This window comes from Pseudomonas sp. PvP001 (assembly GCF_040546375.1).
Lineage (GTDB): Bacteria > Pseudomonadota > Gammaproteobacteria > Pseudomonadales > Pseudomonadaceae > Aquipseudomonas > Aquipseudomonas coleopterorum.
On sequence record NZ_JBEPNQ010000001.1, the window covers coordinates 1,601,404 to 1,659,074 of the forward strand.

A 57,671-nucleotide genomic window follows, 5' to 3' on the forward strand; every position below is an offset into this window, starting at 1 on the left:
CGCCAGGACCTGCAAGTCGTCGCCATCAACGACCTGGGCGACAGCGCGATCAACGCCCACCTGCTCAAGTACGACACGGTGCATGGCACCTTCGACGGCACGGTGGAGCACGACAAGGAAGGCCTGACGGTCAATGGCGATCGCATCTCGGTGAGCGCTATCCGCAACCCGGCCGAGCTGCCGTGGAAGGCCGAGAACATCGACGTGGTGTTCGAATGCACCGGCCTGTTCACCGACCGTGAGAAGGCTGCGGCGCACCTGACCGCTGGCGCCCGCAAGGTGATCATCTCGGCCCCGGCCAAGGGCGCCGACGCCACGGTGGTCTATGGCGTCAACCATGAAGTGCTGCGCCAGTCCCACGAGGTGATCTCCAACGCCTCGTGCACTACCAACTGCCTGGCGCCGGTTGCCCAGGTACTGCACCGCGAGCTGGGCATCGAGCAGGGTCTGATGACCACGATCCATGCCTACACCAACGACCAGAACCTGATCGACGTGTACCACAGCGACCCCTACCGCGCGCGCTCGGCCACCCAGTCGATGATCCCCAGCAAGACCGGTGCTGCCGAGGCAGTAGGCCTGGTGCTGCCCGAACTTGCCGGCAAACTGACCGGCATGGCGGTACGCGTCCCGGTGATCAACGTATCGCTGGTCGACCTGACCCTGAACCTGTCGCGCGAAGTCAGCCGTGACGAAATCAACGCGCTGATGCAGGCGGCCGCCGAGCAGTCCAAGGTGCTGGGCTACAACACCCTGCCGCTGGTTTCGACCGACTTCAACCACAACCCGCTGTCGTCGATCTTCGATGCCAACCACACCAAGGTCAATGGCAAGCTGGTCAAGGTCATGGCCTGGTACGACAACGAGTGGGGCTTCTCGAACCGCATGCTGGACAACTGCCTGGCGCTGATCAACGCCAAGTAAGGCCCCATAGCGGCTGGATGCGGTTGATGCCGTCTCCAGCCGCGATACGCCTCGCAAAGATCGAAGCTTGACCGGGCACACAGATGATAAGCATTATCATCTACTGCTCTCTGGTCGGGTACTCTCGTGAGTCAATCACGTTTCAATTCTGTATTCATCTCTCAACGCTTGAGCCTGCTGCGCACCCTCCAGCGCATGGTACGCAACCCCAGCACCGCCGAAGACCTGCTTCAGGAAACCTACCTGCGGGTCAACCGAGCCTTGGGCGAGCGACGTATCGAGCACCTGGAACCCTTCGTGTTTCAGACAGCGCGCAACCTGGCACTGGATTATCTGCGCTCGCGGCGGGTGCACGAGCGAACCATGGTCGAAGACGTGCCCCTCGATGTGCTACAAAGCGTTGCAGCAGTGGCCAGTAGTCCGGACGAGGTCGCCCATGCGGAGCGCCTTCTGGCCAGGCTGACCATGAGCCTTGCGCGACTGACGCCTCGCCAGCAGCGGATTTTCATCCTGAGCCGAGTGCATGGCAGCAGTTATGTGGAAATTGCCGAGGAACTGCACGTCTCGGCAAGCACCGTGCAAAAGGAATTGAAGTTGATCATGGCGATCTGCATCGGCGTCGCCCAGCGCCTGGAGGAGCATTCGTGAACCGGGAGCATCGACCTGAACGGGCGCCACTGACGCCTGCCATGGAGCAAGCCCTCGATTGGCTGATCGTCCAGCCCTGCGCCGACCCCGCCGAGCAAAGGGCATTCCAAGCCTGGCTGCTGGCCGATCCCGAACATGCCGCTGCGTTCGAGCAAGCCCGCGCCGTATGGCACGGGGCGCCTGTGCAGGACGCCGCCATGGCCCTGCAAACGCAGCGCCGAACGCCGGCCTGGCGTCGACATTGGAAACCATTGGCTGCCGCCGCGATGCTGGTGGTCGGTGTACTCAATTTCACCCAGCTGCCGCTGCGCGTACAGGCCGCTCATCTGACCCAGGTCGGCGAACGCCAGCACCTGGAGCTGGAGGACGGCTCCAAGGTGCTGCTCAACACCGATTCGGCCTTTTCCAGCCGAATCGACACCCGCCAACGCAACGCGCGCCTGTACGAAGGCGAAGCGTTTTTCGAGGTGCCGCCCAGCCGCCAACAACCCTTGCAGGTGCGAGCCGGCCCGGTGCGTGCCGATGTGCTCGACAGCGCCTTCGCCGTGAGCTACCACGATGGCCAGGCGCAAGTGCGGGTGCAGCGCGGCAACGTCGACCTCAGTGCCAGCCATGACGAGAAGGTCCGCCTGAACGCCGGCGACAGTATCCGCATCGGCCCCAAGGGGTTCGGCACGCGCGAGCGGCTCGATCCGCAGAAGGATCTGGCCTGGGTCCAGGGCCGGCTGATCTTCGAGAACTGCCCCATGGGCGAGGTGCTTGCCGAACTGCGGCGCTATTACCCGGGGTGGATCATCAACACCGACAAGAAGCTCGAGCAGGTGGCGGTGACCGGCAATTACCGCCTGGACAATCCGCTCGATGTGGTTCGCTCGTTGGCCCAGGTGACGTCGGCGCAAGTGCGGGAGTTTCCGGCACTGGTGATCTTGAACTGAAGGGCGCGACATTCCGGCAGGCCGGCACCCCGCATAATTATTTTTACGCTGTAGCGCTTCCCCATCCGTCTAGTCATAGCCAATGCAACTGATTCGCATTCGAATCAGTGACACTATAACGACACGCGACAGGGAGCGCTTTCGATGTCCACAGGTTTCACTCGTCCAACGTTCCACCACTCGGTGCTCGCCGCCGCCCTGCTGCTGGCCGCCCTGCCTGCCGTGGGCAGTGCAGCGGAGCCGACACTGAGCAGCGCCCGCAACAGTGTCAGTCACTCCTTCAGCATCGCCCAGCAACCGCTGACGTCGGCCTTGAACGGCTTCAGCTCCACGACGGGATGGCAAGTCGGACTGCCCGCCGAGCTCGCTCGGGACGTTGTCTCACCCGGCGCACGCGGCAACCTGACGCCGGAACAGGCACTGGATCGACTGCTCGCGGGAACAGCGCTGCGCTACCGGAAAATCAGCGCCAACAATGTCGTGCTCGAGCGCAGTCCGCCGGGTGCCGTGATCGCCCTGCAACAGATGACCGTCAGCGCCACCCGCCAGGAACAGAGCGCCGACAACGTACCAAGCACGGTCAGCGTGCAGGGCCGCACGCAGCTGGACCGCGACAACGTCAACACGATTCAGGATGTGGTGCGTTACGAACCGGGCGTCTCAGCGGGCGGCACCGGCCTGCGCAGTGGCATCACCGGCTACAACATTCGCGGCATCAATGGCGACCGCATCCTCACCCAGGTCGATGGCGTCGAAGTGCCGGACAGCTTCTTCAACGGCCCCTATGCGCAAACCGGGCGCAACTACGTAGACCCGGAAATCGTCAAGCACGTGGAAATCCTGCGCGGGCCGGCGTCTTCTTTGTACGGCAGCAGTGCCATCGGCGGGGTGGTCAGCTACTACACCCTGGACCCGGAAGACATCATCAAACCGGGCAAGGACATCGGCGCGCGCCTGAAGACCGGCTACAGCTCGGCAGACGAGAGCTGGCTGAACTCGGCCACCGTGGCCGGCCGTACGGGTGACTTCGACGCTTTGCTGCATGTGAGCCAGCGCAACGGGCATGAAACCGAGTCCCACGCAGATCACAACACTACCGGCCTGAGCCGCACCGCAGCCGACCCCAAGGACGTGCGCTCCACCAATGTCCTGGCCAAGCTGGGCTGGAACTATACCGACGACGCTCGATTCGGGCTCACCTACGAAAAATACAAGGACGACCGCGACGTCGACCTGAAAAGCGCCTATGGCGGCCCGTACGTCAATGGCAGGCCGATGAATTTCTATCGATCGCGCGGGGGCAATGACACGATCACCCGCGAACGCTTCGGCTTGAACCACGACTTCGGCCTGGACAGCGTCGTGGCCGATCACATCAAGTGGAGCCTGAACTACCAGATCGCCAAGACCGACCAGCACACCGAAGAACACTATGTCGTTCCACGCACACGCGATGTGCTGCGAGCGCGTGACACTTTGTACAAAGAGCGCCAGTTGGTGTTCGACCTGCAATTGGACAAAGCCTTCCAGGCCGGACAAACCGATCACCTGCTGACCTACGGCACGAACATCCGCCAGCAGAAGGTCACCGGCTCGCGCAGCGGCTACGGGACCTGCCTGACCGTGATGGGCAGCTGCCGGTCCATCGGCGCCGACAGTTCGACCGATCGCCTGGTCAAGTCCAGCGACTTCCCCGACCCGACCATCAACACCTACAGCCTGTTCGCCCAGGACGAGATCCGCTGGAACCAGTGGACCTTTCTGCCCAGCGCGCGCTATGACTACACCAAGCTCAAGCCCCGCCTGACCGATGAATTCCTGCGCACGGTCAACCCCACAGGTGAATACACCGTGACCGACAGCGAGCGGAACTGGCACCGGTTGTCGCCCAAGCTGGGCGTGACCTACGACTTCGATGACCACTACACCTGGTACGGGCAGTATGCCGAAGGCTTCCGCACGCCCTCGGCCAAGGCGCTGTACGGCAGCTTCGAAAACCTGGGCGCAGGCTATACGGTCCAGCCCAATCCGGATCTGGATCCAGAGAAAAGCAGAAGCTATGAAACCGGTCTGCGCGGCAAATTCGAATCGGGCACCTTCGACATCGCGGTGTTCTACAACCAGTATCGCGATTTCATCAATGAGGATGCGGTCACCCCCGGGGCGACGTCCGCAGTGTTCCAGAGCAACAACATCAAGCATGCCACCATCAAGGGCGTCGAGCTCAAGGGCCGCTTGAACCTGGACAGCTTCGGTGCACCGCAAGGTCTCTACAGCCAAGGGGCCATTGCGTACGCCCATGGCAAGAACGAAGACAACGGCCAACCGATCAACAGCGTCAATCCACTCAAGGGTGTCTTCGGCCTGGGCTACGAGCAGCAGCAGTACGGTGGCCTGCTCAGCTGGACGCTGGTCAAGCGGCAGAACCGCGTGGACAGCAGCGCGTTCAAGTCGCCGGACGGCAGTGGTGTGTTCAAAACGCCTGGCTTCGGCATCCTCGACCTGGCCGGTTACTACAAGGTCACCGACGACGTCACCGTCAACGCCGGCCTGTACAACCTCACCGACAAGAAATACTGGCTATGGGACGATGTGCGCAGTTATGACGGAGTGGGCGAAGCGGCGGTGACATCACCCGCCAACCTCGACCGTCTCACGGCTCCCGGTCGTAATTTCGCGATCAATCTGGTTTGGGACATCTGATAATGGCACTGTAGGGGCAGATAACCGCTGCCCCTGTGGTGGGATTTTTTTACGGTCCGCTGTGAGTCGATTCGTCTCGTCTACACAGCACCGCATTTTTCAAGGAATTCGCAATGACCGTCACCGAGCACACTCAGGACCACGCCCCACTGCGCTCCGCCCGCTTGCGCGCGATCAGCCAGGCGTTGCACGACAGCCTGGAAAATACCGTGGCCCGCTACGCCCCCTTCGATACGCCGGAAAGCTATGCGCGTTTTCTTCAGATGCAGTACCTGTTCCAGTCGGAACTGCAGCACCTGTACAACGATCCCGCCCTGATCGCCTTGTTTCCCGACCTGCCCGGGCGCTGCCGCGCAGAGGCGGCCAAGGCCGACCTGATCGATCTGGGCGTGGCCATCCCGCAGCCTGTTCCGGGCGCCCTCAGCGAGCCCAGCCGGGCGACGGCGCTGACCTGGATTCGTGTCTCCGAAGGGTCTAAACTCGGCGCCGCTATCCTGATCAAGCGGGCCAACGCCCTGGGCTACACGGAGAGTTTCGGTGCTCGCCATCTGGCCGAACCCGAAGGCGGACGCGGCAAGGGCTGGAAAGCCTTCAACGCAATCTTCGATGCCCTGCCCTTCAGCCCGAGCGAAGAAGCGGAAGCCGACCAGGCGGCCAACGACGCGTTCGCGCGCTTGCAGGTGCTGCTGCAACACACCTACGCCGATCATCGGGACACGGCGCCGGCTTGAAACCCGACTGTATGGAACTCATGGACAACCCTCGCCCGCTCCCCTCAAAGATGGCCCGCGTGCTTTACGGCCTGCTCGCCTATACCAGCCTGATCATCGGGCTGATCGCGATCGTGGTGCCGGGGTTGCCCACCACCGAGTTCATCCTGCTGGCCGCGTGGGCGGCAACCAAAAGCTCGCCACGTCTCAGCGCCTGGCTTGAGAACCACAAGTTGTTCGGCCCCATGCTGCACAACTGGCGCAATGGCAAGGTGATCACGCGCCGGACCAAGGTCAGCGCCACCGTCAGCATGGTGATCTGCTCGCTGGTGATGTGGTTCACCCTCAAGCAACACTGGCCGGTCTACGCCGCCATCGCGGGCATGGTGCTGGTCAACCTTTGGATCTGGTCGCGACCCGAACGCGTCACTGCCGAGCGCTGACCCACAGCCTCGGCCCTACAGCTTTGAGCCATGGCAAGGCATACTGCCTGCCTCCGCTGTCCAGAATGCACGAACCCCATGCGTATCCACGTCAGCTTCATCGACCGTGTCGGCATCACCCAGGAAGTGCTGGCATTGCTTGGCGCTCGCAATCTCAACCTCGATGCCGTCGAGATGGTCCCACCCAACGTCTACATCGATGCGCCGACGCTCAGCCCGCTGGTCCTGGAAGAGCTGCACGATGCCCTGTTCCGGGTAAAGGGTGTGGAAGATGTGCGTGTGGTCGACATCCTGCCGGGACAGCGCCGGCATCTGCAGCTCGAAGCCCTGCTCGCCGCCATGGCCGATCCAGTGCTGGCGCTGGACAGTGCCGGCAATGTTCTGCTGGCCAACCCGGCCTTGGTCGAGCTGTATGGTCGCGAGCCGGCCGGGCAGTCGGTGGCCGATCTGTTCGCCGATCCGGCCCTGCTCGGTTCCCTGTTGGAACAGGGGTTCCGACTGCCACTGCGCGAGGTCAACCTGAATGGCCAGACGCTGCTGCTCGATGCCACACCCATCACCGACGCAGGTGCCTTGCTGACGCTTTACCCGCCCAACCGCATGGGTGAACGGCTGGCCGCCCTGCACCACGACCATGCCGAGGGATTCGATTCGCTGCTGGGTGACTCTGCACCCATTCGTGCGCTGAAAGCTCGGGCGCAGCGCGTCGCGGCTCTGGATGCGCCTTTATTGATCCAGGGCGAAACCGGCACCGGCAAGGAACTGGTGGCACGTGCCTGCCATGCCGTCAGCGCGCGCCACGGGGCGCCATTCCTGGCTCTCAATTGCGCCGCCCTGCCGGAGAACCTCGCCGAGAGCGAGCTGTTCGGCTACGCCCCCGGCGCCTTCACGGGTGCCCAGCGAGGTGGCAAGCCGGGGCTGATGGAGTTGGCCCACCAGGGCACGGTGTTCCTCGATGAAATCGGTGAAATGTCGCCGTACCTGCAAGCCAAACTGCTGCGCTTTCTCAACGACGGCAGCTTTCGCCGGGTCGGCGGCGACCGCGAGGTCAAGGTCAATGTGCGCATCCTCAGCGCCACCCACCGCAATCTGGAGCAGATGGTGGCCGAAGGGGCGTTTCGGGAAGACTTGTTCTACCGTCTCAACGTGCTCAACCTGAATGTGCCGCCGCTGCGCGAGCGCGGCGAAGACATTCTGTTGCTGGCACGATATTTCATGCAGCAGGCCTGCACGCAGATTCAGCGGCCGATGTGCCGGCTGACGACCAATACCTATCCTGCCTTGCTGGGCAATCATTGGCCGGGCAATGTCCGGCAGTTGCAGAACGTGATCTTTCGCGCCGCTGCCGTCTGCGAGAGCAATACGGTGGATATCGGCGATCTGGATATTGCCGGTACCCGCGTGACCCACCGCAACGACGGTGAGGCGGTCAGTCTGGAGCAGGCGGTGGGTGCCTACGAAAAAGCGCTGTTGGAAAAGCTGTACCCCAGCTACCCGTCGAGCCGCCAATTGGCCAGTCGTCTGCAGACGTCACATACGGCCATTGCCAACCGGTTACGCAAATACGGTATCGGTAGCGCATCCTGACACGTGACATGGCCTGCGCTGTATCGATTCCGATACACCGTACGCAATCCAATACACTCTTGTCTGATGCGCTCTGTAGCAGCGGCGCAAGCCGCGTCCGGGCTCACCGAGGTGTATTCGACAGACCGCATTGGCCGCCGACGCGGCTTGCGCCGCTGCTACAGGGGTTGTCGCGGGGAATGGACCAGTGCGGTGCGTAGCGTTTTCGTTACAGCCACTCTGCTGCTGGACGTGGGCCATCTGCCTGAAGGCCTTGAAGTGTGTGGCTTCGAGAAATCTGGCAACCATCTTGCTAAGTAACCGCCATTGCTGAACCCCAAATCATTGCGGAGTTTCCATGAGCGAGTTGCGTTTCACCGTCGAACACGAATGGCTACGCCTCGAAGCCGACGGCAGCGTCACAGTCGGCATCACCCCTTTTGCCCAGAACGCCTTGGGCGATGTCGTGTTCGTGCAGTTGCCCGAACTGGCACACCACGCGCGCGATGCCGAGGTTTCGGTGCTGGAATCGGTGAAGGCTGCCAGCAGCATCAACATGCCGCTCGATGGCGAGATCGTCGAGGTCAACGCAGCGCTCGATGCCGCCCCGGAACTGGTCAATCAGGACCCACTGGCACAGGGCTGGTTCTTCCGCTTCATCCCCGATGACCTGGACCAGGTTCACGCCTTGCTCGACCAGCCCGCCTACGACAACCTGATCGCCGCCCAAGGCTGAGGACCGACCATGACTCGCGCCATTGCACTGCACACCGACAACGAATTCATCGCCCGCCACATCGGCCCCGGCCCTGCCGACGAGCAGGCCATGCTCGATTTTCTCGGCTACGAGAACCTGGACGCGCTGAGCGCCAGCGTCATCCCCGAAAGCATCAAGGGCACCAGCGTGCTCGGTCTGTCTGCCGGGCAGAGCGAAGCCGATGCCCTGGCCGCCATCAAGGCCATTGCCCAGCAGAACCAACTGTTCAAGAACTACATCGGTCAGGGCTATTACAACACCCATACGCCTGCGCCGATTCTGCGCAACCTGCTGGAAAACCCTGCTTGGTACACGGCCTACACGCCGTATCAGCCGGAAATTTCCCAGGGCCGCCTGGAAGCGCTGCTGAACTTCCAGACCCTGATCAGCGACCTGACCGGCTTGCCCATCGCCAATGCCTCGCTGCTCGATGAAGCGACCGCGGCTGCCGAAGCCATGACCTTCTGCAAACGCCTGAGCAAGAACAAGGGCAGCCAGCGCTTCTTCGCCTCCAGCCACTGCCATCCGCAGACCCTGGCCGTGCTGATCACCCGCGCCGAGCCCTTGGGCATCGAGGTGGTCGTCGGCGACGAGCACGAGCTCGCCGACACCGACGGCTTCTTTGGCGCACTGCTGCAGTACCCCGCCAGCAACGGCGACATTTTCGATTACCGCGAACTGGTCGAGCGCTTCCACGCCGGCAACGCTCTGGTGGCCGTGGCCGCGGACCTGCTGGCCTTGACCCTCCTCAGCCCGCCAGGTGAATTCGGTGCCGACGTGGCCATCGGCAGCGCCCAGCGTTTTGGCGTGCCGTTGGGTTTCGGCGGCCCGCATGCGGCGTACTTCTCCACCCGCGACAGCTTCAAACGCGACATGCCAGGCCGTCTGGTCGGCGTGTCGGTGGACCGCCACGGCAAGAGCGCCCTGCGCCTGGCCATGCAGACTCGCGAGCAGCATATCCGCCGCGAGAAGGCCACCAGCAACATCTGCACGGCGCAGGTCCTGCTGGCCAACATCGCCAGCATGTACGCGGTCTACCACGGCCCGGCCGGCCTGATCCAGATCGCTCGGCGCACCCATCAGCTCACCGCCATCCTGGCGCGCGGCCTGACGCAACTGGGCGTGCGCGTCGAGCAGCAGCATTTCTTCGACACCCTGACCCTTGCCACCGGCAACGCGACCGAGCGCCTGCATGAGCAGGCCCGTGCCGCGGGTATCAATCTGCGCGAGGTCGATGCCGAGCGCGTGGGCATCTCGCTGGACGAGACCACCCGCCAGGCCGATGTGGAAGCGCTGTTCGCGCTGTTCCACAACGAAAGCACCCAGGTGACCTTCCGGACCCTGGCCGACGAAGTCACCGATCAACTGCCCGAAGCCCTGCTGCGTCAGTCGGCGATCCTGCAACATCCGGTCTTCAACCGCTATCACTCGGAAACCGAGCTGATGCGCTATCTGCGCCGCCTGGCCGACAAGGACCTGGCCCTGGATCGCACCATGATCCCGCTGGGCTCCTGCACCATGAAGCTCAACGCCGCCAGCGAGATGATCCCGGTGACCTGGGCCGAATTCGGCCAGTTGCACCCTTTCGCACCGGCTGCGCAGAGCCAGGGCTATCAGCTGCTGACCGATGAGCTGGAGAGCATGCTGTGCGCCGCCACCGGTTACGACTCCGTGTCCCTGCAGCCCAACGCCGGTTCCCAGGGTGAGTACGCCGGGCTGCTGGCGATTCGGGCCTACCACCAAAGCCGCGGCGAAGCGCACCGCGACATCTGCCTGATTCCGTCCTCGGCCCACGGCACCAATCCGGCCACGGCGCACATGGCCGGGATGCGCGTGGTGGTCACCGCCTGCGACGCGCGCGGCAACGTCGACATCGAAGACCTGCGCGCCAAGGCCATCGAGCACAGCGACAAGCTGGCAGCCCTGATGATCACCTACCCGTCCACCCATGGCGTGTTCGAGGAAGGTATCCGCGAGATCTGCGCGATCATCCACGACCACGGTGGCCAGGTGTACATCGATGGCGCCAACATGAATGCCATGGTGGGCCTGTGCGCGCCGGGCAAGTTCGGCGGCGACGTGTCCCACCTGAACCTGCACAAGACCTTCTGCATTCCCCATGGCGGTGGCGGTCCGGGTGTCGGCCCGATCGGCGTGAAAGCGCACCTGGCTCCGTTCCTGCCCGGCCATGCGGCCCTGGAACGCAAGGAAGGCGCCGTTTGCGCAGCGCCGTTCGGCAGCGCCAGCATCCTGCCGATCACCTGGATGTACATCCGCATGATGGGCGGCGACGGCCTCAAGCGCGCCTCCCAGGTGGCCATCCTCAATGCCAACTACATCGCCCGGCGCCTGGAGCAGCACTACCCGATCCTCTACGCCGGCAGCAACGGCCTGGTGGCCCACGAGTGCATCCTCGACGTGCGTCCGCTCAAGGACAGCAGCGGCATCAGCGTCGATGACGTCGCCAAGCGCCTGATCGACTTCGGCTTCCACGCCCCGACCATGTCGTTCCCGGTGGCGGGCACCCTGATGATCGAGCCGACAGAAAGCGAATCGATGGAAGAACTCGACCGCTTCTGCAACGCCATGGTCCAGATCCGCGAAGAAATTCGCGCGGTCGAGGAAGGCCGTCTGGATCGCGACGACAACCCGCTGAAGAATGCGCCGCACACGGCCGCCGAGTTGGTCGGCGAATGGACCCACGCCTACAGTCGTGAACAGGCGGTCTACCCGCTGCCGACCTTGCTGGAAAACAAGTACTGGCCACCCGTCGGCCGAGTCGACAACGTTTTCGGCGACCGCAACCTGGTGTGTGCCTGCCCTTCCATCGAAGCCTATCAGCAAGCGTGATGACGGCGGCGCGCGGTCTTGATTGCCGCGCGCCCTGTTGCGCAAGGAATGACTATGTCCGATACCCCCCTGCAAACAACCCCGCTGCATGCGCTGCACCTGGAACTGGGCGCGCGCATGGTGCCCTTCGCCGGCTACGACATGCCGGTGCAGTACCCACTGGGCGTCATGAAAGAACATCGACACACCCGGGCCCAGGCCGGCCTGTTCGATGTGTCGCACATGGGCCAGATTCGCCTGACCGGCGCCGACGCCGCCAAGGCCCTTGAAACGCTGGTGCCGGTGGACATCATCGACCTGCCGGTGGGCATGCAGCGCTATGCACTGTTCACCAACGAACAGGGCGGCATTCTCGACGACCTGATGGTGGCGAACCTGGGCAACGACACCCTGATGCTGGTCGTCAACGCTGCCTGCAAGGACCAGGACCTGGCACACCTGCAACAGCATTTGAGCGGCCGTTGCACGATCGAAGCCCTGTTCGATTCACGTGCACTGCTGGCGCTTCAGGGCCCGGCGGCGGTCACGGTGCTGGCACGTCTGGCCCCGGAAGTCGCGCAGATGACGTTCATGCAATTCGCCAGCGTCAAGCTGCTCGGCGTGGACTGCTACGTGAGTCGCTCGGGTTACACCGGCGAGGACGGTTTCGAGATTTCCGTGCCGAACGCCCAGGCCGAACCGCTGGCGCGCGCGCTGCTGGCCGAGCCTGAAGTGGAGCCCATTGGCCTGGGCGCACGGGATTCGCTGCGACTCGAAGCAGGCCTGTGTCTGTACGGCCATGACATGGACAGCGATACCTCGCCCATCGAGGCCAGCTTGCTCTGGGCCATCTCCAAGACGCGCCGCGCCGACGGTGCGCGTGCCGGAGGTTTCCCGGGTGCAGAGGCCATCTTCGCGCAGCAAAGCGAAGGTGTTGCACGCAAGCGCGTAGGCCTGCTGCCTCAGGAACGCACACCCGTACGCGAGGGTGCTCCCATCCTGAATGCCGAAGGTGTTGAAGTCGGTCGCGTCTGCAGTGGCGGTTTCGGCCCGACCCTGGATGCTCCGGTTGCCATGGGCTACGTGGAGGCCAGCGCAGCGGCGCTGGACAGCCCGCTCAGTGCCATCGTGCGTGGCAAGCCCGTGCCCATGAAAGTTGCCAAGATGCCGTTCGTGCCGCAACGCTATTATCGGGGCTGAGTGCAACCTGGCACATCGATGCACTCTGGCTAACAGCCGCTGCTGGTAGATAAAAACTATGACGCGAAGCAAAAGCGTCATAGTTCCAACACATCTTATTGCACTATTTCCGTTGTTCTAACTCAATGACGCCAAGTGTATGCACCTCGTGCACGAACTTGGGGCAACGCCCCGAACAGGGCCTGAAATGCGGCACAAAAAGGTCTGAACGTGACGGTTGCGAGGGCTTGTTTTTCGCGCTGAAGTTAGCGTAAAGTTTCCCCACTGTGTTTGCATGGGTCGCTTGGATCGTGACCTGGGCAGTAGCGCTGATGACTGCTACAACCCGTTCGACGTCTCTTAACTTTCCTGCAAATCAGCCCAGTACTCTTTCATGTGAAAGACGCTGTTAATACTTCTAGGTTTCAAGGAAATTAAGCTATGTCGAATCGTCAAAGCGGTACCGTCAAGTGGTTCAACGACGAAAAAGGTTTCGGTTTCATTACGCCTGAAAGCGGTCCAGACCTGTTCGTTCACTTCCGCGCCATTCAAGGCAACGGCTTCAAGAGCCTGAAGGAAGGCCAAAAGGTCACCTTCGTGTCCGTGCAGGGCCAGAAAGGCCTGCAGGCTGACGAGGTTCAAGCCGAGGCTTGATTCGAGCGTCGCCCAAAAGCCCCAGCGCTGATAGCCTGGGGCTTTTTTGTGGGCGCTCGACTGGCGTCGACTGTTTCCCCTTCCAAGGATTCTCGATGGCACCCGATGTCGTGAACGCTATACAGCAGCCGACGCCGGCAACCTTGGCTCGTCGCCTGGCTGCGGCAGCCTACGATCTGATTCTGTTGGTAGCCCTGCTGATGGTCGCCACCGCGCTGTACAAGCTGGGACAAATGCTCTGGTACGGCGAAGCTCACCTGCGCGCCCTGTCCGAGGCAGGCGCCTTGGATCATGACCGATGGCTTTCACTGCTGCTGGCAAGCCTGTCGTTCGCCTTCTTCGCCTGTTTCTGGACCCGCACCGGACAGACCCTGGGCATGCAGGCCTGGGGTATCCGCGTGCAAAGTGTCGACGGTAGCCCGCTCGGCCTGGGCCAGGCGCTGCTGCGGTTTGTCCTGGCGATGTTGTCGTGGCTATGCCTGGGGATCGGCTGGTGGTGGATGCTGTTCGATCGACGCCAGCGCACTTGGCACGATCTGGGATCGCGCAGCCGGGTAGTGCGGATGGCCCAACGAAAAACCGGCCACTGAGGGCCGGTTTTCTGTATGGCTGTGCTTGCGCTAACCGGCGCGTCGCAACAGCCAGATCCCTGCCACGGCGCAGATCGCTGCAGGCAGGACCACTGCCAGCAGCGGTGGGAAGCCGAATACCAGGCTCGATGGCCCGAGCAGGTCCTGGGCGATGCGGAACACGAAGCCCACCAGCACGCCGGTGAACACGCGCTGGCCCAGGGTGACCGAGCGCAACGGACCGAAGATGAACGAGATGGCCATCAACACCAGCGCTGCCGTGACCAGCGGTTGCAAGACCTTCACCCAGAACGCCAACCAGTACTGACCGTTGTTCAGCCCTTGATCGGCGAGGTAGTGGATGTAGCCCCACAGACCTGAAATCGACAGCGCTTCGGGCGCAACAATGACCGTGCTGAGCAACTGTGGGGTCAGAGAGACCTCCCAGCGCTCGTCAGCAGCCTTGACCACTTCGCTGCGATCACTGTGAAAGAGCGTGGTGGTGACATCGCTCAACTGCCAATGATCGCCATCGTACTGCGCCTTGCGGGCGAAGCTGGCGCTGAGCATGTGGCGCTGGTCGTCGAAGCGGTAACGGGTGACCCCGTACAGCAGGCCTCGTGGCTGCACCGTGTTGATGTGGATGAATTCGTCACCCTGGCGGTGCCACATGCCGTGCTTGCCGCTCTGCGCATCACCGCTGCCCTGAGCCAGGGAGCGCTCGGCCTGAGCCTTGTCTTCTGCAGGTGGGGCAACGTATTCACCCACCAGCACGCCCACGATCATCAACACCAGCATGGGCTTCATCACCGCCCAGACGATCCGCCCCACCGACACGCCGGCCGCGCGCATGATGGTCAGTTCACTGCTGCTGGCCAGGCTGCCGAGGCCGATCAGACAGCCGATCAGGGCCGCCATCGGCAGCATGTCGTAGACCCGTCGCGGCGCCGTCAGGGCAACGTACTTGCCGGCATCGACCAATGTGTAGGTGTCGCTGATATCGCCCATCTCGTCGATGAAGGCGAACAGCGAGGCCAGCCCGAGGATGATCCCCAGCACGGCCAGAATGGCGACCGCGACGCTCTTGCCGATGTAGCGATCGAGCTTAACCACGGGTCACCCCCTTGGCACGGCGGCTGGCACGGGCCAGCTTCATGGGTTCCCAATACATCAACAGCAGGCCGATGGCCAGGAACAGCGCGTGCACCCACCACATGCCAAGGGCTGCGGGCAGCCGGCCTTTTTCCATGGCGCTGCGCGCGGCGATGAGCAGGGTCAGATAGGCCATGTACAGAAGGATCGCCGGTAGCAATTTGAGGAAGCGGCCCTGGCGCGGGTTGACCCGCGACAACGGGACTGCCATCAGAGTCACGATGAACACCAGTATGGGCAGCGACAGGCGCCACTGCAGTTCGGCGCGAGGCCGTGGGTCATTGCTGCCCCACAGCTCACCGGTAGGGATGGCTTCGCGATCGGTGATGTCACTGCTTACGTCCGGCTTGGGCAGAAGCACACCGTAGGTGTCGTACTGGATGGCGCGGTAGTTGGCTTCGCCCGGGTTGCCGTCGTAACGGAAGCCGTTTTCCAGGATCAGGTAGCGGTTGCCGTCGGCACGCACTTCCTGGCGGCCCTTCTCGGCCACGAGCACGGAAATGCCACGATCCTTGGACTTGTCCTGGGACATGCGCTTCTCGGAGATGAACACGCCACTGAGGTCGACGCGGTTTTCCGAGAGGCTCTGGGTGTAGGTGACCCGGGTACCATCGCGCAACGCCTGGAAGCGACCCGGCACCAAAGTGTCGAACTCGGTCATGGCGTCCTGCTGGTTGATGATCGTGGCGACCTGGGCGACGCCTTGCGGGGCGAGACTCAGGCTCAGCCAGGCCACCAGCAGGGCGACCAACGCCGCCGGGGCCATGGTGATCGCCAGCAGTCGCTGCTGGCTCATGCCGGTGGCGGACAGCACGGTCATCTCGCTTTCCAGGTACAGGCGCCCGTACGCCAGCAGGATGCCCAGAAACAGGCCCAGCGGCAGGATCAGCTGCAGGAAGCCCGGCAGGCGGAAGCCCATGATCATGAACAGCACGCCGGGGTCGAGGATCCCTGACGCCGCCTGGGCCAGGTACTTGATGAAGCGCCCGCTCATGATGATCACCAGGAGCACCGCACTCACGGCTGCTCATTGTGATCATGACCTCACGGGACAGATAACGGAAAACGATCAAACCAGACACTCCAGGGTCGTCGCGCGCAGGCAGCCCGACAGGGGAACGTAGCAGCCAGGACAGGGGCCGGCCCGCAGGAGCGGGCCAGGTAAAAAAGTCGCCGCATTATCCTGTGAAAGGCTGTGCCTGTCACTTAACAGCGGCATTGGATGGACAATTACCACCATGCAAAGGTTGCGAGGGGGCTGGGGCTGGGGTCAAACTGGACGCTTTCGCGCGAACCGTCTTGCGCAAGCATCGACCTAGAATCAGGGGTTCTGGATATGGAATTGGTTGTAAAGAGCGTTGCTGCCGAATCGATTAAAACCGCGACCCTCGTCGTCGCCATCGGCGAAGAGCGCGCACTGGGCGCCATTGCCAGCAAGATCGACGGCCTGAGCGGCGGTTTGATCAGCGCTGCACTCAAGCGTGGCGACATCGTCGGTCGTGCTGGCCAGACCCTGTTGCTGCCGGGCGTACCTGCACTCAAGGCCGAACGCCTGCTGCTGGTGGGCAGCGGCAAGGACGAAGAACTGGCCGACCGCCCATGGCGCAAGCTGGCCAGCGCTGCCTACGGCGCATTGAAGAACCTGGGCGGCAGCGATGCCGTGTTCGCTTTCGACGAGCTGACCGTCAAGGGTCGTGACGCCTACGGCCGAACCCGCCTGCTGGCAGAGACCCTGATCGATGGCGAATACGTGTTCGATCGCTTCAAGAGCAAGAAAGCCGATCCGCGTGCCCTGCAGAAAATCACCCTGCTGACCGGGAAATCCAGCCAGGCCGACGTCGAGCGCGCCGTGACCCATGCCAAGGCCATCGCCAGCGGCATGAGCTTCACCAAGGACCTGGGCAATCTGCCGCCCAACCTGTGCCACCCCAGCTTCCTGGCCGAAGCCGCCAAGAGCCTGAGCAAGGCGCACAAGAACCTCAAGGTCGAGATCCACGACGAGAAGAAGCTCAAGGAACTGGGCATGGGCGCGTTCCTGGCCGTCGCTCAGGGCAGCGCACAGCCGCCACGCCTGATCGTGCTCAACTATCAGGGCGCGAAGAAATCCGAGCAGCCGTACGTGCTGGTGGGTAAAGGCATCACCTTCGACACCGGTGGCATCAGCATCAAGCCAGCGGCCGGCATGGACGAGATGAAGTACGACATGTGCGGTGCGGCCAGCGTGTTCGGCACCCTGCGCGCCGTGCTGGAACTGGAACTGCCGATCAACCTGGTGTGCCTGATGGCCTGCGCCGAGAACATGCCCAGTGACCGTGCGACACGCCCTGGCGACATCGTCGAGACCATGAGCGGCCAGACCGTGGAGATCCTCAACACCGACGCCGAAGGTCGTCTGGTGCTATGCGATGCCCTGACCTACGCCGAGCGTTTCAACCCGCGCGCGGTGATCGACATCGCCACCCTGACCGGCGCCTGCGTCGTCGCTCTGGGCGGCCATACCACCGGCCTGATGAGCAACAACGAAGCCCTGGTCGGCCAATTGCTGGAAGCGGGCAAGCAGGCGGACGATCGTTGCTGGCAGCTGCCGCTGTTCGAGGAGTACCAGGAGCAACTGGACAGCCCGTTCGCCGACATCGCCAACATCGGTGGGCCTAAGGGCGGTGCGATCACTGCCGGCTGCTTCCTGTCCCGCTTCACCAAAGCCTATGAGTGGGCGCACCTGGACATCGCCGGTACGGCGTGGGTCAGCGGCGGCAAGGACAAGGGCGCCACCGGTCGTCCGGTGCCTCTGCTCACCCAGTACCTGCTGGATCGCGCCGGGGTGTAATGCCTCAAGTCCGCGTCGGTCTTTTCGCGGGCAGAGCCCCGCTCCCACACAAGCATGCTTCCTGTGGGAACGGGGCTCTGCCCGCGAAAAGGGCGACTCGGTCTCAAGCACCAGGAACACACCATGCCCCAAGTCGACTTCTATGTTCTGCCCACGCCCCTGCCCGCCGCACGCCTGGACTTCGCCTGCAAACTGGGCGAAAAAGCCTGGCGCCTGGGGCATCGGGTGTACGTCCATTGCACTGACGCTGCCCAGCGCGAGGCAATGGATGCACGCCTGTGGAGCTTCAAGGGTGAGAGCTTCGTCCCCCACAGCCTGGCGGAGGACGATCCGCACTCGCCCGTCACGTTGGGCATCGCTGCACAGGCGGCGGGCCATGACGACCTGCTGATCAACCTGGCCTTGAGCGTACCGAGCTTTGCCGGGCAGTTCGCCCGTATCGCTGAAATAGTGGTAGAAGACCCTGCTATTCGTCAGGCCGCCCGGGAGAGTTTTCGCTTCTACCGTGAACAAGGCTATCCTCTGCAAGACCACCGCTTATCGCGACTTTGAGCCCACGATGGACAACAACACCAAGCCTTTGCCCAAATCCGTACACCTGCTGGACGACCTCGAATCGATCCGCAAGCTGCTCGGCGACGACACCCTGCAGCCACCGCTGCTGACCGACGCCGTGGTTCGCAGCGAGCCGGATGTGCCGTTACTGTTCGAACTGCACGACGAGCCCGGGGCCGCTGCCGAAGCGCCAGCGGCGGCAACCGTTGCCCCTACCCCCGCGCAGAACCGCCAGGACACCCTGCTGCACCTGGACGCCGAACTGCGCGCCGCCGCTCAGTTGATCATGCAGGATGTGATCGACGATTTCGCGCCGCACATCGAAACCGAAATCAAGCGCCGCCTCGAGGCCCGCATGGAAAGGTTGCTGAACCAGCCCTGATCCCCTTCACCCGCCCTTCGCAGCCACGGACCGTTCGCCTACCACCGTAGGAGCGGTCATCGGCCGCGAAACAGGCGCTACGGTGTATCCGCTATACCGAATCGCGCCCATCGCGGCCACGGACCGCTCCTACGCAGCCCGCCTCCCTCCCATAGCCGCCATATCCCCGCTATACTTCCCGGCTTTCTTTGAATAAATGCCTTATAGGGTCCCGCCGCGCATGGATAAGACCTACCAGCCGCACGCTATCGAAACTTCCTGGTACCAGACCTGGGAGGCCGAGAACTACTTCGCCCCGCAAGGTGCCGGCGACTCCTACACCATCATGATCCCGCCGCCGAACGTTACCGGCAGCCTGCACATGGGCCACGGCTTCAACAACGCGATCATGGACGCCCTGATCCGTTTCCGCCGCATGCAGGGTCGCAACACCCTGTGGCAGCCGGGTACCGACCACGCCGGTATCGCTACGCAGATGCTGGTCGAGCGTCAGATCGAAGCCCAGGGCCTGAATCGCCATGATCTGGGCCGGGAAAAATTCCTGGAAAAGATCTGGGAATGGAAAGACCAGTCCGGTGGCAACATCAGCCGCCAGATCCGTCGCCTCGGCTCGTCGGTCGACTGGAGCCGCGAACGTTTCACCATGGATGACGGCCTGTCCGAAGCGGTCAAGGAAGCCTTCGTGCGCCTGCACGAAGACGGCCTGATCTACCGCGGCAAGCGCCTGGTCAACTGGGACACCAAGCTGCACACGGCCATCTCCGATCTGGAAGTGGAAAACCACGATGAAAAGGGTTTCCTCTGGAACCTCAAGTACCCGCTGGCAGACGGCGCGAAAACCGCCGAAGGCAACGACTACCTGATCGTCGCCACCACACGCCCGGAAACCATGCTCGGCGACGCCGCGGTCGCGGTGAACCCGAACGACGAGCGCTACCAGGCATTGATCGGCAAGTTCGTCGAACTGCCCTTGGTAGGCCGTCGCATTCCGATCATCGCCGATGATTATTGCGACCCCGAGTTCGGTACTGGCTGCGTGAAGATCACCCCGGCCCACGATTTCAACGACTACGAAGTCGGCAAGCGGCACAACCTGCCGTTGCTCAACATCTTCGACAAGAATGCCAACGTTCTGCCCAGCGCTCAGGTGTTCAACCTCGACGGCACGCTGAACGACAGCGTCGACGGCACCTTGCCTGACGAATACGCCGGCCTGGACCGCTTCGAGGCCCGCAAGCAGATCGTCGCCGCGTTCGACGCCGCCGGCCTGCTGGTCAGCGTCGACGACCACGCCTTGAAAGTGCCGAAGGGCGATCGCTCCGGCACCGTCATCGAGCCCTGGCTGACCGACCAGTGGTACGTGTCCACCAAGCCGCTGGCCGAACCTGCCATCGCCGCTGTGGAAGACGGCCGCATCGCCTTCGTGCCCAAGCAGTACGAAAACATGTACTTCTCCTGGATGCGCGATATCCAGGACTGGTGCATCAGCCGCCAGCTCTGGTGGGGCCATCGCATCCCGGCCTGGTACGACGAGTCCGGCAAGGTCTACGTCGGCCGCAGCGAAGAAGAAGTGCGCAGCAAGCACGGCCTGGGCGCCGATGTGGTGCTCAACCAGGACAACGACGTGCTGGACACCTGGTTCAGTTCGGGCCTGTGGACCTTCTCCACCCTGGGCTGGCCGGAACAGACCGAGTTCCTGAAGAAATTCCACAGCACCGACGTGCTGGTCACCGGCTTCGACATCATCTTCTTCTGGGTCGCCCGGATGATCATGTTGACCATGCACCTGGTCAAGGACGAGAACGGTACGCCGCAGGTACCGTTCAAGACGGTCTACGTGCATGGCCTGGTGCGTGATGGCCAGGGCCAGAAGATGTCCAAGTCCAAGGGCAACGTGCTCGACCCGCTGGACATCATCGACGGTATCGAGCTCGAGGCCCTGGTCGAAAAGCGCACCAGCGGCATGATGCAGCCCAAGCTTGCGAAGAAGATCGAGAAGCAGACCCGCGACGAGTTCGAAGGCGGCATCGCCAGCTACGGCACCGACGCCCTGCGCTTCACCTTCTGCTCGCTGGCGTCCACCGGACGTGACATCAAGTTCGACATGGGCCGTGTCGAAGGCTATCGCAATTTCTGCAACAAGATCTGGAACGCCGCGCGCTACGTACTCGACAAGGGCGAGGACAGCGGTCAGAACGGCGAGGCCTACGAGCTCTCGCTGGCCGATCGCTGGATCATCTCGCAGTTGCAGCGCACCGAAGCCGAAGTGACGCGTCATCTGGATCAGTTCCGTTTCGACCTGGCCGCCCAGGCACTCTATGAGTTCATCTGGAACCAGTATTGCGACTGGTACCTGGAGCTGTCCAAGCCGGTGCTGTGGGACGAGAACGCTCCGGTGGAGCGCCAGCGCGGTACCCGCCGTACTCTGGTGCGCGTGCTGGAAGTGGCGTTGCGCCTGGCGCATCCGTTCATGCCGTTCATTACCGAAGAAATCTGGCAGCGTCTGGCGCCGCTCGCCGGTGTGCAGGGCAAGACGATCATGCTGCAGCCTTGGCCAGTGGCCAACGAAAGCCGCATCGATACCGCCGCCGAAGACGATATCGAGTGGCTCAAGGGCCTGATGCTCGGCGTGCGCAACATTCGCGGCGAGATGAACATCGGTCCGGGCAAGCCGCTGGCGTTGTTCCTCAAGAACACCGGCAGCCAGGACCAGCGTCGTCTGCAGGAAAACGATGCCTTGCTCAAGAAGCTCGCCAAGCTGGAGTCCATCACCGTGCTGGACGATGGCCAGGAAGCGCCTCTGAGCGCTACTGCGCTGGTCGGTGAATTGGAAGTGCTGGTGCCCATGGCCGGACTGATCGACAAGGACGCCGAACTGGCTCGCCTGGACAAGGAGATCCAGCGCCTGAACGGTGAAGTCGCTCGCGTGGGCGGCAAGCTGTCCAATGCAGCCTTCGTCGACAAGGCACCACCTGCCGTCATCGACAAAGAGCGCGCCAAACTGGCCGAAGCCGAACAGGCACTGACCAAGCTGGCCGAACAGCACGCGCGGATCGCCAGCCTGTAATCCGTCTGCTGGCCTCTTCGCGGGCACAGCCCACTCCCACAAGGGTGTTGTGTGGGAGCGGGCTCTGCCCGCGAAGAGGCCCGCGCCCCACCGGTACTCTCCCCATGTCCACCCCGCCAAAACCCACCCTGCACCCGCGCAATCGCCACCAGGGTCACTACGACTTCCCGCAATTGATCAAGAGCCATCCGGACCTTGCCCGGTTCGTCATCCTCAACCCGTATGGCAAGCAAAGCATCGACTTCGCCGATCCTGCGGCGGTGAAGGTGTTCAACCGGGCGTTGCTCAGGACCCTCTATGGCATTCAGCACTGGGACATCCCGGACGGCTACCTGTGTCCGCCCATACCCGGACGGGCCGACTATCTGCACTGCCTGGCCGACCTGCTGGCCGAAAGCAACGGTGGCGAGATTCCGCGGGGCGCCGGCGTCAGGGCGCTCGACGTGGGTGTAGGTGCCAACTGCATCTATCCCCTGCTGGGCCACAGTGACTATCGCTGGCAATTCGTGGGCTCCGACATCGACCCGGTGGCACTGGCCTCGGCCAACACCATCGTGCAGGCCAACAAACTGGGCAAGGCCATTTCACTGCGCCAGCAGACGCAGCCCCGACAGATTCTCCAGGGACTGCTGGGCCGCGAAGAACGGTTCGCCGTGACCCTGTGCAATCCGCCCTTCCACGCGTCGTTGCAGGAAGCGACCCGCGGCAGCCAGCGCAAATGGCGCGCGCTGGGCAAGGCCGATCCCAAGCGCAAGTTGCCCGTGCTCAACTTTGGCGGTCAGAACAACGAGTTGTGGTGTGAAGGCGGCGAGATTCGCTTCGTGACGCAGTTGATCAACGAAAGCGTGGCCGTGGGACAGCAGGTGCTTTGGTTCTCGACGCTGGTGTCCAAGGCGTCCAACCTACCGGCCATCCAGGCAGCCCTTGGCAAGGTCAATGCCGTGCAGGTCCGAGTGGTGGAAATGGGTCAAGGCCAGAAGCAAAGCCGCTTCGTCGCCTGGACCTTCCAGTCAGAGCAAGCCGGCAAAAGCTGGTTCAGCTGACTGATTCACGGCGCACTGCGGCCCCTGTGGGAGCGGGCTCTGCCCGCGAAGCAGCCACCACGTGTTGCATGCTTCGCGGGCAGAGCCCGCTCCCACAGATGCTGGTGAACCGCAGCTGAAGGTTTTCCAGGCACAAAAAAACCGCGCCCGGGTTGACCCGCGGCACGGTTCGTCGAGCCGTTACAATTACTTGTTAACGGAATCGGTCAGCACTTTGGCTGGGACGAACTTGACGACTTTCTTGGCAGCGATTTCGATGGCAGCGCCAGTCGAAGGGTTACGGCCAGTGCGGGCAGGACGCTCGGTGATTTTCAGCTTGCCGATACCAGGCAGAGTGATCTCGCTGCCATTTTCCAATTGATCGGCAACGATCTGGCCCAGCTGCTCGATAGCGTTGCGCGCGGTGGTTTTCGGCGCGTCGATAGCTTCAGCGATATCGGCGATCAGTTGGTCTTTGGTTAATGCCATGGTGGTGTACCTTCCCTATCAAATTCAATTGGATTGCAAAGTGCAGCGTAAGTCGGAGCCGGGCGTGCGACGTCCGCCGGGGCTCGCGTTTCGGTCATGCCAATCGCCATTGTAGATACCCAGAATGACGTTTGGTTCGACTCGAAAGCCGCTCTCTGCGGGGCTTCACGGCCTCGTGGGCCGCAAGACCGGGCAAAACTAGCACAGAGCCAAACAAATATCCGCCACTAGCGGCCCTTTTATTCAGCTTTATCATGGGTTTGGCCAAAAAGTAGACGATTTCGTCGTTTCAGCGCACGCGCAGGCCACCGGCAATCCTCAAAACCCCTATCTACGTTACACTTCGCCCCTTTGCGGCACAGCCCGCTCCAGCCGCCGTGCCCATCAGTCAGACAAGCCGAGAAGCCCATGCCGATCCGTCACTGCATCGTCCATTTGATCGACAAGAAACCCGACGGCACGCCCGCCGTGCTTCATGCGCGCGACAGCGAGCTGGCCGAGTCCAGCGCCATCGAACATCTGCTTGCCGACCTCAACGAAAGTTACAACGCCAAGCAGGGCAAGGCCTGGGGCTTCTTCCATGCCGAGTCCGGCGCGCACCCGTTCAGCGGCTGGCTCAAGGACTATCTGGACGAGGGCCGCGACTTCACCCAGTTCAGCCGCACGGCCGTCGAGCACCTGCAGAAGCTGATGGAAGAATCCAACCTGTCCACCGGTGGGCACGTGCTGTTCGCGCATTACCAGCAAGGCATGACCGATTACCTGGCCATTGCCCTGCTGCATCACAGTGAAGGCGTGGCCGTGACCTCCGAGCTCGACGTGACCCCGTCGCGGCACCTGGACCTGGGGCAACTGCACCTGGCGGCGCGCATCAACCTGTCGGAGTGGCAGAACAACAAACAGTCCAAGCAGTACATCTCGTTCATCAAGGGCAAGAACGGCAAGAAGGTTTCGGAGTACTTCCGCGACTTCATCGGCTGCCAGGAAGGTGTCGATGGCCCGGGGGAAACGCGGACACTGCTCAAGGCGTTCAGCGACTTCGTCGAGAGCGAGGACCTGCCCGAAGAGTCGGCGCGTGAGAAAACCCAGACCTTGGTGGAGTACGCCACCAGCCAGACCAAGATGGGCGAGCCGGTCACGTTGAAAGAGCTGTCGGGTCTGATCGATGAAGAGCGCCCGCAGGCCGTTCTATGACCATATCCGCAACAAGGATTACGGTTTGTCGCCGGAGATCCCGGCCGACAAGCGCACCCTCAACCAGTTTCGTCGCTTCACCGGGCGGGCCGAGGGGCTGTCGATCAGCTTCGAGGCGCATCTGCTGGGCTCGAAGATCGAGTATGACGAAGAAGCCGGTACCTTGATCATCAAGGGCCTGCCGTCGCAACTGACCGACCAGCTCAAACGGCGCAAGGATTGACGGACTGCGCCGTATGAGTGGTCACCGGCCGCGAAGCGGATGCTGCGGGGTGTCAATCGAACCGCAGCGTGCCCTTCGCGGGCAGAGCCCGCTCCCACAGTTGGCGGGGAAGCAGGCGGTGCGGGGTGTCGATCGAACCGCGGCGTGGCCTTCGCGGGCAGAGCCCGCTCCCACAGTTGGCGGGGAAGCTGGCGGTGCGGGGTGTCAATCGAGCCGCAGCGTGGCCTTCGCGGGCAGAGCCCGCTCCCACAGTTGGCGGGGAGGCAGGCGGTGCGGGGTGTCGATCGAACCGCGGCGTGGCCTTCGCGGGCAGAGCCCGCTCCCACAGTTGGCGAGGAGGCAGGCGGTGCGGGGTGTCAATCGGACCGCAGCGTGGCCTTCGCGGGCAGAGCCCGCTCCCACAATCGGCGGGGAGGCAGGCGGTGCGGGGTGTCCGGCTTGACGTCGCCGCTACGATCTTGTGATCGCAAAACCCACTCGCGGGAAATGCACATGCACCACGCCGGCGCGCGCGTCTTCACGCCGGATGATCAATTCCTCGGCCCCGGTAAACAACAGCTCGCCCTGCACGGGGTCGACGCCATAGTCCACGGCCGAGATGCTCACCTGGTCGCCCATCTTGAACCCATTGAGGTCCTCGAACGTCTCGTCGGGCAAAGGTGCCGGGGTGGCCGCTTTGGCAATCGCCAAGGCTTCTTCTGCCGTCAGGTCGCTGTAGGTGCCGTGGCCGAAACCCAGCACGCGTCCCAGCCAGGCATGGATGGCGGGATAGACATCCACCAGCGGGGCGGTGACCGGCGTGCCCTTGAGGAACCACAGCGGATGAGCCATGGAGAAATCGGCCAGGGTCGGCGCGCCGAACAGGTACTCACCCTCTGCGTTCTGCAGTTGCTGCTCCAGGCGCGCCATGAACGTTGGCCACTGATGCTTGGCCTGCTCGACCGACAGGCGCGTCGCAGTGCCGCCCTGGAACAGCGCCATGCGGTCGGCGATGAAGGCCTTGGCGGCATCTTCCGGCAGACGCGACAGGCGGGCGCTGATGGACTCGGGCTGGAACACCAGGCTGACGGCATGCTGGAACAGCACCGAATCGGCCCAGGCGGCGAAAGTGGCCACGGTGAGTTCCTGGCCAAGGGGCAGCAATGCCGGCAAGGCTTTCTCCTGCTCCAGCCGCCGAGCGATCAAGGCCGTGTCGCAATACACATCGGCGCCGATCTGCAGCACTGGCGTCTTGCGATAGCCACCGGTCAGCGCCGTCAGATCTGGCTTGGGCATGATCGGCGAGATCAGCACCGAGCGCCACGCGAGCCCTTTGAAGCCAAGCATCAAGCGGGCCTTCTCGGCGAACGGCGAGGTCGGATAGTGATGCAGGATCAACTCGGACATATCGGCTCCAGCAGCGGATGGGAAAGCCCACAGCTTACTCGCACCCGCGCAGACCACATACCCCCGTAGCAGCGGCGGCGATGTGTGCGGTGTGCCTGAATGAACGCGTTGTAGCCGGACGCGGCTCGCGCCGCTGCTACAGGGTACGCAATCTCCGTAGCAGCGGCGCAAGCCGCGTCGGCGGTGCACGCGGTGTGCCTGGATGAACGCGGTGAAGCCGGACGCGGCTCGCGCCGCTGCTACAGGGGTACGCGATCTCCGTAGCAGCGGCGCAAGCCGCGTCGGCGGCGCATGCGGTATGCCTGAACGAACGCACAACCCCGAACGCGGCTCGCGATCCCCGTAGCAGCGGCGCAAGCCGCGTCGGCGTTGCACGCGGTGTGCCTGGATGAACGCGATGAAGCCGGACGCGGCTCGCGCCGCTGCTACAGGGATACGCGATCTCTGTAGCAGCGGCGCAAGCCGCGTCGGCGGTGTATGCGGTGTGCCTGAATGAACGCGGTGAAGCCGGACGCGGCTCGCGCCGCTGCTACAAGGGCACGCGATCCCTGTAGCAGCGGCGCAAGCCGCGTCGGCGGTGTATGCGGTGTGCCTGAATGGACGCGATGAGGCCGGACGCGGCTCGCGCCGCTGCTACAGGGGGGTGAATGTGGCTACGAGGTGTTCCTTGGCGGGCTTGCGCAGGCGCTTGATCAGCCGTTCGTGGCGCAAGGCTTCGCTTTTGCTTGGCCATGCTTCCACGTAAACCAACGCCACTGCCGGGCTGGACAGGAAGAACCGCGCGCCCTTCCCACTCTGGTGCTTGGCGAAACGGCGCTGCGGATCGTCACTGATGCCGCAGTAAAGCGAGCCATTCGCCGCGCGCACCAGGTAGACATACCAGGGCTTGGCTGGCGTGATGGCGGTCATCGATTCAGCAGCGCCTGTGTGCAAGCAATATCACTCCACCTTGGTCGCCATGGCCTGCACATGCAGCGTGCGCCCGGCCCCCATGCCGGCGGCCGTGGCGGCGACGCCGATGACGGCGAACACCCAACCCACTGCGCCCCACCCACCCGTCATGTCGTGCACCAGACCGACCGCGAAAGGCCCCATCGACGCGATGGTGTAGCCCACGCCCTGGGCCATGCTCGACAGATTGGCCGCCACATGGGCATCGCGCGAGCGCAGCACGATCAAGGTCAGTGCCAGCGCGAACACGCCGCCCTGCCCCAAACCCAGCACGATCGCCCAGCCCCACATCCCGCCCAGCGGTGCGTAAAGCAAGCCGAACAACCCAGCCAGGCTCAGCGCCATCACGGCGAGAATCGGCAGGCGCTGATCACGGCCGCGGGTGGCCAGCCATGGCACGGTCAACGCGCTGGGCAACTGCACGATGATCGAGAATGACATGACCAGCCCCGCCTCGGCAGCCGACAACCCGCGCCCGATGAGGATCGACGGCAACCAGCCGAAGACAATGTACGCCAACGACGACTGCAGCCCCATGAACAGCGTGACCTGCCACGCCAACGGATCACGAAGCAGCCCGGTCACGCGATAGCGAGCGCGCTGCACACCATGCTTCTGTCGCGTCTGCGGCCACCAGAACACCGCAGCCAGCAAAGCCGGCACCATCCAGAACGCCAGACCGATGCGCCAGCTGTCATCGAAATACTGGCTCAGCGGAACGCTCGAACCGGCCGCCAATGCCGCTCCCAGGCACAACGCCATGGTGTAGACGCCGGTCATCGTACCGGCCTGTCGGGCGAAGTCGCGCTTGACGATACCGGGCAGCAGCACGCCGATGATCCCGATACTGCCACCGGCCACCAGGCTGCCGATGAACAAGCCCCAGATGCCCAACTGACTGCGCAAAGCGATGCCGGCCGCCAGCACGAGCAACACGCCAAGGACCACGCGCTCGCTGTCGAAGCGGCGAGCCAGCAGGGGCGCCAGGGGCGCGAAAAGGCCCAGGCACAGAACCGGGAGCGTGGTCAGCAGACCGGCCGTCGAGCCGCTCAGACCGAGGCTGGCAGAGACCTGCGCAAGCAACGGCGCCATGCTCGACAGAGCCGGACGCAGGTTGAGCGCCACCAGCACCAGACCAAGGATCAGCAACCAGGGTTTATGCAGCGGCGTGACGATATCGCGACTCGAAGGGGTACAGTTGGCAGTAGGCATAAAAGTCCAGAAACGAAAGTGCGGACCATTGCCAGGACGGGAATGCCTGGTGGTCTCTTGGATACGGCTTTGAACGAGGAAGCGTAGAGCCTATTGCCAGCAATGGCAAATACCTGGCTGGCAGTGTGCCCTTCAGACCGCAGTGCGCCCTTCGCGGGCAGAGCCCGCTCCCACAGGTATCCGGGCAACCCGTAGGAGCGGTCATCGGCCGCGAAGCAGACGCTGTGGTATGTCAGGTGAACCGCAGTGCGCCCTTCGCGGGCAGAGCCCGCTCCCACAACAGGCCCACAACAGGTTCAAAGCAGGCCCGCAGGCAGCGGATCCCCTGTGGGAGCGGGCTCTGCCCGCGAAGCAGGCGCTGCGGTGCAGCAGACCTGAAACGAAAAAACCCGGGCAAAGGCCCGGGTTTTTGGTTTGCTGCAAACGGTGATCAGTGCAGGATCTGGCTCAAGAACATCCGCGTCCGGTCACTCTGCGGGTTGTCGAAGAAGTCGTTCGGCGCGGCCTGTTCGACGATCTCCCCCTTGTCCATGAAGATCACCCGGTTCGCCACGGTGCGGGCGAAGCCCATTTCGTGGGTCACGCAGAGCATGGTCATGCCATCCTCGGCCAGGCCTATCATGGTGTCGAGCACTTCCTTGACCATTTCCGGGTCGAGCGCCGAAGTCGGTTCGTCGAACAGCATGATCTTGGGCTTCATGCACAGCGCCCGAGCAATGGCCACACGCTGTTGCTGACCACCGGACAACTGACCGGGAAACTTGTGCGCCTGCTCCGGAATGCGTACGCGCTCCAGGTAATGCATGGCGATTTCCTCGGCCTGGCGCTTGGGCATCTTGCGCACCCACATCGGCGCCAGCGTGCAGTTCTGCAGGATGGTCAGGTGCGGGAACAGGTTGAAGTGCTGGAACACCATGCCCACTTCGCGACGTACCGTTTCGATCTGCTTGAGATCGTTGGTCAGCTCCACGCCGTCGACGATGATGGTGCCCTTCTGATGCTCTTCCAGACGATTCAGGCAACGAATGGTGGTCGACTTGCCCGAACCCGAAGGCCCGCACAACACGATACGCTCGCCCTGGGTCACGTTCAGGTTGATGTCCTTGAGCACGTGGAACTGGCCGTACCACTTGTTCACGCCTTGCATCTGGATGATGCCCGGAGCGCCGGCCGGTTTCTTGATCGCTTCACTCATGATTAAGCTCCTAACGCTTGTGGCCAGTGTCCAGCTTGCGCTCCAGGTGCATGGAGTAGCGGGACATACCGAAACAGAAGATCCAGAACACCAGGGCTGCGAACACGTAGCCCTCGGTCGCCATGCCCAGCCATGCGGGGTCGGCTGCCGCCTGCTTGACGCTGTTGAGCAGGTCGAATAGGCCGATGATGATCACCAGGCTGGTGTCCTTGAACAATGCAATGAAGGTGTTGACGATGCCCGGAATGACCATCTTCAGGGCCTGCGGCAGGATCACCAGGCCCATGCTGCGCCAGTAGCCCAGCGCCATGGCCGAAGCGGCCTCGTACTGCCCCTTGGGAATGGCCTGCATGCCACCGCGCACCACCTCGGCCACATAGGCCGACTGGAACAGGATCACGCCGATCAACGCGCGCAGCAGCTTGTCGAAGTTCATGCCTTCAGGCAGGAACAGCGGCAGCATCACCGAGGACATGAACAGCACGGTGATCAACGGCACGCCGCGCCAGAACTCGATGAAGGTCACGCAGACCACCTTCACCGCCGGCATTTTCGAGCGACGGCCCAGGGCCAGCAGAATCCCCAACGGCAAGGCGCCGGCGATGCCCACGGTGGCGATCACCAGGGTCAGCATCAGGCCGCCCCACTGGCTGGTGGCAACGGTCGGCATGCCGAACGCCCCGCCGTGCAGCAGGAAGTAGGCGATGACCGGGTAAAGCACCAGGAAACCGATGCCATAGACCGCCTTGCGCTTGAACCGCGACATGAACAGCGGCGCCACACCCAGGACCGCCAGCCAGACAGTCAGGTCGACGCGCCAGCGCAGCTCGGGCGGGTAATAGCCATACATGAACTGGCCGAACCGTTGCTGGATGAACACCCAGCACGCGCCTTCCTTGGTGCAGTCGGCACGGGTGGTGCCGACCCAGTTCGCGTCGAAGATCGACCAGTTCAACAGGGGTGGCACGATCAGCCAGATCAGGTACAGCGACAACAGCGTCAGCAGGGTGTTGAGCCAGCTGGAGAACAGGTTCTGGCGCATCCACGCGACCGGGCCGAACACTTTGCTCGGTGGTGGCTGGTCGGGTTTGAAAATATGGGTCGTCATGCGCTTATCCTCACCGTTCGATCAGCGCAATGCGCTTGTTGTACCAGTTCATCAGCAGGGAAATGCTGATACTGATCGCCAGGTACACGCTCATGGTGATGGCAATGACTTCGATCGCCTGCCCCGTCTGGTTGAGCACGGTACCGGCGAACAGCGAAACCATTTCCGGGTAACCGATACCGGCGGCCAGCGACGAGTTCTTCGCCAGGTTCAGGTATTGGCTGGTCAGTGGCGGAATGATCACGCGCAGGGCCTGCGGGATGATCACCTTGCGCAGGGTCGGGCCGTTGCGCAGCCCCAGCGAGTGGGCCGCTTCGGTCTGGCCGTGGCTGACCGACTTGATGCCCGAACGCACGATCTCGGCGATGAACGCCGCGGTGTACACGGTCAGGGCCAGGGTCAGGGCCAGCAGTTCCGGGATCAATACCCAACCGCCGACGAAGTTGAAGCCCTTGAGCTCGGGTTTTTCCCAATGCACCGGAGCGCCGAAGATCAACGAGCACAGGGCCGGCACGACGATGAGGATCGCCAGGCCCACCCAGAACTTGTGGAACGGCTCGCCGGTGGCCTCGAAGCGCTTGGTGGCCCATTTGGACATCAGCACGATGCCGACGATGGCCAGGATGACGCTGATCACGAACGGCCAGAAGCCCGGTGCAGCCAGCGCAGCCGGCATGTTCAGGCCGCGGCTGCTGACGTAGAAGCTGTCCATGAAGCCATGGGCGGCGCGCGGCCCAGGCAGCGTCAGAAACACCGCGAAGTACCAGAACAGGATCTGCAGCAGTGGCGGGATATTGCGGAACACCTCGATATAGACCGTCGCCAGCTTGTTGATCATGAAGTTGGGCGACAGCCGAGCCACACCGATCACGAAACCCAGCAGGGTTGCCAGGATGATGCCGATGATCGACACCAGCAGGGTGTTGAGCAGGCCGATCAGGAACACGCGCGCGTAGCTGTCCGATTCAGTGTAGTCGATCAGGTGTTGGGCAATGCCGAAGCCGGCACTGCGTTCGAGAAAGTCGAAACCGGAAGTGATGCCCCGGTGTTGCAGGTTGGTCTGTGTGTTGTTGAACAGAAACCAGCCCATACCGACCACCGCCACAATGGTGATGATCTGGAAAAGCCACGCACGCACACGTGGATCAGTCAGGGACAGGCCCTGCTTGGGTGCGCCGATTTGATTTTGCATGGAAAGCCCCAGGAGAGAGGGAGAACAGCGCCTGACGGCAACGTGCCGTCAGGCGCAGGGCCGATCAGCGTACGGGTGGTGCGTACTGGATACCGCCAGCGTTCCACAGAGCGTTCTGGCCACGGTCGATCTTCAGCGGGGTGTTCGCGCCCAGGTTGCGCTCGAACATTTCACCGTAGTTGCCGACCTGCTTGACGATCTGTACCACCCAGTCCTTCGGCAGTTTCAGGTCCTTGCCGTATTCGCCATCGGCGCCCAGCAGACGAGCCACGTCGGGGTTCTTGGTCGACTTGGCTTCGGCTTCCACGTTCTTCGAGGTCACGCCAGCTTCTTCGGCGTTGAGCTGAGCGAACAGGGTCCACTTGACGATTGCCAGCCAGTCTTCGTCGCCACGGCGTACCACTGGGCCCAGAGGCTCCTTGGAAATGGTTTCCGGCAGCACGATGTAGTCGTTCGGTGCTGCCAGCTTGCTGCGCTGGGCGAACAGCTGCGACTTGTCGGAGGTCAGTACGTCGCAACGGCCGCCTTCCAGGGACTTGGCGCTTTCGTCGGAGGTGTCGAACGTGATCGGGGTGTACTTCAGGCCATTGCCGCGGAAGTAGTCGGACACGTTCAGTTCGGTGGTGGTACCGGCCTGGATGCAGATGGTTGCACCGTCCAGTTCCTTGGCGCTTTTCACGCCCAGCTTGTTGTTCACCAGGAAGCCGATGCCGTCGTAGTAGGTCACGCCGGCGAAGACCATGCCCATGCCCGCATCGCGGGAGCTGGTCCAGGTGGTGTTGCGCGACAGGATGTCGATTTCACCGGACTGCAGCGCGGTGAAACGCTCCTTGGCGTTCAGCTGGCTGAACTTGACCTTGGTGGCGTCGCCGAACACAGCGGCGGCGACGGCGCGGCAGACGTCGGCGTCGATACCGACGATCTTGCCCGAAGCATCAGGAACGGAGAAACCCGGCAGGCCGTCGGAGACGCCGCACTGTACGAAACCTTTCTTCTGGATGGCGTCCAGAGTGGCACCCGCCTGAGCGAAGCTGCTCACGCCCAGGACGGTCGCAGCGGTCAGTACAGCCAGGGTGGATTTCAACATCTTCATTCAAAACCTCCAGTTGCTCTTGTTGTGTCCGAGCTTGAATTGCGCTGCACCTAAATGAGGCGGTATCGACCCGTGTCGGCTAGTTGTTGGGTCAAGCATCAATCGCAATACAAGTGATGAACCCGAGTGGCCAGATGGCGCGACCGGGATATGCAACGCTTGCCCCCGCTCCCCGCAAGGTCCGACGCAGTGGCCTGCGGCGTCTTTCGCGATCATCGACCGATTCTGCTACAACCCTGATGGACTGCTCTGCGTCAGTTCCGAAGGGCTCTATAGTGTTACCGCCGATGAGGATGCTGGTATTACGCCAGTTACATAGCAAGCCTCGTACCAGAGTGAATCCGGAAAGCGTTTAAGTGCGCGTCAATAGAAAAACTTGTAGCCTTGCGACATCTTCTTCAGAGATCGCACCATCGCGCCCCGTCGCACTGCACTCAAACAGAGCGGGCGCCCCACAACGGAGCAACCATGACTGACCCCCTGATCATCGAACCGAACCACACCGCCGACGCCTGTGTCATCTGGCTGCACGGCCTGGGCGCGGACAGATACGACTTCCTGCCGGTAGCAGAAGCCCTGCAGCAACGCCTGCACGGCACGCGCTTCGTACTGCCCCAGGCGCCGACCCGGCGCGGTCACCATCAATGGCGGCTATGCCATGCCCAGCTGGTACAACATCATCGCCATGAGTCCGGCACGGGCGATCGACCAAGGTCAGTTGGAGGCGTCTGCGCAGATGCTTTGCGGCCTGATCGAGGAACAGCAGGCCAGCGGGATCGCGCCGGAGCGAATCTTCATCGCCGGGTTTTCCCAAGGTGGCGCGGTGGTCCTGCATACGGCCTACATCACCTGGACAGGACCGTTGGGCGGGGTCCTGGCGCTGTCGACCTATGCGCCGACCTTCGACGAAAAAGTCGAACTGGCCGCGAGCCAGCAGCGCACCCCGGCACTCTGCCTGCATGGGCAGAACGACGAGGTGGTGATCAATGCCATGGGCCGCAGTGCTTATGAACACCTCAAAGGCTGGGGCGTGGACGCAGCGTGGCGGGAATACCCCATGGGTCACCAAGTGTTACCGCAAGAGATCGCCGATATCGGCGAGTGGTTGGCGCAGCGGTTGCACTGACCCACAGGCAGGCCATTCACGGCCAATGACCGCTCCTACACGTCCCCCGTAGGAGCGGTCATTGGCCGCGAACCAGGCACCCTGGTGTATCTGCCATACATCGGTACACCCTTCACCCGCCTTTCCCACATCCAGCACTCTTCTACCGTCGTGCGCGATTCTTGCATTACACTGCCTGACGCACATTCCTTAACCAATCGATGAGAAGCCCGTGCTCAAAGCACTCAAGAAGATGTTTGGCAAGAGCGACGCACAGCCGCTTGCTGCCGACACTGGCGCCACCCGCGCGCTACCCGTCGACACTGAAGAATCGACCCCGCCGGCTACTGCGGCGGATGCACCGGCCGCCAGCCCTGAACCGGCAGCAGCCGCTGCACCCATCATCGTCGAAACGCCCCGCCGCCCTCGCCCGCCCAAGCCTGTGGTACCGGCCTGGAACCGCGCCGACTTTCAGGTCGCCCCGCAGGAAGGCAAGACCCGCTTCCACGACTTCGCGCTCACCGACGAGCTGATGCACGCCATCCACGACCTCGGTTTCCCCTATTGCACGCCGATCCAGGCGCAGGTGCTGGGTTATACCCTCAAGGGCCGCGACGCCATCGGCCGTGCCCAGACCGGCACCGGCAAGACCGCCGCCTTCCTCGTGTCGATCATCTCCCAGTTGCAGCAGACGCCTCCGCCCAAGGAACGCTTCATGGGCGAGCCGCGCGCGCTGATCATCGCGCCCACCCGCGAGCTGGTGGTGCAGATCGCCAAGGACGCCGCAGGCCTGACCAAGTACACCGGTCTGAACGTGATGACGTTTGTCGGCGGCATGGACTTCGACAAGCAACTCAAGCAGCTCGAAGCCCGTCACTGCGACATTCTGGTCGCCACCCCCGGTCGCCTGCTGGACTTCAACCAGCGCAGTGAAGTGCACCTGGACATGGTCGAGGTGATGGTGCTCGATGAAGCCGACCGCATGCTCGACATGGGCTTCATCCCCCAGGTGCGGCAGATCATTCGTCAGACGCCGCCCAAGCAGGAGCGCCAGACCCTGCTGTTCTCGGCCACCTTCACCGAAGACGTGATGAACCTGGCCCAGCAGTGGACCACCGATCCGGCCATCGTCGAGATCGAGCCGGAAAACGTCGCCAGCGAAACCGTCGAGCAACACGTGTACGCCGTCGCCGGCAGCGACAAGTACACGCTGCTGTACAACCTGGTCACCGGTAACGATTGGGAGCGCGTGATCGTGTTTGCCAACCGCAAGGACGAGGTGCGCCGGATCGAAGAGCGCCTGGTGCGCGACGGTGTGAATGCCGCGCAGCTGTCCGGCGATGTGCCGCAACACAAGCGCATCAAGACGCTGGAGGAGTTTCGCGAAGGCAAGATCCGCGTGCTGGTGGCCACCGATGTGGCAGGCCGTGGCATCCATATCGATGGCATCAGCCATGTGATCAATTTCACCCTGCCCGAAGTGCCGGATGACTACGTTCACCGCATCGGTCGTACGGGCCGGGCCGGCACCAGTGGCGTCTCGATCAGCTTCGCAGGCGAAGACGATTCCTACCAACTGCCTTCGATCGAAGCGCTGCTGGGCCGCAAGATCAACTTCGAAATGCCATCAGCCGAGCTGTTGAAACCGGTGGAACGCAAGCGCTCCTGACCCCCCGTAGGAGCGGTCCGCGGCCGCGAAGCCTCTTGTGGGAGCGGGCTCTGCCCGCGAAGGCCTCACCGCGGTCCACCCGCTCCACAGCGCCCCCCTCTTGTGGGAGCGGGCTCTGCCCGCGAAGGCCTCACCGCGGTACACCCGCTCCACAGCGCCGCCCTCTTGTGGGAGCGGGCTCTGCCCGCGAAAAGGCCACTGCCGACTTTCAGATCACTCCCAGCGCTGGGCCGCCTGCTCGTCGCTTTCACGCCCCTGCACCCAGCGCGGGCCATCCTCGGTGTTCTCCTTTTTCCAGAACGGCGCGCGGGTCTTGAGATAGTCCATGACGAAATCACAGGCCTGAAACGCCGCCTGACGATGGGCGCTGGCCACACCGACGAACACGATCGGCTCACCCGGTTCCAGCGCACCGACACGATGCAGGATCTCCAGTTTCAGCAACGGCCAACGCTGCGCCGCTTCCAGAACGATCTTGTCCAAGGCCTTCTCGGTCATGCCGGGGTAGTGTTCCAGCAACATCCCGCGCACTTCGAGCCCGTCATTGAAATCGCGCACGTAGCCAACGAAACCCACCACGGCGCCCACCCCGGTATTGGTCTGATGCAAGGCGTTGAGCTCGGCGCCCGGGTCGAAAGCTTCGTGCTGTACGCGAACGCTCATGTCAGCCTCCGGTCACGGTTGGAAAGAATGCCACTTCATCGCCGTCAAGCAGCGGCTCGTTCAACCCACACATCTCCTGGTTACGAGCGCACATCAGGCCCTTTTCACCGAGCACTTCGCGATCGCCGCGCAGGATGAGGAATTCACGCAGCGTCTCGACATTGGCGAACTCGCCTTTTACCACTTCCTCAGCTACCCCCAGCAATTCGCGATAGCGGGCGAAATACAGCACCTTGCAATTCATGATGCATCCGCCTTGAAATGCCCACTCTTGCCGCCTTGCTTCTCCAACAGGCGCACTTGCTCGATGACCATGCCCCGGTCGACTGCCTTGCACATGTCGTAGATCGTCAGGGCCGCGACACTCGCCGCCGTCAGTGCCTCCATCTCGACCCCGGTCTGCCCGGCCAGCTTACAGCGCGCGGTAATCAGGACGCTGTCCTCGCCGTCGGCCACCAACTCGACCTTCACACCGGTCAGCATCAGGGGATGGCACAGGGGAATGAGGTCACTGGTTTTCTTCGCTGCCTGAATGCCGGCGATACGCGCCACGGCGAACACATCACCTTTGGGATGCTCACCTTCGACGATCATGCGCAGCGTCGGCGGCAGCATGCGAACACGCGCCTGGGCCACGGCTTCGCGTGAGGTCACAGCCTTTTCGGTGACATCCACCATGTGCGCGCGGCCTTGGGAATCGAGATGGGTCAGCACAGCCTTACTCCTGTTTCGGGAGCAGCGATTGTAGCCCCGCAAGCGGTAGGTTGCGCAAAACCTAAAACGTCCTTTTGTAGGACTAATCCTCCAAAACTTGGGAAGCATCTGACTTTTTCATCGCCCGCCACTCGGCAGAATTCTCCTCGCGACGCCAACCGAAGCCATCAGGACTCGGCTCATGGCCCGTTCAACACGCAGCGCGCACCTGCTGCCCATCTTGAAATAAAGGAGTTTTACCCGATGAAATCCTCATTGCTCGCCCTGCCCCTGGCCATCTTGATCGCCACCCCCGCTCTTGCCGTTCAGCGTATCGACCATACCGTTACCGTGACCGCCATCGTTCCGACCGACAAGTTCATCGTCGAGCCACTGGGTGGCAACTGGATGAACGAGCCGCAGAAAATGAGCTTCAAGCCTGTCGACGGCAGCCTGGAACCCATCCGCAAGCAGCTGACCATGAAAAGCACCACCGGCGAAATCAAGGCCAAGCTGCTGACGGCGCCTTCCATGAGCAGCGGCAGCAACACCATTGGTCTGGACGTGAGCATCGCCGGCCGCCGCCTGAGCACCAGCCCTGAAACCGTATCCAACGTGGCCGATTCCGCCGCCGGCACCGTGGTCGACTTCCTCGTCACTGCAGGCACCAAGCCGACCGCCGGCTATGTACCGGGCACCTATCAGGGCATCGTCAACCTGGTGTTCGAAACCCCTGATCCGGCCTGATCACAGCCCGACTCCCTCGTTCTCGTTCATACGGCCGCCGTTGTTGCCTGCGCGACATCGGCTGGCCCAAGACTTTGTGATACCCATGACTGCACATGCCCTCTGGATGCCAAGCGGTGCGCGCATCGCTTCGTTGCTGGCGCTGACTCTCCTGCCGGGTTGGGCCATGGCCATCACGCCGGCTGCAGGTCCGGTGGGTGTGCTGAGCCAGGCGCAAGGCTTGCCCGCCGAATTCAACGAGCACTTCTTCGACGTTCCGCTGGCCGTCCGTGTCGATCTCGACGGCGAGCCTCTGGGTGAGGCGTTGATCGCGCTCGATCGCAAGGATCGCGTCCAGCTCCTCGAATTCGTCGACACGGACGGCCAGTCTTCGACACAGTCGCTTCGCCAACGGTGGACGGACCAGCTCGCCGAACCGGTGCCACTGGGGACCTGCATCAGCGACTGTCGAAACCAATTGCTTGCCTTGCATTACAGCCTGCACGACTCGCGCCTGTCGATCCTGACTCGGTCGGTCGAACGCAGCAGCGACGCGCAACGCTATCACGCCCTGCCCGAGCACGGCAGCCAAGGCTTGATTCTGCGTAACCAACTCAATCTCACGGCCGGACAGCGCGATCAGGCAGGTCGCTATGCCCTGCAAGGTCAGGGCAGCATCGGCGACTGGACGGCGCTGGGGCAGTTCCAGGCCGATCGCAGCCAGGACAGCCGTCAGGGCACCCGGCGGCGTGTCGACCAGTTGTACGCCGAACGCCTGATAGAGAACCACTTCTATCGCCTGGGTTACTTCATGCCCGACTCGCAAGGCCTGGCGCGCCAGCCTCGAACCCTGGGCGACAGCCCGGACACCGCACTGGGCATCATGTATGGCAGCAGCGACAGCCTGGCGGTCAGCAGTACCACCCCCAGTGCCACGCCGATCTACGTGACCCCTTCGCGCGCCGGGGTGGTGGAGATCTACCGCGGCGGTGTGCTGATCAATAGCCAGCCGGTCCAGCCGGGGCTGCAAGCCATCGACACCAAGGTACTGCCTGGCGGCATCTACGATGTCGAAGTACGCGTGCTCGAAGACGGTCGTGTGACCTCCAGCAGCGAGGCCTTCATCTACAAGCCGTTGAACTGGAGCAATCCGGACGAGCGTTGGCGCTACAACCTGTACCTGGGCCGACGCAGCACCCTGCTCAGCAACTGGGACGAGGAGCGTGCCAACGGGCTGAGCGCCGGGGCCTTGTTCAACTACCTGGCCCACTCACGGGTGGTACTGGGCGGCTCGGTGCAACGTGTACGAGGTTTCGACCAGTACGGCCTGTCGGCCGACTGGGACGCGCTGCAAAGCCTCAAGCTGTACGCCAACCTGTTTCATACCGGCCAGCATGGCCAGGGCTACGATCTGCAGGCACTGTGGAACTACGATGCCGGCAATCTGGTGTTCAGCCGCAGCCAGAGCTGGCAACAGTACCCCAGGCTGCGCGGACAGCTCGAGCGGGGGCCCGCCCAGCAGGTCATTCAGACCTCGGCAGCCTGGATGCACCGCATCGACCAGCGCTGGAGCGCCAATACCCGAATCGCCCGCAGCGACGGCCTGTATGGCGGCAACGCATTCGACCTGGGCCTGACCTACCACGGCAAGCTGTTGGGCTCCGACGCCAACTGGCGCACCTCGCTGTTCGATCGCCCTGGCTCACTGGCAACCGGTGGCCATCGCAACCGCGGCATCGACTTCAGCCTGAGCCTCAACCTGGGCCAGGACGGTCGCCGCCTGGCCGCGACCCTGGGCAGCCGTACGGCGCAGGACGGCAGCCGTGATCACAACGTGTCGCTGACCTATCAGCAAGCCCTGCAACACCACACCCTGCGCAACGTCTCGGGCACCGTCACCGCCGATCGCTATGGCGCCGGCTTTGCCACCAACGCACAGTTTCAGAACAACGCCGTGTACGGCGACGCCTACCTGCAGAAATCTTCTCTGGACGATGGCCTCAGTGGGGGCCTCAACCTGGAAAGCACCCTGGCCACCGACGGTGGACGGATAGCCGCCAGCGGTATCTTTCAGGCTTACGAAGCGGGGGTGATCGTCGATGTCGAATCCGACATCGACGAACTCAGCCTGCGTGCCGACAGCCCGTACAGCTTCGGCGCCACGCTGCGCCCAGGCCGCAACATCATGCCCGCCAGCGCCTATCGTCCGGGCCAGGTGCAACTCGACTTCCAAGGCTCCGATGCCCACGCGGCGGTTATCCAGCCCTCTTCTTTCAGCTACCACCTCAACCGCGGCGGTGTTACCTACCAGAAGATTCGGGTGATGCGCACGGTCACCGTGCTGGGCCGCCTGCTCAACCACCGCGGCGATCCCATCAAGGGCGCCATGGTGATCAACCACGCCAGCCGCAGCCTCACCGAAGCCGACGGATTCTTCGCGGTGGAGATGAGCGAGTCGACGCCCACCCTGGAAGTGCGCCGCAGCGGTACGCGACTGTGTTTCATCAAGTTGGACGAGAAACACGCCCAGCGTGAAAACGAAGTGCTGCTGGTCGGCGACCAGCAATGCAGTACAGACAGTCTAGCCGCCAAGGGTGGCGCTTCAGAGAGAGAAGCAGGATGAATCGGCTATCGAACAGACCCGCTGCAGCCGCAGTCATCATCGGCAAACTGGCGCTGCTGGTTTTGTCCTGGTTTTTCAGTCACTGGGCGCAGGCGAACGAAAAGCTCATCACCGCGCGCATCGAGGGTACCCGATTCATCAATACCACCCAGAAAGCGCTGTGGTGCAATCAGTTCGGCGGTGGCGCCTACTGCACGGCCAGCGACTGGGGCATCGATCTGCCCATCACCTATACCAAGATCGTGGATGTCAACTCTGCCGACTACCGCAACAAAGTCTATGCCAAGCTCCCGGCGCGCCAGTCCCTGACCTTGCAGAACCAGCTCTCTGGCCAGACCGCAACCATGTCGATCACCTTCAACTATTTCAGCCAGCGGGTCAGAACGCTCCACGATACGGTGCTGGCCGAACCGGCCGGTGGATGTGGGGCGCTCGGCGGCATCGGCGGTGGAGCGGGCTGGTCCCAGCACCTTTGGTATGTCCTGAGCGGAAACAACCCGACACCTTGCTATTCCTCCCGAACCGGCAATGTAAATGTGGAAAATGCGGAATTCACCCGGATAGGCGTCAGTATCCAGCCGCAGTTCCCCGCAGTAGCGTCTCTGGATCCGGGACGCTGGGAAGGCGTTATCGAATACCTGGTCGGGCCGGGTCGCGATTTCGACTTCGGCAACATGACCAGTGCCAGTACTGACGTCATTCGCTTTCGGGTGAGCTTCGTGATCCAGCCGGACATTCGCGTGGATCTTCCTGCCAATGGCACCGAAGTCAAATTGATCCCCCAGGGCGGCTGGGGCGTGACGACGAATTCGAGCCGGGCGCCAGAACGGCTCTATCACGATACCCCCCTGCGGCTCTGGGCGGGCGTGCCTGTGCGGGTATACCTGAGTTGCCAATTGACCAACCTCGCCGACGGGCGCTGCAAGTTGCGCCCCAACTCCGGGGTGCAGGATGTACTCATGGACACGCAACTCACCTTGCCCAGCACGTTCACCCACAACAACCAGCCGATAAACCGCCTGTCACTGCGCCAAGGGCTGACGCGCGCCAAGACCATCATCCCGTCAGGCAACATCGCTAATGCGCCAGGCACGCTGCACTTCGAAGTCAGCGGGACGGAGGCGGCAAAAATGCTGCTCAATCCAGGCGCCAAATACAGCGGCACGGTCACCATCATCTACGACGCCACCATCGCTTGAGGTTCACCATGAGACACCTTTTGCTACTGCTTGCCCTTGGTACCCCACCGGCCCAGGCAGGTCCGGAACTGAACATCGGCAGCCTCTATGAATACCTGGACGAGGGCCGCAGCACCTCGCTCAAGCGCATCTACAACAATGGCGACCAGACGGCCTTCGTCAAGGTAACCGTCGCCGAGCTGGTCTACGGGGCCGACGGCAAGGCCACGGAAGTGTCGCTCGACGGCCTGCCGGCGGGCGAACGCAGCCTGATCGCCAGCCCTGCACGCTTGATAGTCCCGGCCCAGGGCATGCAACAGGTAAGGCTGCTGTACCGGGGCAAGCGCGACGCCGAACGCTACTATCGGCTGCGTTTCATTCCCGTCCTGCCGGAGGTCGGCGATGGCTTCGGCTTGAATCCCGAACAAGCCAAGCAATACGACGACGCCTTGACGGCCGGCGTGAATATCCTCGCAGGCTTCGGCGCGGTGGTGTTCGTCAAACCTGCGCCCACGCGCTATGCCACGCAGGTGGTGCACGAAGCCACGCGCTTTGTCGTCCCCAACGACGGAAATGCCACGCTGGTAATCGATCACTTCAACGACTGCGCTCCCGACGGGAAGGACTGCAAACCGCCTACCAAGCATCACATCAGGCCCGGCAAGCGCCTGGCGTTCGACAAGGAAGCCGGGCGCATCTATCGGTTCGTGCTGGAAAAGGGTCAGGAACGTGAGGAAGTGCAGTTCAGTGGCTGAACCGAGCGGCGCCGTGAAGCACCGCCGTGTGCAGGTTCAGAGATGGGATTCGGCATACTCGGCCAGAATCGACCGCGGTACGCCTTGCAGCGTGATGTGCACGCCCTGCGGGAAGTCCTTGAAACGCTCCGTCAGGTAGGTCAGCCCCGAGCTGGGCGCCGACAGGTAGGGGGTGTCGATCTGCGCCAGGTTGCCCAGGCAGATCACTTTGGAACCGGCGCCGGCACGGGTGATGATGGTTTTCATCTGGTGCGGCGTCAGGTTCTGGCACTCGTCGATCAGGATCAGGCTTTGCTGGAAACTGCGGCCTCGGATGTAGTTGAGGGATTTGAACTGCAACGGCACCTTGCTCAGGATGTAGTCGACGCTGCCGTGGGTGTTTTCATCCTCCATGTGCAGGGCTTCGAGGTTGTCGGTGATGGCGCCCAGCCAGGGCTCCATTTTTTCCGCTTCGGTACCGGGCAGGAAGCCGATCTCCTGATCCAGCCCCTGCACGCTGCGGGTGGCAATGATGCGCCGGTAGCGCTTGGTCACCATGGTCTGCTCGATGGCTGCAGCCAGGGCCAGAATGGTCTTGCCCGAACCCGCCGCACCGGACAGGTTCACCAGGTGGATGTCCGGGTCGAGCAAGGCGAACAGGGCCAGCGCCTGATAGATGTCGCGCGGCTTCAGACCCCAGGCTTCCTGATGCAGCAAGGGCTCCTGATGCAGGTCCAGGATCATCAACTCGTCGTCCTTGATGCCCTTGATCCAGCCAACGAAGCCCTGCTCGTCGATGATGAATTCGTTCATGTGCACCGACGGCAGCAGCTCGCTCAATTGCACGCGGTGCCAGGTGCGGCCGTGGTCCTGACGGGTCTCGACCTTGCTCACGCGGTCCCAGAAAGACCCGGGCACGTTGTGATAGCCGCGTGAAAGCAGCGACACGTCGTCGACCAACTGGTCGGTGCTGTAATCCTCGGCGGCAATGCCGCAGGCGCGCGCCTTGAGACGCATGTTGATGTCTTTGGTGACCAAAATCACGCTCAAATCGGGGTTGCGCGTGTGCAGGTCGATCAACTGGTTGATGATGATGTTGTCGTTGAGGTTCTGCGGCAGCAGGTTGGAAGGTTCAGGACGCTTGTCCATCAGGATGGACAGAAAACCTTTGGTGCTGCCATTGACGCGCATGATCGGTACGCCGGATTCGACCACTGAAGGCGAGGCATCGCCCAGGGTCTTGTCGATCAGACGAATGGCCTGCCGACACTCGGCAGCGACGGTCTGCTTGCCATCCTTGAGTTTGTCCAGTTCCTCCAGAACGGTCATGGGAATGGCGACGTGGTGTTCTTCGAAATTCAGCAGGGCGTTTGGATCGTGGATCAGTACGTTGGTATCGAGCACATAAAGGATTGGCTGATCGGAAGAGGTGCTGCGTCCTTGTTCATCCATACTCGGTCACCTTTTTGGGAGCCTGACAACGCAATACCTGGACGGTGCTGCGCCGCGAAAAGGCCGCCGGATTCCCGCATCAAGGAGCAGGACCTGCGCACAGGTGGAGAGTCTCTGGAAGACGCCACCTGTGATGCAGGGTTCGGCGGTCTGTCTTCGTAATACCGCAAAACCCATGAAGGAAAAAAGCACTTTACGGTTTTTTGAAGTTTATTTTTCCGTAGTGCGAATAACGCTTGGCGGCTGCAACGCACGCCGTTAGAGTCCGAAGTTGACCCGCCCGTCATCAGACCGGCAAATTTCGCAAAAAACCTGCCAAAGCCCCGTAAAACCTGACGATTGACGCTTTTGTTCACTGAACGTCGGCGCAGGCCTGCCATTGGATGTCGGTCTGGGCGGTTTCGCGCATCAGCCAGGGCACCGCAGTCTGCGCCTTGGCCAGGCTGTCATGAAACACCACGATCCCCCGTCGCCACAGCAGCATCAGGCTGAGCGTGCGCTCGCCGGCCTGCTGGGCGGTAAGGCGGCTGTCGTCGTCCATCGAATCGATGTTCCACAGCGCCACTTTCAGACCCGCGCCAGCGAAGAACCCACCGCTGTCGGCGCGGCGCTGACCGTAGGGCGGGCGGAACCAGGGCACGTAGCTGTCGGGCAGATCGCTCTGCAGCAGGGCGATGCTGCGCAGCACCGAATCCTGCCATTTGTCCCATTGCCCATGGGAAACGTACTGCCAGCCCAGGGTCGCCACGCACTGCCCGGCATACAGCGCCTGCAATTGGGCCACCGAGGTTTTCTCGGCGCGCGCCTGCAGGCTCTGGCCTGGGACGAAGAATGTAGCGCTCAGATCCTGCGCACGCAGGTACCCGGTCAGCGCATCGGTGGCGCCATCGACCGGGCTGGGGCCGCCGTCGAAGGTCAGCAGGAAGGTGCGGTCGGCAAAGCCATTGCCATCGAATTCCTGTTCCGACAACAGTTGCACTTCGCTGGTGGTCTGCGGCGATACGGCGGCCAAGCGCAACAGCTCGTTCAAATAAGCCTCGCTGAACACCTGTCCCGGCACGGCAAACCCGGAATAGAAGGACTCGGGCGCGATACCCAGATCGGCCGCCTGGGTGCGCAGATCGCTTTCGCTGTCGATGGCATAGCAGAACGAGGCGTCCTGCTCGCAGCTTTGCTGCGCCAGATCGAAATTGGCCCAGAGCCGCTGCCAGAGTCGCTGACGCAGGTCCTCGATCGCCAGCAGGTTGATCTGGCGCAGGCCCAGACGTGCGGTCAGCTGTGCTTCATCCTGGCTCTCACTGGCCAGCAACGAGCGGGCGAACAGCAATATCTGCGCGCGCGAGGCGACATCGAACAGCACCGGCGAGTCGATGCGCTCGGGCCAGTGACTGCGTTCCAGGGTCGCCACCAGCGGCGCGGCGACGGCGCTTGAAGCGGCGCAGACAAGAGTGGCCAGCATCCATGATACCCAACGCAACGGCGATCTCCTCGGTGACGGGGTGCGCGGGCACTATACCGCTGTCATGGCGCGGCGCGTAGCTTGGTGGCGTACGAGGCCTTCCCCCACCTCGTTTCTGTGATTACAGTAGGCAATCAACGGCGGTTCAGGAATCACCCTATGCTTCGCTTGGCCCTCGCCGTGCTGATGCTGGCCACGCCCATGGCGTTCGCCGCCGGCAAGGTCAGCATCTTCAACTGGCCCGATTACATGGCCCCCGATACCCTGTCCAACTTCAAGCGCCAGACCGGCATCGACACCCACTATGCCGTTTTCGACAGCAACGAAACCCTGGAAAAACGCCTGCGCGAATCGCCCGGCAAGTACGACGTGATCTTTCCGTCCAACCACTTCATGACCCGTCATATCGGCGCCGGCAATCTCAAGCCCCTGGACCGCAGCCGTCTACCCAACTGGAAGTACCTGAACCCCGTACTCCTGCGTGCCCTGGAGATCAACGACCCGGGCAATCGTTATGGCTTTCCGTACCTGTGGGGCTTCAGCGGCATCGGCTACAACGTCGAACAGGTCAAGGCCGCCCTCGGCGAGGATGCGCCGGTGGATTCCTGGGATCTGGTGTTCAAGCCGGAAAACATCGCGCGCCTGAAGAAATGCGGGGTCGCCATCCTCGACATCGGCCCCGAACTGCTGCCCATGGCGCTCAACTATCTGGGCTTGCCCTCGCACAGCCAGAACCCGGCCGACTACGACAAGGCGCGTGCGCTGCTGCTGAGCATCAAGCCCTACGTACGCTATTTCGATTCGGTGGAGTACAGCCATCAGTTGGCCGAGGGCAAGCTGTGCGCTGTGATCGGTTTTTCCGGCGATATCCTGCAGGCGCAGACTCAGGCCAGGCAGGCCAACCAAGGCGTGGACATCGAGTTCACCCTGCCGCGGGAGGGCTCGACCATGTGGTTCGACATGGTCGCCATCCCCGCCGACGCTCCGGACGAAGACGCGGCATACACCTTCCTCAACTACCTGCTGGACCCCAAGGTCATGGCCAACATCACCAACAGCGTGCACTACGCCAATGGCAACGAAGGCGCCGACGAGTGGGTCGACCCTGCGATCAAGCGCGATCTGCGGATCTACCCCAGCGCCGAGGTGATGAGCAAGCTGTTCCTGCTGCAGCCCATGCCGGCCGACATCGAACAGCTACGCACCCGAATCTGGAACCAGATCCGTCACTGAGGCCTCTCGCTTGGATCAGTGATGCTCACGGGTGGCACGGAATTTCACGTCCGGCCAGCGCTCTTGCATCAGCGCCAGATTGACTCGCGTCGGCGCCAGGTAAGTCAGGTGCCCACCGCCGTCCAGCGCCAGGTTCTCTGCGGCCTTGTTGCTGAATTCCTCGAGTTTCTTCTTGTCGGCACACTCGATCCAGCGGGCGGACCACACGGTGATCGGCTCGTAGGCGCATTCCACCTTGTATTCCTCTTTCAGGCGGCTGGCGACCACGTCGAACTGCAGGACGCCGACCGCGCCGAGAATGATGTCGTTGCTACGCTCGGGGAAGAACACCTGGGTGGCGCCTTCCTCGGCCAGCTGCTGCAGCCCCTGGCGCAACTGCTTGGACTTGAGCGGATCCTTGAGCCGCACCCGGCGGAACAGCTCCGGGGCGAAGTGCGGGATACCGGTGAAGCCCAGGCTTTCACCCTCGCTGAAGGTGTCGCCGATCTGGATGGTGCCGTGATTGTGCAGGCCGATGATGTCGCCGGCGAACGCTTCTTCGAGCTGCTCGCGCTCGGAGGAGAAGAACGTCAGGGCATCACCGATGCGCAGATCCTTGCCGGTGCGCACGTGGCGCATCTTCATGCCCTTCTCGTAGCGGCCCGAACAGATGCGCATGAAGGCGATACGGTCGCGGTGCTTGGGGTCCATGTTCGCCTGGATCTTGAACACGAAGCCGGAGAATTTCTCTTCCACCGGTTCCACGGTCCGCTCGTTCGCCACCCGCGGCAGCGGGCGCGGAGCCCAGTCCACGACGGCATCGAGCACGTGGTCGACGCCGAAGTTGCCCAGCGCCGTACCGAAGAACACCGGCGTCAGCTGGCCGGTGAGGAACTCGTCCTGGTTGAATTCGTGGCAAGCGCCCTGCACCAGTTCCAGTTGCTCGACGAAGCGGTCGTACTCGTCACCCAGGTGCGCACGGGCCTCGTCGGAGTCCAGCTTCTCGATGATCTTCACATCGGTACGCTCATGGCCATGGCCCGGCGTGTAAACGATGATGTAGTCACCCGCCAGGTGGTAGACACCCTTGAAGTCGCGGTAGCAGCCAATCGGCCAGGTGATCGGCGCGGCCTTGATCTTGAGCACCGCTTCGATCTCGTCGAGCAGCTCGATCGGATCGCGAATGTCGCGGTCCAGCTTGTTGATGAAGCTGACGATCGGCGTGTCGCGCAGGCGGCAGACATCCATCAGGGCAATGGTGCGCGGCTCGACGCCTTTACCGCCGTCGAGCACCATCAGCGCCGAGTCGACCGCGGTCAGGGTGCGGTAGGTGTCTTCCGAGAAGTCTTCGTGCCCAGGGGTGTCGAGCAGGTTGACCATGTGCTCGCGATAGGGGAACTGCATCACCGAGGTGGTGATGGAAATACCGCGCTGCTTCTCCATTTCCATCCAGTCGGAAGTCGCGTGACGGTCGGATTTGCGCGACTTGACCGTACCGGCCACGGCGATCGCCTTGCCCATCAGCAAGAGCTTCTCGGTGATGGTCGTCTTACCCGCATCCGGGTGGGAAATGATGGCGAAAGTGCGGCGTTTCGCGACTTCGGCGGCCTGTTGAGTCATGGATGATCGCCTGGCGAGGGAATGAAAAAGGGCGCGGATTATAGCCTGCTTCAGGCAAAACCGCATCCTGCGCCGCGTCGCGCCCGTCGACCTGGCTATCGCTCGACATAAGTACCGCCCGCCCCTGCGTCGATGGGACAACGCTGGCAGCCCGGCCGTGCCCTCTCACTGGGCGCTCGGCCTACTTGCCCATGGAGTCGTCATGTCCCTTTCTTCCCTACCCTGGTTTCATTCGACGTCGCTGCAACGACGCTTCGAAGCACACGTCCACGCCAGCGCTCTGGCGGGCGAGATCGATGATGAGGAACGGCAGTGGCTGGCCTTGATCGATGATCCGCAGCGCGATCACCAGCCCCAGGCTGCCCGGCAGATACGCTGCGATTGGATCAGTGCGTACAGCCGCGATGCAGGTGAGGTGCACCTACCCGCCTGCGTACGCCTGAGTCGCGCCGGCGTCAGTGCAGTGGTCATGCTCTACCACCCCTTGCTCGGCTTGGCGTCGCTTCGCAGATGGCCTGCAACTCAAAGAGTTTCTCCGCCAGCACCTGGCCGCCGGCACCACTGGCCAGGCTTTGCGCTTTGGCCTGTCGGCGGAGCGGCAAACGGCCTTGCAAGCTCGACCGGCACAGGAATTCGCGGCCACCCTGCACAGCGCCGATGTGTTCCAGGCCATGATGCTGCGCCTGCATGCCGGGCTGACCGACAACCTTGGGCAGATGCGCCAATGGGTGCGCGGCCAGCCCGGCCCCGATGAGCTGCTGACCCACCAGGCCGAGGCAGGCGCGGCGGGTGCTTTGCTCAGTCGCTACTGGCAGGACGCAAGCGGCGGGCAACCGTCGCGACGCGCGTTGCTGAGCATGGCCCTGCACACCACGCTGCTGCATACCCTGACCCGGCAACACTCGGCCGGGCAACTCGACACCCTGGAGCATCAGCGCCTCTGCGCCTGGCTGGGCGCAGAGGCACACCCGGCGCCTGCAGCGCTGCTGGCCTTTACCCTGGACGTTTCCAGCCTCGACGATCGTACCCTCTCGATCGACGATGCCCTGGTGCTGGCCACGGCCGACGCGGCGGGGCCGTGCTACCTGTACAGCGCGGCCGATGGCTTGCGTCGTTTCGAAAGCCGCCAGGCCCTGCTCTCGGAACTGGCCGATCCCCTGCAACGAAATCGCTGGCTCAGCCGCATCCGCAACAGCCAGCAGCCGCATCTCGCCGACTTGCGCATCAATGCGCTGTGCCTGCATCGCGCCAGCGATCCGACGCTGACGGGCTACGTCCAGCGGCTGCTGGCGATGCAACGGGCCAATCTGGATGACGGCCTGCAGTATCCGGGCAAGCACACCCCCGACAGTCGCTGCCGAAGCGCCCTGGCCCTCGAGCAATGCCTGGACGGCCACTTGCGCACGCTTGCCCCTCTGTACCCGGCCGATGCCCGCGACGACCCGGCCAGCCTCAAGTACCTGGGAAGCGCTGCGCTGCAATCGGTCGACGAGCCCGAGCAACTGCTGCTGCACCTGGCCGATCTCGACGAGCAATACAGCCGCTACCGGGAGCGCGGTCCCGATCTGACCAAGGCCACCCACGCCGTACTGCAACTGGCGCTGGCGTATGTGCTGGACGAGCGCTCTGCGGCGCTTGCCGTGCACTGGCCAGGGCTGGATCTGCCTCAGGCATTGTGGCAAGGCACGCCAAGCCTGGCATCGCTGGGCACCGGTCCTGCCTTCGTCGTCACAACGCAAGGGGTGCAGACGCCCGTGGAGGCATTGGGCGCCACGTTCATGCAGCACATCCTTGTCACCGGTCGTCAGCGCCTGCGCGAAGAGCTGCAGAACGCATTGATTCACCAGCAGGCCCTGGCTCATGGCTATCGATTCAAGCTGCAGCGTCTGCTCGACGATCTGCAGCAAAAACTGACGCGCACGGCGAACGCCGATTCCAACGAAACAGCGCCTCCAGCGCCAAATGGCTCGACAGCCCAGGCGCAGTGGCTGCAAACCTTCGACCGCGTGATGGCTGGAGGTTGGCCCCCCGCCTGCCTGCCGGAACTTCTGCGTCCCACCCGCCTGCCGGACGCGCTGGCTCTGCAGTTGCAGCACCTGAATCGCCTGGCGCGCAGCAAACGCCTGCAGCAGATCCTGCCCGACTGGCTGGCACGCGCCCCGGCCCGCCAGCGCCAGGGCTACATCGATACGCTGGGCTACACCCTGCTCAGCAGCCCGAGCGAAGACGACTACCTGTTCGGCATTGCCGATATCGGTGCCTACGCCGAACAGCGCCTGCAAGCGCGACTGGACACCGACTTTGCCCCTGGTCGCTTTCTGCCCAACGCGGTATTCATCCGTACCGCCCGCTACATCGCTGCGCCCAGCTTGCCGGGCGACATTCCGTCGGGCCAGCCCGCGGCGACGATCAGTCATCGACAGAGCCTGGTGCAGTACGCGCTCAACCACAGCCACAACTGGGACGACACCATCACAGCCATCGAACTGGGTGACGGTCATCCCGCCCCTGCCGTGCTGAGCACCACCTACCTGCGCGCGCTGGTGCGGCAACTGGACGTCGGCCTGCATTACCAGACGCTGCTGGAGCACGCCTTCGATCCTTCGAGCCGCGACTACCCACGCCGGGTCGAACTGTTCTGCCGTCAACTGCCTGGACAACTTCTGGAAACGGCCTGGCGAGCGCATCTGCAGGGGAAATTGCCAGAGGACGCGGTGACGCTGATCAGCACCGTGCTGCTGCAACCGGAAGGTCGGCTGCGTCAGGCAAGCGAACTGGGCACGGTGGATTTCATGCCGCTGCAGTTGATTCCCGCTGCAGGATCACCCACCGATCAGGTGCCCCATGCCTACCTGTTGCGCACCCGTACTGGGGGATGCCAGGTCCTCTATCTGCCCTACGACCCCACCCTCACGTTGCAGGCGTTCGCCGATGACCAGGCGCTGCTCGATGCGCTGATCCACGACACGGCCCTGCAACGACGGCTTCTGGCACGGATGCCCGATGACTGGCGGGCACGCTACGACCATGGCGGTTTTCGCGAGGCCCATGTGAGCCTGAACTCGGACTCCAACTTCGACTTTTCCCCTTCGCCTGGGCCCGTTCGGCTGGGCACCGTCCCGATGACCGGCAACGCGCTGCATTTTCTGTTCGAGGACAATGCCCGCTTCCTGCTGGCCCAGGCCCGGACGCAGTCGACCACCGCCGCACAGGCGGGCTGGACCACGTTCGTCAATGTCACCAGCCTGGTCTGGGACCAGCTGTCGATGTTTCTGCCCGGCAGGCTGGGCCAACTGGTCGCCGCCTGGCAACTCGAACTCAAGACGCTGAACATCGCCCAGGCGCTGGCCCACCGCGACTGGGGCCAGACGCTGCTCGAACTGACCTGTGCCCTGTTGCAAGGCATCCCGCTTGGCCATGCATCGAAGCCGGTCGAGCCTGCGGAGCGGTTCTGGAAACGCCTGCAGGAAAATCAGGAATACGGCCTGTCGCTGGCGGCCTATGAAACCCCGCGACAGGCCCTTCGCGAGCTGTACTTCGAGGCCTCCACCGTCACCTACGCGCAGCACACCGGCTCGCGGCATTTCGTTGCCTTGCGGGGACGCTTGTACGGCGCATGCCAGGAACAGAGCCACTGGTATCTCGCAGGCCGACCCGACGATGACCTGGGGCCCAGGCTGCTCCTGGATCCGCACGCCGGCTGGGTCGTCGACCCTGGGCAGGCTCTGCCGCTGCACATGGGCGGTGTCCCCAGCAGCCTGGGTGGACGCTTGATTCGCTGGACGCTGAGCCGGGACGAAATCGTGGTTCTGGCAGTGGGAACCCGCAAGATCCGCCAATTGATGCCCCTGCGCGCCGACATGCTGGTCACGGCTCACCGCGAGGCCATGACCTACCTGGGCACTGCATTGAGCAATCTGCGCCGCATCGCTGAGTCTGCCGGCGGTGGTGCCGAAACGATCAGGATCCTCAAACGGTTTTTCGGGGTGGCGCAGGTCGACTCCGCCCTGCTCCAGCGGGTTCGGCAGACACTGGACAAAATGGCGTTGGTCATGGGATCGCGGGCCTACGCCCCCGACACATCCAAGCGCTATGTCATGGGTCGTAAACTCGGCACCGCTTCCAGCGTGGGCATCGCTTTCATGTCCGTTCAGGATCCGCAGAAGCAGTTGTTCCTGCTCGACGACTTCTTCGAGTTCGACATGGGCCACCATCTGCCCCTGCAACACCCCTTCACGGCCGACCAGGCCGACGCGATCAGCCAGGCTGTGGTACTGCTTCACGAGTTTTCCCACATTGCCTGCAACACCCGCGACATTCACTACCTGGAAGCGGCCACGCCCTATACGGAACGGATGCGCCCCGGTGTACGCCGCGCCTGGCTTGCGCGGCAACATGACGAATCGTTCTCGCACCTGACTCCCAGCCGCCGCCTGTTCGTCGTCCGCGACGGGCACACAGGTCAGGTGCGCAGCATCCGCAACGAGGATCGCAAGGGCCGGGCCATGATCCTGAATCTGGCGGCCGCCCCGAATCTGGACGACGCGCGGCAACGCTTCCTGGCCGACGCAGACATTCGCTCGAAGATCATGCTGATGAATGCCGATTCGGTGGCGCTGCTGATCTATCGCCTGGGTCGCGCTGTAGACGCCGGCTGAGCATGAACGGGGACCGCGGCGGCCATGCCAGCAGTGCTTAAAGCTGGCCAAATGCTGTCTCAATGTGGGAACCTCTCGCGGCACGGAGACGTCCATTCCCTGATTCGCGCTGTCGTCAGGGGCTGCAAAATCAGCAAGTTAGCCTGACGAGGCTGCGCTTATGGCTCGCACCAAGCGAGCTGCTATTCGCGTCCTACCTGGGCCGATCGCTCGCCCGAGCGCTCGTCGCAGGCCCGGTAGGCGCCGACTGAAAAAGGAGTCCGCCTGTGGCTAATCGCTATGGCAAAGGGCTGTTAGGGGGCGCGGTTATCGTTGCCGTCCTGGCCCTGCTGGTCCATTGGATCGGCATAAGCACTATCGAGCACTACCGTGAAGACCTGCTGTTCTACCTGCAAGCGCACCTGATTCTGGTGCTGGTTTCAATGTTCGCCGCACTGTTGGTGGGCATCCCTGCCGGAGTCGCGCTGAGTCGACCCAGCATGGTCAAGCGCGCCGAACGCTTCATGCAGATCTTCAACATCGGCAACACCATTCCTCCCCTGGCGGTCCTCGCCATCGCCCTGGGTATCCTGGGCATCGGCAGCGGCCCTGCCATCTTCGCGCTGTTTCTCGCCTCGCTGCTGCCCATCGTGCGCAACACCTACGAGGGGCTGAAAAACGTTCAGGGTTCACTCAAGGAAGCCGCCACCGGCATTGGCATGACCCCACGCCAGGTGCTGTTCAAGGTGGAGTTGCCCAATGCCGTGCCGATCATCGTCGGCGGCGTACGCGTGGCACTGGCGATCAACGTGGGCACCGCGCCCCTGGCGTTCCTCATCGGCGCCAACAGCCTGGGCAGCCTGATCTTCCCCGGCATCGCCCTGAACAATCAGCCACAGCTGCTTCTGGGCGCCGCCTGCACCGCGCTGCTGGCCTTGATCCTGGACGGCATCGTGACCCTGGTCAGCCGCCTCTGGCTTGAACGCGGGTTGACTCGCTGAGCGAAGGAATGAATTCAATGAAGAAGTTAAGCATCGTACTGGGCCTGGCCCTGCTGTGTGCGGGCGTCGCGCAGGCTGCAGACAAACCCGTGATCCGCCTCGGCGCGCGGGTGTTCACCGAGCAAACCGTACTGGCGGCCATCACCGCTCAATACCTGGGCAGCAAGGGCTACGACGTGCGGGTCACCGGCGGCCTGGGCAGCAACCTGGCGCGCAGTGCCCAGGAAAGCGGCCAATTGGACATGCTCTGGGAATACACCGGCGTCTCCCTGGTGTCCTACAACCACATCGACGAGAAGCTCGACAGCGCCGCGACCTACGCGCGAGTCAAGGAGCTGGACGGCAAAAAAGGCCTGGTCTGGCTGACCCCTTCGCGGTTCAGCAACACCTACGCCCTGGCCTTGCCTGAAGACGTCGCCAAAGCGTATCCCCAGGTCAACACCATCAGCCAGCTGAACCAGGTGCTGATCGACGAACCGAAGAAAGGCCATATCCTGGCCCTGGACACCGAGTTCGCCAACCGATCCGACGGCCTGGTGGGCTTGACCCAGACCTACGACCTGAAATTCACCCGGCGTGACATTCGCCAGATGGATGCCGGCCTGGTCTATACCGCGCTGCGCAACGGTCAGGTCTTCACCGGCCTCGTCTATACCACCGATGGCCGCCTGAACGCGTTCAAGCTCAAGCTGCTCGAAGACGACCTCAAGTACTTCCCCGACTACACCGCAGCGCCCGTGGTTCGCCAGCAACTGCTCGACGCCCATCCGCAACTGGCCGCGCAACTCAAGCCGCTGGCGCAGATGCTCGACGATGCCACCATGCGTGAGCTCAATGCCCAGGTCGACGTTGCGCACCGCAGCCCGACCGTCGTCGCGGCCGAGTTTCTCAAGGCCCATCCGATCAACGATCAAGCCCAGGAGAAGCCATGAGTTTCCTCGACACCTTCTCCCACCTCGACTGGCCGTTGGTGCTGCAACTGACCTGGCAGCACATCACGCTCGTCGGCATCGCCGTCAGCCTGGCCATCCTCTTCGGCGTGCCCATCGGCATCCTGATGACCCGCTTTCCGGCACTCGCCGGGCCCCTGCAGGCCTGCGCCACGGTGCTGCTGACGATCCCCTCGATCGCCCTGTTCGGGCTGCTGCTGCCGTTCTATTCCAAGTTCGGCCAGGGCCTTGGCCCACTGCCGGCCATCACCGCCGTGTTTCTCTACTCGCTGCTGCCGATCCTGCGTAATACCTACCTGGCCCTGACCGGCGTGGAGCCCGGCATCCGCGAAGCGGCCAAGGGCATCGGCATGACCTTCGGCCAGCGCCTGCGCATGGTCGAGCTGCCCATCGCCGTGCCGGTGATCCTCGCCGGCGTGCGCACCGCCGTGGTGATGAACATCGGCGTCATGACCATCGCCGCCACCATCGGCGCCGGCGGCCTGGGCGTTCTCATCCTCACTTCCATCAGCCGCAGCGACATGTCCATGCTCATCGTCGGCGCCGTGCTGGTCAGTGTCCTGGCGATCATCGCCGACCTGCTCCTGCAATGGCTGCAACGCGCCCTGACTCCCAAAGGATTATTGAAATGATCGAACTTCAGAACCTGACCAAGACCTTCCACAGCAACGGCAAGGAAGTCAAAGCCGTCGACGCGGTAAGCCTGACCGTCAACGAAGGCGAGATCTGCGTATTCCTCGGGCCCTCGGGCTGCGGCAAGAGCACCACGCTGAAAATGATCAACCGGCTGATCATGCCCACCTCCGGCAAGGTCCTGATCAACGGCGAGGACACCACCGGCCTGGACGAAGTGACCCTGCGCCGCAACATCGGCTATGTGATCCAGCAGATCGGCCTGTTTCCCAACATGACCATCGAGGAGAACATCACCGTGGTCCCGCGCCTGCTCGGCTGGGACAAGAAACGCTGCGCCGAGCGCGCCCGCGAGCTGATGAGCATGATCAAGCTGGAACCCAAGCAGTACCTGCACCGCTACCCGCGCGAACTCTCGGGCGGCCAGCAACAGCGCATCGGCGTGATCCGCGCCCTGGCCGCCGAGGCGCCGTTGCTGTTGATGGACGAGCCCTTCGGCGCGGTCGACCCGATCAACCGCGAAATGATCCAGAACGAGTTCTTCGAGATGCAGCGGGCCTTGAACAAGACCGTGATCATGGTCAGCCATGACATCGACGAAGCGATCAAGCTGGGCGACAAGATCGCCATCTTCCGTGCCGGCAAGCTGCTGCAGATCGACCATCCCGACACCTTGCTGGCCCATCCGGTGGACGACTTCGTCAGCAACTTCGTCGGCCAGGACAGCACGCTCAAGCGCCTGCTGCTGGTCAAGGCCGAGGACGCCGCCGACAACGCACCGTCGGTGAGCCCGGAAACGCCGGTGGCCGATGCGCTGGAACTGATGGACGAACACGACCGCCGCTACGTCGTGGTCACCGATGCGCAGAACAAGGCCATGGGCTATGTGCGCCGCCGTGACCTGTATCGCCAGGTCGGCAACTGCGTCGACTTCCTGCGTGAATTCAACGCCACGGCGGCCTACGACGAGCACCTGCGCATCCTGCTGTCGCGCATGTACGAATTCAACCGCTCATGGCTGCCGGTGCTGGACGCGGAGAACGTGTTCCTCGGCGAAGTGACCCAGGAATCGATCGCCGCCTACCTTAGCTCAGGCCGCTCGCGCGGCATGAAAACCAGCATCGTCTCCCCCGCAGAAACCGCCCAGGCCTGACGAGCCACCGCCCCGCTCCCACGCCGTGTGGGAGCGGGACAGGCGGCGAGCCCTCTGCCCGCGAAAGCCCCCGCAATACTCCCGCCTCAACCCCAATCCTTGTGGGAGCGGGGCGGGCGGCGAGCCCTCTGCCCGCGAAAGCCACCCCGCAATTCCACAGCCCTACCCCAGATTGAACCGCGCCGTATTCTCGCTCAGCATCCGGCTCCCCTCCCCCAACCGATCCGCCGCCTGGTTCACCGCCCGCGCACCATCGAGCAGGCGCACCGCAGCCTGATCCACCTGCTGGATATTGCTGCTCACCTCATCGGCCGTGGCGGCCTGCTCCTCCACCGCCGTGGCGATCTGCGCCAGAGTATCGGTCACCCCCTGCACCGCTCCGGCAATATCACCCAGCCGCTCACCCAGGCCCATCACCGACTGCGCATCGACCTGCGCCTGCCCACATGCGGCCTGCATCAGGTCCACGGCCTGCTTGACCGTCGAACGCAGGCTTTCCACCGTCCCGGCAATCTGCCCGGTGGACGCTTGCGTGCGCTGCGACAGGCTGCGCACCTCATCGGCCACCACCGCAAAGCCGCGCCCCTGCTCACCTGCCCGGGCCGCCTCGATGGCCGCATTGAGCGCCAGCAGATTGGTCTGCTCGGCAATACCGCGAATCGCATCCACCACCGACTGGATCTGCTGCCCCTGTTCACTCACCCGGCCAAGCGCCTGCGCCGTGTCGTTCAAGCGCTGGTTGAGCTGCTGGATACTGGCAGTGGTGCGCTGGCTATCACGGCTGCTGTCTTCGGCAATCTGCCGGGTGTGCTGGGCACTGCCCGAAGCCTGCTCGCAACTGCGGGCCACGCCTTGCGAAGTGGCGGCCAGCTGCGTGGCCGCCGCCGCGATCTGGCTGATCTGTTGCTGCTGCGCCTCGACCTCATCGAGCGTGCCACTGGATTGGCTATTGAGCGTCACCACCGCCTGGCTCAACTGCACGGTCTCGTGGTTGACCCCCAGCAGACTGCCACGCAACTGCACCACGGCGGCATTGAGCGCCGTACTGATTGCTGCGAGCTCGTCACGCCCCTGCACCGCTACCTGAACACTCAGATCGCCGTCGCGCAACGATTGCGCCAGCGTGGTGATTCCGCTGGCGCTGCGCCGAATCGACGCCTGCAAGCACACGAACAGGTACAGCGCAGCCAACAGCAAC

At 63.0% G+C, this 57,671-nt stretch carries 45 protein-coding genes and 4 pseudogenes (2 of these 49 only partly in view); 30 read left to right on the top strand and 19 right to left on the bottom strand.

Annotation, left to right across the window (positions count from 1 at the left end):
- The 12 genes from gap to ABMD26_RS07410 form a co-directional block, all read left to right on the top strand.
- Window positions 1–924: the 3' portion of a type I glyceraldehyde-3-phosphate dehydrogenase gene (gene gap, locus ABMD26_RS07355; RefSeq protein WP_049861843.1), read on the top strand. 78 nt of this gene lie to the left of the window's left edge; only the last 924 of its 1,002 coding nucleotides appear in the window; its start codon lies off the left edge, out of view; the stop codon is at window positions 922–924.
- A 126-nt stretch (window positions 925–1,050) separates the two neighbouring features.
- Window positions 1,051–1,572, top strand: a complete 522-nt coding sequence (locus ABMD26_RS07360; RefSeq protein WP_134721714.1) for an RNA polymerase sigma factor — start codon at window positions 1,051–1,053, stop codon at window positions 1,570–1,572.
- Window positions 1,573–1,613: 41 nt separating this feature from the next.
- Window positions 1,614–2,507, top strand: coding sequence for a FecR family protein (locus ABMD26_RS07365; RefSeq protein WP_354311806.1), 894 nt, complete (start codon window positions 1,614–1,616; stop codon window positions 2,505–2,507).
- A gap of 144 nt (window positions 2,508–2,651) precedes the next feature.
- Window positions 2,652–5,210 carry a TonB-dependent receptor gene (locus tag ABMD26_RS07370; RefSeq protein WP_354308782.1) on the top strand — a complete coding sequence of 853 codons (2,559 nt, stop codon included), beginning with the start codon at window positions 2,652–2,654 and terminating at the stop codon, window positions 5,208–5,210.
- A gap of 113 nt (window positions 5,211–5,323) precedes the next feature.
- The gene (locus ABMD26_RS07375) at window positions 5,324–5,941 is read left to right on the top strand and encodes a biliverdin-producing heme oxygenase (RefSeq protein WP_192065045.1); all 618 of its coding nucleotides are present in this window, start codon (window positions 5,324–5,326) and stop codon (window positions 5,939–5,941) included.
- Between the two features lie 20 nt (window positions 5,942–5,961).
- On the top strand, window positions 5,962–6,363 hold the full coding sequence (locus ABMD26_RS07380; protein WP_090361984.1) for a YbaN family protein: 402 nt from the start codon (window positions 5,962–5,964) through the stop codon (window positions 6,361–6,363).
- Window positions 6,364–6,441: 78 nt separating this feature from the next.
- Window positions 6,442–7,950 carry a transcriptional regulator GcsR gene (gene gcsR / locus ABMD26_RS07385; protein WP_354308785.1) on the top strand — a complete coding sequence of 503 codons (1,509 nt, stop codon included), beginning with the start codon at window positions 6,442–6,444 and terminating at the stop codon, window positions 7,948–7,950.
- A 337-nt stretch (window positions 7,951–8,287) separates the two neighbouring features.
- Window positions 8,288–8,665, top strand: a complete 378-nt coding sequence (gene gcvH, locus ABMD26_RS07390) for a glycine cleavage system protein GcvH (RefSeq protein ID WP_056844953.1) — start codon at window positions 8,288–8,290, stop codon at window positions 8,663–8,665.
- Between the two features lie 9 nt (window positions 8,666–8,674).
- Window positions 8,675–11,536 (top strand): aminomethyl-transferring glycine dehydrogenase, encoded by a 2,862-nt coding sequence (gcvP, locus tag ABMD26_RS07395; RefSeq protein WP_134721710.1) that lies wholly within the window; start codon window positions 8,675–8,677, stop codon window positions 11,534–11,536.
- Window positions 11,537–11,590: 54 nt separating this feature from the next.
- The gene (gene gcvT / locus ABMD26_RS07400) at window positions 11,591–12,715 is read left to right on the top strand and encodes a glycine cleavage system aminomethyltransferase GcvT (protein WP_354308787.1); all 1,125 of its coding nucleotides are present in this window, start codon (window positions 11,591–11,593) and stop codon (window positions 12,713–12,715) included.
- Between the two features lie 420 nt (window positions 12,716–13,135).
- The gene (locus ABMD26_RS07405; protein WP_049861833.1) at window positions 13,136–13,348 is read left to right on the top strand and encodes a cold-shock protein; all 213 of its coding nucleotides are present in this window, start codon (window positions 13,136–13,138) and stop codon (window positions 13,346–13,348) included.
- Between the two features lie 95 nt (window positions 13,349–13,443).
- Window positions 13,444–13,938: an RDD family protein gene (locus ABMD26_RS07410; RefSeq protein ID WP_134721708.1), complete on the top strand. Its 495-nt coding sequence runs from the start codon at window positions 13,444–13,446 to the stop codon at window positions 13,936–13,938.
- 30 nt (window positions 13,939–13,968) lie between these two features.
- On the opposite strand, the gene lptG is transcribed toward ABMD26_RS07410, so the two are convergent.
- Window positions 13,969–15,030: an LPS export ABC transporter permease LptG gene (gene lptG, locus ABMD26_RS07415; protein WP_090356335.1), complete on the bottom strand. Its 1,062-nt coding sequence runs from the start codon at window positions 15,028–15,030 to the stop codon at window positions 13,969–13,971.
- Window positions 15,023–16,142: pseudogene (gene lptF / locus ABMD26_RS07420) on the bottom strand (LPS export ABC transporter permease LptF). The gene lptG and the pseudogene lptF overlap by 8 nt, the downstream one beginning before the upstream one ends.
- A 263-nt stretch (window positions 16,143–16,405) precedes the next feature.
- Between lptF and ABMD26_RS07425 the strand changes: the two are divergent.
- From ABMD26_RS07425 to rlmF, 5 genes are all read left to right on the top strand, one after another.
- Window positions 16,406–17,896 (top strand): leucyl aminopeptidase, encoded by a 1,491-nt coding sequence (locus tag ABMD26_RS07425; RefSeq protein WP_134721706.1) that lies wholly within the window; start codon window positions 16,406–16,408, stop codon window positions 17,894–17,896.
- A 123-nt stretch (window positions 17,897–18,019) separates the two neighbouring features.
- Window positions 18,020–18,448 (top strand): DNA polymerase III subunit chi, encoded by a 429-nt coding sequence (locus ABMD26_RS07430; RefSeq protein ID WP_049861828.1) that lies wholly within the window; start codon window positions 18,020–18,022, stop codon window positions 18,446–18,448.
- 7 nt (window positions 18,449–18,455) lie between these two features.
- The gene (locus ABMD26_RS07435) at window positions 18,456–18,833 is read left to right on the top strand and encodes a hypothetical protein (protein WP_056844947.1); all 378 of its coding nucleotides are present in this window, start codon (window positions 18,456–18,458) and stop codon (window positions 18,831–18,833) included.
- Window positions 18,834–19,053: 220 nt separating this feature from the next.
- The gene (locus ABMD26_RS07440) at window positions 19,054–21,900 is read left to right on the top strand and encodes a valine--tRNA ligase (protein WP_354308792.1); all 2,847 of its coding nucleotides are present in this window, start codon (window positions 19,054–19,056) and stop codon (window positions 21,898–21,900) included.
- A gap of 104 nt (window positions 21,901–22,004) precedes the next feature.
- The gene (gene rlmF / locus ABMD26_RS07445) at window positions 22,005–22,943 is read left to right on the top strand and encodes a 23S rRNA (adenine(1618)-N(6))-methyltransferase RlmF (RefSeq protein ID WP_354308794.1); all 939 of its coding nucleotides are present in this window, start codon (window positions 22,005–22,007) and stop codon (window positions 22,941–22,943) included.
- A 186-nt stretch (window positions 22,944–23,129) separates the two neighbouring features.
- Here rlmF and ABMD26_RS07450 read toward each other — a convergent pair whose 3' ends face one another.
- Window positions 23,130–23,411 carry an HU family DNA-binding protein gene (locus ABMD26_RS07450; RefSeq protein ID WP_043186365.1) on the bottom strand — a complete coding sequence of 94 codons (282 nt, stop codon included), beginning with the start codon at window positions 23,409–23,411 and terminating at the stop codon, window positions 23,130–23,132.
- A gap of 408 nt (window positions 23,412–23,819) precedes the next feature.
- Between ABMD26_RS07450 and yejK the strand changes: the two are divergent.
- Window positions 23,820–24,828 (top strand): annotated as a pseudogene (gene yejK, locus ABMD26_RS07455) (nucleoid-associated protein YejK).
- Window positions 24,829–25,278: 450 nt separating this feature from the next.
- Here the strand turns inward: yejK and ABMD26_RS07460 are convergent.
- The 7 genes from ABMD26_RS07460 to ABMD26_RS07490 form a co-directional block, all read right to left on the bottom strand.
- Window positions 25,279–26,214 (bottom strand): glutathione S-transferase family protein, encoded by a 936-nt coding sequence (locus tag ABMD26_RS07460; RefSeq protein ID WP_354308796.1) that lies wholly within the window; start codon window positions 26,212–26,214, stop codon window positions 25,279–25,281.
- 633 nt (window positions 26,215–26,847) lie between these two features.
- Entirely contained in the window at window positions 26,848–27,123 is a 276-nt protein-coding gene (locus ABMD26_RS07465; protein WP_134721700.1) for a GIY-YIG nuclease family protein, read from the bottom strand.
- A gap of 30 nt (window positions 27,124–27,153) precedes the next feature.
- Window positions 27,154–28,377, bottom strand: a complete 1,224-nt coding sequence (locus ABMD26_RS07470; RefSeq protein ID WP_320523487.1) for a CynX/NimT family MFS transporter — start codon at window positions 28,375–28,377, stop codon at window positions 27,154–27,156.
- A 430-nt stretch (window positions 28,378–28,807) separates the two neighbouring features.
- Window positions 28,808–29,572, bottom strand: a complete 765-nt coding sequence (locus tag ABMD26_RS07475; protein ID WP_049861820.1) for an amino acid ABC transporter ATP-binding protein — start codon at window positions 29,570–29,572, stop codon at window positions 28,808–28,810.
- A gap of 10 nt (window positions 29,573–29,582) precedes the next feature.
- Entirely contained in the window at window positions 29,583–30,680 is a 1,098-nt protein-coding gene (locus ABMD26_RS07480) for an amino acid ABC transporter permease (RefSeq protein WP_049861819.1), read from the bottom strand.
- A 10-nt stretch (window positions 30,681–30,690) separates the two neighbouring features.
- Entirely contained in the window at window positions 30,691–31,872 is a 1,182-nt protein-coding gene (locus tag ABMD26_RS07485; RefSeq protein ID WP_049861818.1) for an amino acid ABC transporter permease, read from the bottom strand.
- Between the two features lie 64 nt (window positions 31,873–31,936).
- The gene (locus tag ABMD26_RS07490; RefSeq protein ID WP_049861817.1) at window positions 31,937–32,965 is read right to left on the bottom strand and encodes an amino acid ABC transporter substrate-binding protein; all 1,029 of its coding nucleotides are present in this window, start codon (window positions 32,963–32,965) and stop codon (window positions 31,937–31,939) included.
- Between the two features lie 468 nt (window positions 32,966–33,433).
- Between ABMD26_RS07490 and ABMD26_RS07495 the strand changes: the two are divergent.
- Together ABMD26_RS07495 and rhlB are read left to right on the top strand one after the other, a co-directional pair.
- Window positions 33,434–34,091, top strand: a pseudogene (locus ABMD26_RS07495) (alpha/beta hydrolase).
- A gap of 211 nt (window positions 34,092–34,302) precedes the next feature.
- A complete protein-coding gene (rhlB, locus tag ABMD26_RS07500) occupies window positions 34,303–35,739 on the top strand; it encodes an ATP-dependent RNA helicase RhlB (RefSeq protein ID WP_354308800.1) in 1,437 nt (478 codons plus the stop codon).
- Between the two features lie 213 nt (window positions 35,740–35,952).
- On the opposite strand, the gene moaE is transcribed toward rhlB, so the two are convergent.
- The 3 genes from moaE to moaC are packed head-to-tail and all read right to left on the bottom strand — an operon-like array spanning window position 35,953 to window position 37,116.
- Complete coding sequence (gene moaE / locus ABMD26_RS07505; protein ID WP_134721696.1) at window positions 35,953–36,402, bottom strand: molybdopterin synthase catalytic subunit MoaE; 450 nt, start codon at window positions 36,400–36,402, stop codon at window positions 35,953–35,955.
- 1 nt (window position 36,403) lies between these two features.
- Window positions 36,404–36,646, bottom strand: coding sequence for a MoaD/ThiS family protein (locus ABMD26_RS07510; RefSeq protein WP_134721695.1), 243 nt, complete (start codon window positions 36,644–36,646; stop codon window positions 36,404–36,406).
- The gene (moaC, locus tag ABMD26_RS07515; protein ID WP_134721694.1) at window positions 36,643–37,116 is read right to left on the bottom strand and encodes a cyclic pyranopterin monophosphate synthase MoaC; all 474 of its coding nucleotides are present in this window, start codon (window positions 37,114–37,116) and stop codon (window positions 36,643–36,645) included. The genes ABMD26_RS07510 and moaC overlap by 4 nt, the downstream gene beginning before the upstream one ends.
- A gap of 243 nt (window positions 37,117–37,359) precedes the next feature.
- Between moaC and ABMD26_RS07520 the strand changes: the two genes are divergently transcribed.
- The 4 genes from ABMD26_RS07520 to ABMD26_RS07535 all read left to right on the top strand — a co-directional run bounded on the left by ABMD26_RS07520 (window position 37,360) and on the right by ABMD26_RS07535 (window position 42,377).
- The gene (locus ABMD26_RS07520; RefSeq protein ID WP_134721693.1) at window positions 37,360–37,842 is read left to right on the top strand and encodes a CS1 type fimbrial major subunit; all 483 of its coding nucleotides are present in this window, start codon (window positions 37,360–37,362) and stop codon (window positions 37,840–37,842) included.
- A gap of 85 nt (window positions 37,843–37,927) precedes the next feature.
- A complete protein-coding gene (locus ABMD26_RS07525) occupies window positions 37,928–40,444 on the top strand; it encodes a TcfC E-set like domain-containing protein (protein ID WP_354308804.1) in 2,517 nt (838 codons plus the stop codon).
- A gap of 62 nt (window positions 40,445–40,506) precedes the next feature.
- Window positions 40,507–41,643 (top strand): hypothetical protein, encoded by a 1,137-nt coding sequence (locus ABMD26_RS07530; protein ID WP_354308806.1) that lies wholly within the window; start codon window positions 40,507–40,509, stop codon window positions 41,641–41,643.
- Between the two features lie 8 nt (window positions 41,644–41,651).
- On the top strand, window positions 41,652–42,377 hold the full coding sequence (locus tag ABMD26_RS07535) for a molecular chaperone (protein ID WP_134721691.1): 726 nt from the start codon (window positions 41,652–41,654) through the stop codon (window positions 42,375–42,377).
- Window positions 42,378–42,413: 36 nt separating this feature from the next.
- Here ABMD26_RS07535 and ABMD26_RS07540 read toward each other — a convergent pair whose 3' ends face one another.
- Window positions 42,414–43,808 carry a PhoH family protein gene (locus ABMD26_RS07540; RefSeq protein ID WP_049861807.1) on the bottom strand — a complete coding sequence of 465 codons (1,395 nt, stop codon included), beginning with the start codon at window positions 43,806–43,808 and terminating at the stop codon, window positions 42,414–42,416.
- A gap of 352 nt (window positions 43,809–44,160) precedes the next feature.
- Window positions 44,161–45,285, bottom strand: coding sequence for a polysaccharide deacetylase family protein (locus tag ABMD26_RS07545; protein ID WP_502948305.1), 1,125 nt, complete (start codon window positions 45,283–45,285; stop codon window positions 44,161–44,163).
- Window positions 45,286–45,426: 141 nt separating this feature from the next.
- Between ABMD26_RS07545 and ABMD26_RS07550 the strand changes: the two genes are divergently transcribed.
- The gene (locus tag ABMD26_RS07550) at window positions 45,427–46,500 is read left to right on the top strand and encodes a polyamine ABC transporter substrate-binding protein (protein WP_134721689.1); all 1,074 of its coding nucleotides are present in this window, start codon (window positions 45,427–45,429) and stop codon (window positions 46,498–46,500) included.
- Window positions 46,501–46,515: 15 nt separating this feature from the next.
- Here ABMD26_RS07550 and ABMD26_RS07555 read toward each other — a convergent pair whose 3' ends face one another.
- Together ABMD26_RS07555 and ABMD26_RS07560 are read right to left on the bottom strand one after the other, a co-directional pair.
- Window positions 46,516–48,099 carry a peptide chain release factor 3 gene (locus ABMD26_RS07555; RefSeq protein ID WP_090356286.1) on the bottom strand — a complete coding sequence of 528 codons (1,584 nt, stop codon included), beginning with the start codon at window positions 48,097–48,099 and terminating at the stop codon, window positions 46,516–46,518.
- Window positions 48,100–48,316: 217 nt separating this feature from the next.
- A complete protein-coding gene (locus ABMD26_RS07560) occupies window positions 48,317–48,520 on the bottom strand; it encodes a hypothetical protein (protein WP_354308809.1) in 204 nt (67 codons plus the stop codon).
- Between the two features lie 187 nt (window positions 48,521–48,707).
- Here ABMD26_RS07560 and ABMD26_RS07565 point away from each other — a divergent pair, with 187 nt between their 5' ends.
- From ABMD26_RS07565 to ABMD26_RS07585, 5 genes are all read left to right on the top strand, one after another.
- Window positions 48,708–52,757, top strand: a complete 4,050-nt coding sequence (locus ABMD26_RS07565) for a dermonecrotic toxin domain-containing protein (RefSeq protein ID WP_354308811.1) — start codon at window positions 48,708–48,710, stop codon at window positions 52,755–52,757.
- A gap of 266 nt (window positions 52,758–53,023) precedes the next feature.
- Window positions 53,024–53,737, top strand: coding sequence for an ABC transporter permease (locus ABMD26_RS07570; RefSeq protein ID WP_049861802.1), 714 nt, complete (start codon window positions 53,024–53,026; stop codon window positions 53,735–53,737).
- Between the two features lie 17 nt (window positions 53,738–53,754).
- Window positions 53,755–54,669, top strand: a complete 915-nt coding sequence (locus ABMD26_RS07575) for a glycine betaine ABC transporter substrate-binding protein (protein WP_134721687.1) — start codon at window positions 53,755–53,757, stop codon at window positions 54,667–54,669.
- A complete protein-coding gene (locus tag ABMD26_RS07580; protein WP_049861800.1) occupies window positions 54,666–55,319 on the top strand; it encodes an ABC transporter permease in 654 nt (217 codons plus the stop codon). Before ABMD26_RS07575 ends, ABMD26_RS07580 begins: the two co-directional genes overlap by 4 nt.
- Window positions 55,316–56,473, top strand: a complete 1,158-nt coding sequence (locus ABMD26_RS07585) for an osmoprotectant ABC transporter ATP-binding protein OsmV (protein WP_320523495.1) — start codon at window positions 55,316–55,318, stop codon at window positions 56,471–56,473. The genes ABMD26_RS07580 and ABMD26_RS07585 overlap by 4 nt, the downstream gene beginning before the upstream one ends.
- Before the next feature lie 162 nt (window positions 56,474–56,635).
- Here ABMD26_RS07585 and ABMD26_RS22155 read toward each other — a convergent pair whose 3' ends face one another.
- Window positions 56,636–57,499, bottom strand: a complete 864-nt coding sequence (locus ABMD26_RS22155; RefSeq protein WP_502948336.1) for a methyl-accepting chemotaxis protein — start codon at window positions 57,497–57,499, stop codon at window positions 56,636–56,638.
- Window positions 57,497–57,671, bottom strand: a pseudogene (locus ABMD26_RS22160) (HAMP domain-containing protein) (its annotated part continues 1,022 nt past the right edge of the window); the annotation flags it as partial. The pseudogene ABMD26_RS22160 and the gene ABMD26_RS22155, both read right to left, overlap by 3 nt.

Bases quoted from the DNA above. Each gene is read 5' to 3' on its own strand.
- ABMD26_RS07380 (WP_090361984.1), top strand. From the start codon at position 5,962: ATGGACAACCCTCGCCCGCTCCCCTCAAAGATGGCCCGCGTGCTTTAC.
- ABMD26_RS07510 (WP_134721695.1), bottom strand. From the start codon at position 36,646: ATGAATTGCAAGGTGCTGTATTTCGCCCGCTATCGCGAATTGCTGGGG.
- ABMD26_RS07535 (WP_134721691.1), top strand. From the start codon at position 41,652: ATGAGACACCTTTTGCTACTGCTTGCCCTTGGTACCCCACCGGCCCAG.
- ABMD26_RS07555 (WP_090356286.1), bottom strand. From the start codon at position 48,099: ATGACTCAACAGGCCGCCGAAGTCGCGAAACGCCGCACTTTCGCCATC.
- ABMD26_RS07410 (WP_134721708.1), top strand. From the start codon at position 13,444: ATGGCACCCGATGTCGTGAACGCTATACAGCAGCCGACGCCGGCAACC.
- ABMD26_RS07585 (WP_320523495.1), top strand. From the start codon at position 55,316: ATGATCGAACTTCAGAACCTGACCAAGACCTTCCACAGCAACGGCAAG.
- ABMD26_RS07475 (WP_049861820.1), bottom strand. From the start codon at position 29,572: ATGAGTGAAGCGATCAAGAAACCGGCCGGCGCTCCGGGCATCATCCAG.
- ABMD26_RS07450 (WP_043186365.1), bottom strand. From the start codon at position 23,411: ATGGCATTAACCAAAGACCAACTGATCGCCGATATCGCTGAAGCTATC.
- ABMD26_RS07375 (WP_192065045.1), top strand. From the start codon at position 5,324: ATGACCGTCACCGAGCACACTCAGGACCACGCCCCACTGCGCTCCGCC.
- ABMD26_RS07550 (WP_134721689.1), top strand. From the start codon at position 45,427: ATGCTTCGCTTGGCCCTCGCCGTGCTGATGCTGGCCACGCCCATGGCG.
- gcvP (WP_134721710.1), top strand. From the start codon at position 8,675: ATGACTCGCGCCATTGCACTGCACACCGACAACGAATTCATCGCCCGC.
- ABMD26_RS07580 (WP_049861800.1), top strand. From the start codon at position 54,666: ATGAGTTTCCTCGACACCTTCTCCCACCTCGACTGGCCGTTGGTGCTG.
- gcsR (WP_354308785.1), top strand. From the start codon at position 6,442: ATGCGTATCCACGTCAGCTTCATCGACCGTGTCGGCATCACCCAGGAA.
- ABMD26_RS07405 (WP_049861833.1), top strand. From the start codon at position 13,136: ATGTCGAATCGTCAAAGCGGTACCGTCAAGTGGTTCAACGACGAAAAA.
- ABMD26_RS07540 (WP_049861807.1), bottom strand. From the start codon at position 43,808: ATGGATGAACAAGGACGCAGCACCTCTTCCGATCAGCCAATCCTTTAT.
- ABMD26_RS07430 (WP_049861828.1), top strand. From the start codon at position 18,020: ATGCCCCAAGTCGACTTCTATGTTCTGCCCACGCCCCTGCCCGCCGCA.
- gcvT (WP_354308787.1), top strand. From the start codon at position 11,591: ATGTCCGATACCCCCCTGCAAACAACCCCGCTGCATGCGCTGCACCTG.
- gcvH (WP_056844953.1), top strand. From the start codon at position 8,288: ATGAGCGAGTTGCGTTTCACCGTCGAACACGAATGGCTACGCCTCGAA.
- ABMD26_RS07365 (WP_354311806.1), top strand. From the start codon at position 1,614: ATGGAGCAAGCCCTCGATTGGCTGATCGTCCAGCCCTGCGCCGACCCC.
- ABMD26_RS07370 (WP_354308782.1), top strand. From the start codon at position 2,652: ATGTCCACAGGTTTCACTCGTCCAACGTTCCACCACTCGGTGCTCGCC.
- ABMD26_RS07470 (WP_320523487.1), bottom strand. From the start codon at position 28,377: ATGCCTACTGCCAACTGTACCCCTTCGAGTCGCGATATCGTCACGCCG.
- ABMD26_RS07485 (WP_049861818.1), bottom strand. From the start codon at position 31,872: ATGCAAAATCAAATCGGCGCACCCAAGCAGGGCCTGTCCCTGACTGAT.
- ABMD26_RS07575 (WP_134721687.1), top strand. From the start codon at position 53,755: ATGAAGAAGTTAAGCATCGTACTGGGCCTGGCCCTGCTGTGTGCGGGC.
- ABMD26_RS07490 (WP_049861817.1), bottom strand. From the start codon at position 32,965: ATGAAGATGTTGAAATCCACCCTGGCTGTACTGACCGCTGCGACCGTC.
- ABMD26_RS07520 (WP_134721693.1), top strand. From the start codon at position 37,360: ATGAAATCCTCATTGCTCGCCCTGCCCCTGGCCATCTTGATCGCCACC.
- ABMD26_RS07425 (WP_134721706.1), top strand. From the start codon at position 16,406: ATGGAATTGGTTGTAAAGAGCGTTGCTGCCGAATCGATTAAAACCGCG.
- rlmF (WP_354308794.1), top strand. From the start codon at position 22,005: ATGTCCACCCCGCCAAAACCCACCCTGCACCCGCGCAATCGCCACCAG.
- ABMD26_RS07435 (WP_056844947.1), top strand. From the start codon at position 18,456: ATGGACAACAACACCAAGCCTTTGCCCAAATCCGTACACCTGCTGGAC.
- moaE (WP_134721696.1), bottom strand. From the start codon at position 36,402: ATGAGCGTTCGCGTACAGCACGAAGCTTTCGACCCGGGCGCCGAGCTC.
- ABMD26_RS07525 (WP_354308804.1), top strand. From the start codon at position 37,928: ATGACTGCACATGCCCTCTGGATGCCAAGCGGTGCGCGCATCGCTTCG.
- ABMD26_RS07465 (WP_134721700.1), bottom strand. From the start codon at position 27,123: ATGACCGCCATCACGCCAGCCAAGCCCTGGTATGTCTACCTGGTGCGC.
- ABMD26_RS07440 (WP_354308792.1), top strand. From the start codon at position 19,054: ATGGATAAGACCTACCAGCCGCACGCTATCGAAACTTCCTGGTACCAG.
- ABMD26_RS07460 (WP_354308796.1), bottom strand. From the start codon at position 26,214: ATGTCCGAGTTGATCCTGCATCACTATCCGACCTCGCCGTTCGCCGAG.
- ABMD26_RS07480 (WP_049861819.1), bottom strand. From the start codon at position 30,680: ATGACGACCCATATTTTCAAACCCGACCAGCCACCACCGAGCAAAGTG.